This is a genomic window from Gracilibacillus saliphilus, from assembly GCF_010994085.1.
GTDB classification, from domain to species: Bacteria; Bacillota; Bacilli; order Bacillales; family Amphibacillaceae; genus Gracilibacillus; species Gracilibacillus lacisalsi.
This window is the reverse complement of record NZ_WJEB01000032.1, coordinates 1-48,313: the sequence shown is the minus strand read 5'-3', so window position 1 is coordinate 48,313 and position 48,313 is coordinate 1. Positions and strand designations below refer to the sequence as shown.

The following is a 48,313-nucleotide window of genomic DNA, read 5'->3' as shown; positions in this document are numbered from 1 at the left end:
GGAGTGGAAGTGGGCGGCCTTCGTTAAGATTTGCTCCACAACACTAATCCAAAATCAACCAGTCGATTTCTCCACCATATGTAGTTCCATGAGTTCTATCCTTTCTATAACCAGAACACAACAATAGCGGAGGCAGAATACGGAGACTCCTGTGGGAACTCACGCGAGCTGAAGATCCACTTGGTAAAGTGGATTTCTTGACCAAGTTAGCTAAAAACAGCCCACGGAAAGCGCAGTATTCTGCCGAAGCGTATGGCAGCACTCATCAAAATGCATATGGAGGAGAGCAAATCCATGTCCAAGGTACTTCGCAGTTTATGGATATTATGTAAATATTCCATAAAAAAAGACTATCCCGGAGGATAATCTTAATTTGTGATTTCTTCTTTTATTTTTTCTAATATTTTCTTTTCTATTCGGGAAACCTGAACTTGTGAAATTCCCAGTCGGTTTGCAACCTCTGTTTGGGTTTTATCCTTATAATATCTTAAGTATACAATCAACCGCTCACGTTCATCTAGGTCTTTAATAACCTGTTCCATTGTCATTTTATCAAACCAATTGTCATTGACGTCTGCAATCTGATCCAGTAACGTAATAGGATCACCGTCATTTTCATATACGGTTTCATGTATGGATTGCGGTTTCTTTGTCGCTTCTTGCGCATGGATGATATCTTCAGGCGTAAGATCTAGCTTTTCAGCAATCTCTTGTACTGTTGGGGCTCGAGCGAGTTCTTTTGTTAACTCATCTGTTACCCTTCTTATTTTATTGCCAATTTCTTTTAAGGAACGACTAACTTTTACTGTACCATCGTCTCGTATGAAACGTTGGATTTCACCAATTATCATCGGTACAGCATAAGTGGAGAATTTGACATCGTATTCTAAGTCGAATTTATCAATTGACTTTAGTAAACCGATGCAACCAATTTGAAACAAATCATCTTGATCATAACCTCTGTTGAGAAAACGTTGAACAACAGACCAAACAAGGCGAATATTTTTCTCTACCAATAATGATCTCGCTTCCTCATCCCCTTGTTGACTTAACTGGATATACCTCTTTACATCTTTATCATCTAAAGGTGATGCGTTAGACATTTGTGTTTTCATAGGCATCACCTAATTACACATGGTTTTGCTAGTTTGAAAATCTTTTGTCATTCTCACCTTTGTGCCTTCTCCTGGATGTGAAATAATTTCGACTTTATCCATGAAGTTTTCCATAATAGTAAAACCCATTCCCGACCGCTCAAGTTCTGGTTTAGAGGTATATAGTGGTTCTTTCGCTAAATCGATATTATCAATTCCCATTCCTTCATCCTCAATTAAAATGGATAATGTCTGATCAGTTAAGGAACAAGAGATATAGACGTATTGGTTTGGGTCCTCTTCGTAACCATGAATAATAGCATTGGTTACTGCTTCCGAAACAACAGTTTTGATTTCTGTTAATTCATCCATATTTGGATCAATTTGTGATACAAATGCAGCAACTGAAACTCTAGCAAATGCTTCATTTTCACTGACACTTCTAAACTTTAATTCCATTGCATTATTCATGATGCCACCCCCAAACTGGAAAGAGCAAAATCTTCATTTGACTCTAGCCTAACAATCTTGAATAATCCCGACATATTAAATAACCTTTTTACTGCTGGGTTGACAGAACAAACAATCATTTCTCCTCCTAATTGCTTTACTTCCTTATAACGCCCTAATACAACCCCTAAACCTGAACTGTCCATAAAATGTAAGGCATCAAGATTTAAAATGACGTGCTTAATCCCCTCTTGATGCAGGCGATCTTGCCATTCTATTTTTAATCGAGCAGCAGAATGGTGATCTAGTTCACCATCCAATCGGACGATTAAAACATCTTCGACTACAGTAAATTGAGTCTGTAATTGCATATATTTCCCTCCCAGTTTTTTCTGTATTACTTTTTTCTATATCTCTCATCCATAATCCTGCTTATTGACAAAACTAGAATGAAATCGTCTAAATAAGCTTAAATTCGACCCACTTTATTCTTTCCATTTCGTTAAAAGAATGATTGAAATGTTCGTTTAAACAGCTGAAGTACATTAGCATGCTTAATATCTTCTAATACAATTAAATCTGTTTCACTAATAATGTCTTCTCCCTCTACCACTTGGAGCTTACCAACCATTGTTCCTTTCTCTAGCGGTAACTCTACATCTTGATTAATTTTTATTTTCGTATCGATTTCATCTAAATTGGTTCCTTTAGGGTATAGAATGGATACAGAGTCGTTGGTAACTACATCCACCTTCTGTTTATTTGCTTTTAACCATTCAAACGACGTCACTGCCTGATTTTTCTCATATAATGGCTTTGTTTCAAATTTCGCATAAGCATAATCTAACAATTGGCTTACATCACTATTTCGATCTTTCGTGCTTTCTGCTCCCATAACAACAGCTATAGTTCTCATACCATTTTTCTCTGCGGTTGCCGTCAAACAATATTTTGCTTCGTTTGTATATCCTGTTTTCAGACCATCTACACCTTCATAGAAACGAACTAGTTTATTGGTGTTAACAAGCCAAAACTCATCTTCAGTGTCTTTACGCAAATAATCTTCATAAATACTTGTATAATGTGTAATATCCTCGTACTTTAGTAACTCCTTAGCCATAATGGCCATATCATGAGCAGTACTATAATGATTTTCTGCAGGTAAGCCAGTTGAATTTTGGAAATTGGTAGATTTAAGCCCTAATTCTTCTACTTTTTCGTTCATCATTTCCACAAAAACTTGCTCACTGCCAGCAATTCTTTCTGCCATTGCCACACTAGCATCATTACCTGATGCAATAGCAATACCCTTTAGCAAGTCATCTACTGACATTTCTTCTCCCGCTTCTAGGAAGATTTGTGATCCCCCCATTGATGCAGCATTTTCACTGACTCTGACTTGTTCATCTAAGGATAATTCACCCTTTTCAATAGCTTCCATAATTAGTAGCATAGTCATAATTTTAGTCATACTAGCTGGTGGTAATTCTTCGTTAGAATTTTTATCATATAGTATATTACCTGTATCACGCTCGATAAGTATCGCTGATTTCGAATTTGTGGCTAAATCTAATGATTCACTTTCACTTACTTCACTTGATACGTGATTCTCTTCATGATGAGCAAATACGTTTCCTTGACCGATCACCATCATACTTATAACAATGAGTATCATTATGCTTATTCTTTTCAACATCTTCACCTCCGATTTATAACATTTCTATTTTTTCCAAAATAATCTAAAAGTATAACTTTTACTTTGAAATATTTTAAAAAAGACAGCAAAACCTCTATCCATATCAATAAAACCTTAGTACACCATTAAGACTATGATGAGCACTACTGCGATCTGATAATTTTGAAATATCATATTAGTATTTACCCCACACTTCGGCAACCTACGTTAGCTAACCACAATATAAGTAACATTTGGGTTTATTATTTACATCAACCATCACCCCATTGTGAAATCTGTTAAAAACCCAATATGCTAGCGGTAAAAATTGTTATAGAAACTAACACTTCTTATACAAAACTGTTTCACAAAGCACTTTACTCATTTTAATAAAGAAATGAAAAGGCTTATATACTTTCTCAACCTACATACAGCAAAAAAGATAGCGAACATCGTCGCTATCTTTTCTACTCCCTATTTTATGACTTCATATATCATTTTTTGGCGGGTTGCTTTTTCAAGTTTTATCGTATAAGCATTTTTTACAATAGAGATGATTTGTTCGACATCTTCTTGATCACTGTTTAAGATAGCTAGAGTATCGCCTTTGTCTACATAATCACCAATTTTCTTTTGGAGGGTAATGCCAACCCCGTGATTAATAGCATCATCCTTGGTTGCTCGTCCAGCACCTAGATGCATAGCTGCTACCCCTATTTCATCTGCCTCCATTTCATGTATATAGCCTCCTTGATCAGCTTTCACTTCCATGTGATAAGATGATCCGGGGAGTTGAGACAGGTCTTTAATAACTGTTATATCACCGCCTTGTGCTTCTATAAAGTCCATAAAGCATTTTAACGCGTCACCGTTATCAATTAAACTTTCTAATGATTGTGTTGCCTCTGAATAATCCTGATACACACCAGCTAATATTGTCATATGAGCCGCAAGTTCAATTGCTAATTCTCGAAGATCTTCTATTCGTTTTCCTTGTAATACTTCAACTGCTTCTTTTACCTCATTGGCATTTCCGATCTCAAATCCTAACGGTTGATTCATGTCACTGATCACGGCAACGGTTTGTCTGTCTAATTGATTACCGATCGTTACCATTTCTTTCGCTAATCGTTTAGAATCTTGCAATGATTTCATAAAAGCCCCTGAACCTGTTTTAACATCCAAGACAATACTGTCAGCTCCTGAAGCAATTTTTTTACTCATGATCGAACTTGCGATTAATGGAATTGAATCAACTGTTGCTGTAACATCTCGTAAAGCATATAATTTCTTATCAGCTGGGGCTAAATTTCCTGTTTGGCCAACTACAGATAACTTGAATTTATTGACATTATCAATAAATTGCTGGTTTGTTAATTCGACCTTAAAGCCAGGTATGGATTCTAACTTATCTATAGTCCCTCCGGTATGACCTAACCCTCTTCCCGACATCTTTGCTACTGGAATACCTGCTGCAGCAACTAAAGGACCAACGATAAAAGTTGTCTTATCACCGACACCACCAGTTGAATGCTTATCTACTTTATGACCTTTAATAGCGCTCAAGTCAATAATATCACCGGATTCAACCATGTTTTTCGTTAAGGATGCCGTTTCTTCTTGTGTCATCCCTTGATAATAGATTGCCATCATCAATGCAGACACTTGATAATCGGGAATATTTTCTTTCATATACTCTTTGATAAAGAAAGAAATTTCTTGTTCTGTTAACGTATCACCATTTCGCTTTTTGGCGATAATATCAACCATTCTCATTCCAGTCACCTCTTTTTTGAAGTTATTTACACAATTACTCTTTTACCTATTCTTCCATTTTGTTAGCAGTCAAGGTTCAACCTGAAGGCCAAAGAATCGGACTAGCTTTTTCTTTTATCAATCTTTATACTCCTTACTAAGTAAGGGTAAGCAATTAAGAAATTAAAATTCTTATGTTATATCGCTCAAAAAGCTTTTACCATATTGGGAACGTTTCACCTTAAAATTGTCCGCAATTGTAGCTCCAACATCAGCAAATGTTTCTCTTACAGGTAACTCTTTTCCTACATCTATCCCGTGATGATAAACAAGTAACGGTACATATTCTCTCGTATGATCTGTTCCGTGATGAGTAGGATCATTACCATGATCTGCTGTTATGATAAGTAAATCATCTTCTTGTAATTTATCTAATACTCTCGGTAAATATTGATCAAACTTTTCTAGCGCTTCTGCATACCCATCTGGATTTCTTCTATGGCCATATTTAGCATCAAAATCAACTAAATTTATAAAATTCAGACCGTGAAACGATTTATCCATTGATTGAATAAATTTATCCATCCCATCATCATTATCTTTTGTTCGAATTGATTCCGTGACTCCTTCACCATCATAGATATCCGTAATTTTACCTAACGCAACAACATCATAGCCACCATCTTCCAAAGAGTTCATAACAGTATATCCAAAAGGTTTTAGGGCATAATCATGTCGATTAGCAGTCCGTTCGAAATGACCTGGCTCACCGACAAATGGTCTGGCAATTACACGCCCGATCATATATTTTTCGTCTAAAGTCAGTTCACGGCAAAACTCACAAATTTCATATAACTCTTTTACTGGAATAATTTCTTCATGGGCTGCAATTTGTAATACGGAATCAGCTGAAGTATAAACAATAAGATTTCCTGTTTCCATATGTTTTGGACCTAATTCTTTAATAATTTCTGTACCTGAAGCTGGTTTATTGCCAATTACTTTTCTTCCCGTTTTCTGTTCAATCGTTTTAATTAACTCTTCAGGAAATTGTTCAAATGTTCGAAAAGGAGTATCAATATAGAGGCCCATCATTTCCCAATGACCTGTCATTGTATCTTTTCCATTGGACGCTTCTTGCATTTTCGTATAATGAGCCTTTGGCTTAGATGTCTTTTCTATGCCGTTAATTTCCTTTATATTACTTAAACCCAGTTTTCCCATATAAGGCATATGCAATCCATTTCGATGTTCGGCAATATGACCTAATGTATCAGCACCAATGTCATTAAAATCTGCCGCGTCAGGTGCTTCTCCTATACCTACAGAATCAAGTACAATTAAAAAGATTCGATTAAAAGTTGGCATGCTAATCCCTCCTATTCTTCCATACCCTCCCTATCAACGTAGTATGCCTCATATTAGTATATTCATTAATGAAATCTGCGATGTTGTAGAATAATTGTTATGATAGAGGAACAAATAAGAAGCTAAATCAATATACCTATGTAAACAAATAAATCGCCACGATGACAATCGTGACGAATTTAAGCTCTTGGATGATGTGTTTTATAAATATCTTTTAATCTAGATTTAGAAACATGGGTATAGATTTGAGTTGTAGATATATCTGCATGACCAAGCATTTCTTGGACTGCTCTTAAATCAGCGCCATTCTCTAGCAGGTGTGTTGCAAAGGAATGGCGTAATGTATGTGGTGACAGCTCCTTTTCAATACCTGCATCTCTGGCAACCTCTTTAATAATCTTCCAAAACCCTTGACGTGACAATGGGTTTCCATGATGGTTGACAAATACTGTTTCGGTTTGCTTTTTCTTAACTAAATCGTGTCTAGCAGATTGAATATATAAATCTAAAGCATCTTTAGCAATATCACCTAAAGGAACAATCCGTTCTTTAGATCCTTTTCCAAAACAGCGAACAAATCCCATTGTTAAATGCAAATCGTTCATCTTTAAGTTAATCAGTTCTGAAACACGCAACCCTGTTGCATAAAGGGTTTCTAACATCGCTTTGTTACGTATGGAATATTTATCTACAGCTGAAATATTTAGTAATTTATCTATATCTTTTGCAGATAACACTTTTGGCAATTTTCGGTTTGCTTTTGGCGTTTCAATATGTAAACTTGGGTCCTCTTTCAGCTGATATTCTCTTATTAAAAATTGATGAAATAGTCTTAAAGTGGACAACATTCTTGCGATAGTAGCGGCTGATTTACCCTGGTCGTTCAAATGATACAAAAATTGCATAATATCATGACGACCAGCCTGTTTCCATTCCGTTAGTTCTCGTTCTTCCTTAAGAAAATGATAATACTTGAGAAGGTCTCGTTTATAAGCTTGCAAGGTATTATCAGATAATCCTCTTTCTATTTTTAAAAAGTGAAAAAACTCTTCTACTGGATATTGCATCTCATCCATGATTTATTCTCCCAATCGAAAAAAGATACTCAAACGCTCCCAAACATCGGGCTCTTCCTGCTGAAACACTTTTACAGCATTTCCTTGAGGATACTCATAGCGATCTAATTTTTCATACTCTTGATGTAACGCTTTGATCACATAATAAAACAAAATGGTGCACAACACAAAAATAATAAAAAACTTCATCATTTCAAAAAAAACTTTTACAATGGATGACATATGGCATTCTCCTAATAGAATAGACTCTATTAGAATTTATACCGATATTATATAAAAATATACCTATTTAGCGGATAATTTTTTTGCTTCACAATTTCGACAAATTCGATCTTGACATTTTTGGCATATTCCATGGAATGTTAATCGGTGATCTTTGACAATAAATCCCCAATCAGTTTGAACAATTTGCTCGACTTCTTCCAACAAGTCATCCATTATTTCTTCTACTGATCCACATTCCGTACAAACCAAATGATGATGGAAATGCTTTGCCCCTTCTTTGCGAAGATCGTAGCGAGAAACCCCATCACCAAAGTTAATTTTATCGACAATTTCTAATTCTGTTAATAATTCTAGAGTTCTATATACAGTTGCTAAACCTATTTCAGGTGATTTATCTTTTACTAATAAATAAACATCTTCCGCACTAAGATGGTCTTCTTCTCTTTCCAATAATACACGGACAGTTGCTTCACGCTGTGGAGTTAATTTATAACTTTGAGCGTGCAATTCCTTCTTAATACGGTCTAATCGGTGTTCCATAATGAAGACCTCCTTACATATGTACATTATAAATATTCCAATGTAAGGTGTCAATTAAAATAATTATAAAAAACTTTAATAAACTCTTATTTTTTAATAATTATTATAAATTAATAAATCTGTCAGATATTAATCTCATCGTTTCAAATGAAACTATCGATTCCAATAAAGCTGCAATGCTAACCACGATCATTAAGCAGATGAAAACAGCAGTATATCGGTAAAATATCTGTAAAATCGGTTGTTTATAACGTCTCGAAAACATACTCTGTAACAAAGTTAATGAGAATATCATAGCAAAACTACTAGCCATTATATAGATTGGAATGAGAATCAAATTTTGTGGTGCTATTGCAGAGAATGAGAACAACAATCCTTTGATACCTAGTTGATTAACAAAGAAACCAACAGTAAATCCGATTGCTACTCCTTTGACAAATAATAACACCCAAATGATAGGTAATCCAATAACCGCTAATCCCAGAAAAAAAAGCAAAGATAGAAATTGAATATGATAAAATATTGCATTTTGAAATAATGCTTGTTTCGATATATCTTCATCTTGTAAATAACCAAGAAAGAATCGTTCTAAATAAAAAAATAAATCTTCTTTTTGAACAAAATTCATACTGTTGACGATAATTGCGCCAAATATGATCCCGGTTATAAAAAGAATAATCGTAAATATATAGATGGTATGGTATTTTGCAAGATGATTGGAGATGGGTTTTCTGCTTTTTGGTAGTTTCAATTCATTCACATCCTCTAATTATGTTCTCGTTTCCAATCTATGATTGGAATAATAGAAATAGAACACAACTAGAGTTTATTTTAAATTTACATAATATTATTACGGTCAACTTTCAACTTTTCCATATCGTCCGCCTCCACCTTCAGCCACCATTAACTTCCCTTTACGTAATTTAATAATCATTTCAGCGAGATTATCTCCAACAACTTTTGCTAAATCAACTTCTGGAATATAGTGAATAATATTCATTTCGTTACCAAAATGATCTAACAACTTGTCCATCGTTTTTGGCCCCAGTTTAGGCAAATATTCAAGTGGTACTTGATATATATAATCTGGTCGCTTACTAGCAGTAACTTGATCGGAAGCTAATTCTCGTATTCGATCTGATACACCTTTAACATATTTACTAGAACCGCATTTAGAACATTCGTCTCCTTTAAATGAGGCAAGACAGTTGGCACATACTGTTGCATAATATTTTCCTAATTTAGGATTCATTCCAAAATTTTGGTTAACACATCGCCCAGCTTCATTATTTAATGCCATTTTTAATTCTTTAAAACTTGGTTCTGCTAAAAGTAACTGTTGATATTCTCTTGCTATTTTCGGCAACGAATGGGCATCTGAATTCGTTAAATACGTGTACCGGTGTAATTCTTCAATTTGATCAGCCATCTTGGTATCAGAACTTAAACCAAGTTCAATGGCGTCCACTTGATCTGGATCTAATACCTCTGTTAAAGAATAAGCTACTCCTTTCCCGAACAGACTCTTAAATGGTGTAAAAACATGGGCAGGAATGAATAACCCATCCAGCTCATGTGTTTTTGTTTGTAAAGTAACAGCATCACCGTAATAACGTTGTGAACTTAGTTCATTATTTTTCATATGTGAAGACAGCCAAAGGGAAAATGCCTTCATATTTCGAATAAATGGAAAGAAACATAACACATGTATCGGTCCTTTACAGTTTTTGTCATATACCTCTATTTCGCTACCTAAAATTAACGTTGTGTCCCCAAATTGAACACCACCATCTGCTAGTTCCGCTGCCTTCCCTTGTTCAACAGCTAGCTCAACCTCGTTTAGAACCGTTGGAGCATGACAGTCAATAACACCGACAATATCTATCCCTTTCCGTTCACTGGCCTCTTGCATAATATTCATCAATGTTAAATGTTGGGAAGCAGTAATCTTCACTGGCTTCCCCTTTAAATTACGTCCAATATGAATATGTAAATCGGTAAAAAATTCTTTTAGCATTTTACTTCAAACCCTTGTGTTGTAAATAAAGAATCGAATAAGCTGTTTTTGCATCATGTATTTTTTGTTCTGTAACTAACCTTTCTGCCTCTTCCAATGATAGTTCGATTAATTCGACAAATTCATCTTCGTCCATTGCTTTTGGCTGCTCTACCTTTGTCAATGAACTTGTTTTATATAGGTACATTATTTCATCCGCAAAGCCGGGAGAGGTGTAAAAGGAAGTCACATATGTTAATTGATCTGTCGTATAACCTGTTTCTTCTTCTAATTCTCTTAATGCCGTTACTTCAGGTGCCTCATCTTGTTCCAGTTTTCCCGCTGGAATCTCCACTAATGTTTTTTCTAGTGGCTTACGATATTGTTTGACAAAAATAATTTTATTATCCTCCGTTACTGGAATTATCGCAACAGCCCCTGGATGCTTTACAATTTCTCTTTTTGATGTTTTCCCATTTGGTAAGGTGACGTCATCTACTTGCACATTAATCACCTTTCCTTCAAAAATAGCTGTTGTATGAATGGTTTTCTCATTAAAATTAGTCATAACATTTCATCCTTTCTCTTTCCTACAGTCTCTTTCATTGTATTTCTTTGTTACGATTTGTACAATGAATTTATATGGATGATGTAGAAAGGATGAACAATATGAAAAAAACAAAACTCGGAATGTCCGAACTTGAGGTTTCTCAAATTGCACTTGGTTGTATGTCTCTAGGCACCTCCCCAACCAAAGCCAGTGAAATTATTGATGAAGCATTGGAAGTTGGTATTAATTATTTAGATACAGCTGATTTATATGATCAAGGTGTAAATGAAGAAATCGTCGGTCAATCGATTAAAAATAAACGAGATCAAATTGTATTAGCTACAAAAGTAGGGAATCATTTAAAAAACGATGGCAGTTGGTTTTGGGATCCTCGAAAAGCTTATATTAAAGAACAAGTTAAAGAAAGCTTAAGAAGACTACAAACGGATTACATTGACTTATATCAGTTACATGGCGGTACGATTGAGGATCCGATAGATGAAACAATTGAAGCTTTTGAGGAATTGGTGAAGGAAGGTTTCATACGCTATTATGGTATTTCTTCGATCAGGCCAAATGTCATTCGTGAATATATTTCAAAGTCTAATATCACTAGTGTGATGATGCAATACAGCATGCTCGATCGTCGTCCGGAAGAAGAAGTGATGACACAGTTAGCTGAAAATCAAATTAGTGTAGTAACAAGAGGATCACTAGCTAAAGGCATGTTAAGTGCTAAAGGTCCAGAAGTTGTTTCAGCAAAAGGTAAGAACGGATATATAGATTATGATGCAAGTACCTTAAAACATACGGTTGAGCAGTTACGAGGGGTGTTGCAGGATAACCAGACATTGAACGGCTTGGCATTGCAATACGTATTACAAGAACAATCTGTTGCTTCAGTCGTAGCTGGTGCGAGCTCGATTGCACAATTAAAAGAGAATGCCGAAGCATTAAATCAACATTTTAACCCTGAACAATTTGCAAAAGTTAAAGAAATAACCAAAGCAAATACCTATCAACAACACAGATAAAAAAACCGGCAAACCCCGCCACTTCATCATTAAATGCTAAGTAGACGTGGATTACTTTGGTAGTAATGATGAATATTTGAACAGCTTGACCACCACTAACTGCTCCCTTTCCTTTCGTGGGGTTTGCCCTTCAGTTAACTTTTTCGAGCAAAAAACGCTCGAAAAAGTGGATCTTCAGGCCAAACGAATCCCAACTATTTATGCTGTAATGCCACCAACAATTCGATAATAACAGCGATTTTATACATCTCTTTTATAGTTAGGCTATTACTGAATGTATGTGGATAAACGGATTTAACATTTCATTCGGACTTGTTAATCTGAACGTTGCACCATTATAATCTAATTTCATTTTTTCACTAAAAAATGTAGCTTCTTGGTTATGGACAACTACATCAAATTGATCACATTCCACCTCTATGTGATTCGCTTCTCGTCTAGGAATGAGTGAAATAGTAGGCATGCCGTTAACACCACACCCGCAGCCCTCTGTGTCATATGTTAAAGCTAAGATAGTATTTTTCGAATTTGCTAATGAATTTATTTTACCTAGTGCATTTTCTGTAATTATCAATTGCATAATATCCCTCCATTACTTCTTCTTAAAAGCGGGTTTTAAAATGGTTTCCATTATTCGTGGAAAGTTTTGATATAGCTTACTTCCCGCATGCATCCAAAATGGTAAATTTATTTCCCTTTTATTCTTAAAAAGGCATTTGGTTATGTGGTTCGCTACATCATTTGGATCCAACATATGCTTTGCGACACTTTTTTGATAATCCCCGTTTGGATCTGCAGTTTCAAAAAAAGCAGTTTTTACTGGTCCAATATTTACCGATGTAACAGGTATCTTTCCTTCCAGTTCCATACGTAAAGCATTAGAGAAACTGATAACACTTGCTTTTGTAGCACTATATACAGCAGATTTAGGTGTAGCTATTTTTCCTGCTTGAGAACCGATGTTCACTATATGTGCGACTGGTTGATTCATAAGTGTTGGAAGCATATAGTAAGTCGTGAAAAACAGAGAATCCAAATTAAGCCGAATCATATTATCAATCTGTTTCCAATTTAATTGATCAAATGACTCAAAATAACCTACACCTGCGTTATTGATGAGGATGTCTATTTTACCACATTCCTTGAGAATTTGATCCATTCCCTTCTGCCACTCTTTACGATCGGTAATATCAACTGGATAAGTAATCGACTTGATTCCATATATTTTTTCTATTCTTCTTGCAATCTCGATTAATTTATTTTCTGTTCTGGCAACTAAGACAGGAATAGCTCTTTGTTCCGCTAAAGCAAAGGCTAAAGCTTCACCAATACCGCTAGAAGCGCCAGTAATCAATACATGTTTTTCTTTTAACTGATTCATTCTATCAACTCCACCCTTATCATATCATATTCTATAACACGGACAGAACCAATTGATTTTGAAGTGTATGTAAATTTTCTGTTAGAAATAGCGAATTTTTTAGCTAGATCATTGACTTTTCCTAATAAATTAAAGACAATCATGAAGAAGTTAAACTTTTATTTAGAGGTGAAATGATGTCTACCATTATTTATGCACATCGCGGCGCTAGCAAATATGCACCAGAAAATACAATGCCAGCTTTTGAATTAGCATATAAACACGGTGCAGATGGTATTGAAACAGATGTACAATTAACGAAAGACAACATCCCTGTTTTAATTCATGATGAACAACTAAACAGGACTACTAACGGGAAAGGTTTTGTGAAAGATTTTACTTATGATGAGCTGAAACAATTAGATGCTGGAAGTTGGAAATCTTACCATTATAAAGACACAACAATACCAACCTTAGATGACCTACTTGCATGGAACCAGGATAAACAATTAAAATTAAACATAGAACTTAAAAATAATATTGTTTTCTATCAAGGGTTAGAAGACATAGTCTGCCAGAAATTAGCTAAATACAAAATGACAAAGCATACTGTTATTTCGAGTTTTAACCATGATAGTATTACAAAAATTTATGATAGAAAAGTTGATATCGATTATGCTTTATTATCAGGTAGACATAATAAAGCTTTGGTGCCATACAGTAAAAAAATTAAAGCAAAGGGTATCCATATCAGTTATCGTCTACTATCGAACAGGTTAGTTATGCTGGCAAATGATAACCAATTATATGTCGCGGTATATACAGTGAATTCATCAATTGCTATTAAGAAAGCGATTCGGTTAGGGTGTCATGCCCTTTTTACAGATGTACCTAAATTAGCGATCGACATCAAAAAAAGAAGATTTACAGAAAGGAATTAATCGATGCACATACACTTTTTAGGAACAGGGGCTGGATTACCTAGTAAAGATCGTAATGTTACATCCATCGTACTAGATTTGTTACAAGAGCGTAATGGTCTTTGGATGTTTGATTGCGGCGAAGCAACTCAACACCAAATATTACATACTTCAATCAAGCCAAGGAAGATAGAGAAAATATTCATCACCCATTTACATGGAGATCATATTTTCGGGCTACCTGGCTTGTTAAGCAGTCGATCTTTTCAAGGTGGAGAAGAACCAGTAACTATTTACGGTCCTACAGGAATTAAACAATTTATAGAAACTGCATTAACGGTTAGTCAATCCAAACTATCCTATCCTATTATGATAGAAGAACTGAAAGAGGGGATTATTTTTGAGGATGATCAATTTTCTGTCTCTGTGAAAAAATTAGACCATGCGATTGACAGCTTTGGATTCCGCATTGATGAAAAAGACAGTCAGGGTCCATTATTAGTAGATAAATTAAAAGAAGATGGTATTACACCTGGTCCGATCTATCGTCAATTTAAAACAAAAGAAACAGTCCAACTACCCAATGGTAACACAGTCCACTCCAAAGACTATATCGGAGAGCCGAAGAAAGGCAAAAGCGTTGCCATTTTAGGTGATACCAGAACTAAAGAAGAATATGTTTCTTTTGTCCAAAATGTGGAGCTATTAATTCACGAAGCTACTTTTAACCAGGAACAGGTACAACTGGCATATAATTACTTTCACTCTACTACAGCACAAGCTGCAAAAATCGCACAAAAAGCAAATGTAAAAAAATTGATTCTTACACATATATCATCGAGGTTTCAATTGGATGAAGTAAATCAATTATTACGAGAGGCTAAGCAATATTTTGAACAAACGGTTATCGCACATGATTTTTATTCAACTTCCATAAAGTGAGACTATGAGTCAAGGACAACAGAGGAATTAGATACCAAAAATCCGAACATTAATGTCTGAGTACGCATACCGCTACGGCAAAATACTTCGCTTTCTGTGGGCGATTCAGATAGTTCGGATTCTCGTTCTATATTTAATTATGTCCCCGAAACTTATTAAAGTATTAACTCTCCTGATCACTCAATTAGTCATAGTCAAATCCTAATGGGGCTCATCTAAATAATGAAACAGATCTAACTGGTAAGTAATATCCTCTTTTTTTACCGCATTTTGTACAGTAATACCTAGTAACCTAACGGGATCAGCATTCCAATGCTCTTCCAATAACTGTTCGCTGTAAAATAATATGTCAGAAGCCTTTTCAACGTACTGATTCAATCTCATTCTTCTCGTGATTGTCTTTCTATCGCTGTAACGGATGGTTAACTGAATGGTATCACCTACAGCTGATTTTCGACGCAGACGCTTTTCAACGCTTTCTGAAAGAACTCGTAATTGTCCAAGTAGTTGCTCATAATCAGATACATCAACAGGGAAAGTCTGAGAGCTTCCGATACTTTTAAAACTGCTCGCACTTTCTGGATCAACTGGACGTGGGTCTTCTCCCAACGCCCTTGTTTTTAACCTCTCCCCATTCACACCTAGTAACCCTTTTAATAGCACTGTATCTGTTTCCACTAAATCTTCAATTGTTTCGATCTGATATTTCTTTAATTTTTCGGCAGTTTTATTTCCAATTCCATACATTTCTTCAATTGGCAACGGCCATAATTTAGCGGAGACATCTCTTTTTCTTAATATCGTAATACCGTTTGGCTTTTTCATATCTGAAGCCATTTTCGCCAGGAATTTATTAGGTGCTATCCCGATACTACAAGGTAAGTGTAAATCATTTCCGAGATGTTGTTGAATAGCATCGGCAATATCAAGCGGATTACCTAGATCATAGCTATCTGTAATATCCAGAAACGCCTCATCAATCGAGACAGGCTCCACATATGGTGTATAATCTTCCAAAATACGAAAAATTTGATTGGAAACTTCTCGATAGCGATCAAAATTTGGTCTTTTTACAATCAATTGAGGACAATGTTTTTTTGCTTCCCAAAGAGACATCGTAGTTTTTACACCTTTACTTCGTGCTTCATAACTACTTGTAACAACGATTCCTTTACGTTCATCAGGATTACCTGCAATAGCAAGCGGCTTGCCTTTTAACTGTGGATTATCTGCTATTTCTACCGATGCATAAAAGCTATTCATATCAACATGTAATATGACACGTCCGTTTTTCGGATACCATGATTTCATATCATCACGCTCATTCAGTTGATTTTTTAACAATTTCATATAATAAAACAGGTACCTCTGTTAAATCTGCAATACTAATCCTTTCATCTTTCGTATGAATATTTTCGTAACCTACTGCTAAGTTAACTGTTGGAATTCCCTTTCCAGATAGATGATTTGCATCACTTCCACCACCACTTACTTTTAATGCAGGGGTCTTGCCTACAGCTTTTACAGCAGCCTGAGCCACTTGTACGACTTGATCCTTTTCTGTAAATTGATAATTTGGGTACATGGCTTTAACTTCTATATCAACCGTTCCACCCATTTGTGAAGCTGTTTCTTCCAACGCATGACACATTACGTTCACCTGTCTATCTAATTTATCTTTTGATAAAGACCTTGCTTCTGCAACTAATAATACTTGCTCACATACTACATTTGTCGGTCCTTTCCCTTCAAAACTTCCTATATTGGCAGTAGTTTCTTCATCGATTCGACCTAATGGCATCTTCGTAATTGCTTTAGCAGTCATACTTATCGCAGAAATTCCTTTTTCCGGACTCACCCCAGCATGAGCAGCCTTTCCGTTTATCGTGGCATATAATTTTGCTTGTGCTGGTGCAGCTGTAATAATGGTGCCAACCTCCCCATCACTATCCAGCGCATAACCGTACTCCACCGGTAAGTGCTTAACGTCAAATTGTCGGGATCCTACAAGTCCAGATTCTTCCCCACTCATAATCACAAAATAAATATCACCATGTTCTATCGGGTTTTCTTTCATAATATGAATAAGCTCTAAAATAGCTGATATTCCAGCTTTATCATCCGCACCTAAAATCGTCATTCCATCTGAATAGATGATACCATCACGTATTTCTGGCTGAATCCCTTCGCCAGGAGCTACAGTATCCATATGTGCGGTAAAATAAATCCCCGGCATGTTTTTATTTGTGCCTTCTAGGCATGCAATGATATTCCCTGCTTCATGTCCTGTTATTTGATTGGTTTGATCTTCTTTTACTTCTAAAGCTAATTGCTGAAAATGATTGATTAGATAATCAGCTATTTTTCTTTCTTTTCCCGTTTCTGAATCCATTTTTACTAACTCGATAAATTGGTTAACAATACGTTCTTGATTGATCAAAGTTTATACCCCTTTTCTTGATATGTACTTGTCCATTCTTTTAATTAGTTGTAAAATATAGTTTAGTATTGCTCATAAAGGAGGATTTAATATGGCATCTAAGCGTGAAAAACGAATGAAACTGGTTATATATATTATGATTGTAGCAATGGTATTATCAACTTTAACAGCAGGTTTAGCAATGTTTGTTAACTAACTTTGACTGTTCAGTATTTTCAAATGATAACGATTAGATAATAACAAATTTAAACCCGTTTCATTCGTGATTGAAACGGGTTTAAAACTTCTCACGCTATGGTATGAAATCTCGCCGATTACACTTCCTCACAATATTGCTCAAACAGTCCTTGCAGTTTATTCACTACTTCTACTGGGCTATGTCCTTCTATTTCATGTCTTTCCACCATTTTCAGAATTTGCCCATCCTTTAACAAAGCAAATGATGGTGACGATGGTTCATAACCTTCAAAATATTGACGTGCAACTTCTGTTGCTTCTCGATCCTGTCCAGCAAAAACTGTCACTAGCTGTTCTGGTCTTTTATCATAATGAATAGCACTAGCTGCAGCAGGTCTTGCTACGCCGCCTGCACATCCGCATGTTGAATTTACCATTACTAATGTGGTACCACTTTTAGATAAAGCTTCTTTCACATCTTCAGGCGTTCTAAGTTCTTCAAATCCTGCTTGTGTGATTTCGTTTCTTGCTGATTCCACTATATCTCCCATAAATAAGTTAAATTCCATTTTGCTCGCCCTCTCTAAATAAAGTACTTTCTTAAATAGTAACAATTGACATCAACTTTTTCAATTAACTGACCTTTTAGTCTTAATAATAGGCAGTGTTATTTTAAATGTCGTTCCTGAAGAATCGCTAGAAACAACAGAAATGTCACCTTGATGATTTTTAATAATTCTACAAACAACATTTAATCCTAGTCCAGTTCCGTTAGATTTAGATGTAGAGAAAGGTTCAAACAAGACATCTTTAACAGAATCTGGAATACCTGATCCGGTATCACTTACATATATATGGTATTGGTTATTTTCCACTTTACTTTCTATCTTTATTGAACCGCTATCCCCTATTGCATCCTTACTATTTCGCAAGAGATTTAAGAATACTTGCTTTAACTGCTTTTGATCGGCAAGTATGTATTCGTCAGTTATATCTGTCTCAACTTTAATATTTTTTGCTTCCAATGAATTATACATCAGCGGGAGTAAGTCATCTAGCATGTCTTTCAATAATACCATATCTTTTTCTGGCTTTTTATGGTTTGACATTAATAACATCTGTTCCACAATAGAATAAAGTCTGTGAATCTCTTTCATTATTAAATGAAAGTTGTACTTTTTCATTTCCTCATCTGACATCGACTCCTTCATAAGTGTTAAGAAGCCATGGATAACTGTTAAAGGATTTCTTATCTCGTGAGCTGAACTAGCCGCCATCTCCCCAACTAAAGCAAGTTTTTCTGACTGAATGATACGATTTTCCAGTTTCGTAGATTCCGTAACATCAATAAAGAAAAGGATTTTTCCTGTTGTCATTTGATGATGATCTTTCAATTTACTCTGCGAAACTAATAAGACATACTCTTTATTGCGAATAGTAATATGAAGCTTTTTATTTTGGAAAGACTCATTAGAAACAAGCATTTTAAGTATAGGATATTTATTTTGCTTTTCAATAATATCTTTATCCGTAATGATTTCATTGCTCAATTCAAATAAATCACGTACATATGAATTTGCCAAATATTCATTGGCATTATTATCATACGTAATGATACCTACAGGCAACGAGTTTAAAATTTGTTCATGCTTCATTTTATCAGAAATGATTTGCTGGAACGACTGTTGCAAGCTGACGGACATTTGGTTAATCGATTTAGCTAAACTTTGCAATTCCAACTGGGTTGTACTAGATACGGTTTCCCCATAATTACCATTTGCAATTTTGTTTACCTTCGAAACCATCGATTCAATAGGTTTTGTAATACTCTTACTCATTTTAAATGAAAAATATAAAGAAATTAAAACACCGAATATCGTAATGATAAGTAAAAAATATAAGGACTTTTCAATAATCTCGGGGTATGTATTAGTATTTTGTTGTAAAGAACTGTACTCATTATCCCTCTGCGTAATGATTGTTTCTTTAAGTGATTCTAGAACAGGTAAGTATTCTGATTCAATCACATTTTTAGCTGCCTCTGCTTCGCCATATTCAAGCAAACCAAATACTTTGTTGGTCACAGTGAAATCTAATAACATAAGTTGCTTATGGATGCCTTCAATACTTTCTGGTATTGGAATTTCATCCTCTAATTCCATACTACTGGTGGCAATCTCATTCTCTTCAAATGCCTGTTGGAAATCATCTTCAAAATCAGTATGAGAATGACTGAGAACTATCTGTTTTTTTATTTCTAATTCCTTTTCCCACTGATTTAACCATACGATTTCAGGTAGGTTTTCATCTTTGATAGAGTTCGTTACATCACTTACTTCTTCAATGGATTGAATTAATAAAAGTGAAAAGCCACTAAAAATAACCATTACAGTAAGGAGAATGCATAGTAATTTATTGCGTAATGAAAATTTTCGAAAAGAGGAAATCATTTGGCATTTCTCCTATCATTAGCTAAAATTATCGTGGTATTTTATAGTCTGTTGTTTCTTCGATTAATTCAATTTCATCTTCTGAAAACATCGGACCAAAAGGTGCAATACCGTAAACTCCATCATTATCATCCAAGTATTTCTTTTCAAACTTAATTCCTTCTTCACTTAGAAAATCTTCCAAAATGGCATTATAAGCCATAGGCACGTTATTTAGAACACTAGTAAGCACCTTATTTTCAGCCATATAAGATTGATCTTCTAAGTAACCTATTGTATATATACCTTGCTCTTTTGCATAATTAATAACTTCTTGATTGTAGCTGTTCCCTTTCGTATAGATGACATCTACACCTTGATCAATTAATTCAGCGGCAACTAATTTTGCTTCTGATTTACTTGTTCTTTCAGGGACTACTTTGTACAACAACTCTATTGAATCATCAATTAATTCGATTCCTTTTGGAAATCCCCAGTCCTTATGACTGTTTTCAACAGCATCTACTAAACCAACTTTATTCGACTTTGTTTTTAATCCAGCAGCCATACCTGCAATAACTTCTATTTCATTTTGATTAAAAGTGTAAACAGCCAGGTTTTTCGCTATATTATCACCATGTAATGTCACAAATTGAACATTCTTATATTGATTAATTATTCGGTAAAATGGTTCAGAAAACTCTCTTCCATGACCGATAACTAATTCATAACCTTCGTCAACATACCGTTCTACAAGGGAAGAGGTATCTCTTACTGCATTGACTTCTCCAAGTACTTCAGCAGTTACATTATACTCTTCTTCTATAAGGATTTTTCCTTTATAAGCTAAACTTCCCCAGCTTTGATCATTTAATCGGTCAGTCGTTAAGATTAATACTTTAGTAGGAGCTGTTTCAGAAGCATTCATATTATTCATTATCTGATTAGATTTGAACACTAAAAAAATAACAAAGATCGATACCACAATCAATGTAATTGCTAATATGTATTTTACCTGTTTTTTTGCTTCCATATGCCCTCATCCTTATTCATAGTAACAAGTCTATTATACATAAAAAGACAAGATTTGAACACACTTTTACAATTTTCATTTATTTTCGACATTTTTCTTCCGTAAATAATAGTCATATCGACAAAGTAGACGAGCATATAGTTAAACGATACAGGATTTAGTAGCTATAAGGGAGGAGAGTAATGCATTGAATATATCATTATTTGCAGGAATCGATTGGATCAGTTTATTACAAATAATCTCAATTGATATAGTATTATCTGGGGATAATGCTTTAGTTATTGCGATGGCAACAAAAAATCTCCATAAAAAACATCAAAACAAAGCTATTTTAATTGGGGTTGCTGGAGCTATTATCCTTAGAATTATTTTTGCAACTGGAATTATTTACCTACTGAAATTCCCGTTAATTTACCTTATAGGCGGTATTTTATTAATTTGGATCGGTTACAAGATTTTAATAAAAGAGGAGGAAACACAAGAAATCACGTCACATCATTCTTTATACAAAGCAGTAATGACCATTATTCTTGCGGATGTCATCATGAGTTTAGATAATGTTGTAGCAATTGCAGGTGCTTCCAAGGGTAGTGTTACATTACTGGCATTAGGTGTTATCGTGAGTATTCCGTTAATGATATTTGGAGCTAAATTTATTGTTCATCTTCTAAAGCGTTACCCATATCTCATGTATATCGGATCAGCTATATTAGTTTACACTGGTGTTGATATGCTAGTACATGAGCCATTTGTTTATCAGTTTTTTCAATTGGAATCTGGACTGATTACTGTATTATTAAGTGTTATCGTCACAATCGGCGTAATCATTTCCGGCTATATTACCAATAAACAAACTGAGCAACATTTTTAATAATTGACTGTTCCTTTCTTAACTGGTGCTTTTTTATGAACAACTGGAACATTCCATTTACACTTGACCGCTAGCATACGAATTGTTAAGGTCACCGTTAGACAAATATATAAGCTAATCGTTGGTGACAGCAATTCATATGTGCTGATTAATGCAATAGAACCTGCAATCGAAGCAATCCCGTATATTTCTTTGCGAAATACGAATGGAATTTCTCGAACGAATACATCTCGCAAGACACCACCGCCAATTCCTGTTACTAATCCCATTGCTACAATAAGGAATGGCTGAAAATAATCGAGACTAATGGCCGCATTGGCACCGACAGCGGTAAAAACGCCTAATCCAATCGCATCCGAGAACGTGATCCCATGTTCAAATTTGTCAATTTTGTCATAAAATAATATGGTTGCCAAGCTTGCTAGTAAACTAACTAAAAAGTATTGCGGATCTGCTAGATTAGTTGGTGGTATATTACCGATCATCAAGTCCCTAATCACACCACCAGCTAATGCTGTAGTTAGCCCTAATAAAATGACACCAAATATATCTAAATTTTTTTTGATTGCAATTAAAGAACCAGAAATAGCAAATGCTATTGTTCCAATATAAACAAATGCTTCAATTAAAAACATGGCTATCCCCCACTTTTCGTAGATGAAAATATATGTTTCCTTTTATACCAAATATCTTCTAGCTTATCAAATAACCATTGTAACACTAATCCTTGAATAATAACACCGAATATCGAGGTTATCGTTAATAGCAAAATACTAGGAAAATGGTTAATACTTTCTAAACTATTCGCAAATATAAACAAATGCTGGAATACGACAAAAAATGCATCATGCCAAAATTCTAATTTGTTCTCCATTTTCCAGATCATAATCGTTTCAATAAGTAACAATGCCGGTAGTGACAACAACAGTAGCATCTTTTTAGTATAGGTTAATTGTTTTATATAAGGTGTAACATAATATTTCGTGATCGTTTTGATTCGAAACAGATAGAACAATCGGACAATTCTTGCTACTTGAAAGAATTGATCAAATGGAATTACAGCAAGTAATAGAAAAGGATTTTTTTTAATGAATTGCCATTTATTATCTGCTAATATGATTCGAATGATATAATCAATTAAAAATACGATCCACACAATCAAATTAATGGTAGAATTTACCGTATGTTCAACCCAAAGTGTCAATATAGTGACCATTACTAACAGAATCATGGCCATGTCATATATCATTCTAGCTTTTTGCTGCATTATTATCACCATTATTCTAAAAGAAAAAGTTGGCCCAATGTTCTAGTATTACTAGACAAGTGGACTGTTAATCACTGGCACAACCGTTTTTCTCTGTCAGAATTATTTTAGATATTTTTCGTCAAACAAACTAAAGGGAAACCTCGACAACGATCACAGGTTTCCCTTGCTTTATTTAGTATACTGTTTTCAGACTAAAAATGAAACTGTTTTTTACCATTTTCAATAAATTGGTGTTGTCTCACTTGATATATTCTCTAAAATTGCTTTAACGTGTGACATAAAAGCTCCACAGATTACACCATCTAACACACGATGATCTAATGATAAACAAAGGTTTACCATATCACGAGCCGCAAACATATCATCGATTATAACCGGTCGTTTTACTATGGATTCTACTTGTAGAATTGCTGACTGTGGATAGTTGATAACTCCCATAGATTCCACAGAACCGAAAGACCCGGTATTGTTCACCGTGAATGTCCCATCTTCCATATCGTCTTTCGTTAACGTTCCTGTTCTTGCTTTATTAGAGAGCTGAGCAATTTCTTTGGCAATACCTTTAATACTTTTTTCATCTACGTTTTTAATTACAGGGACATATAATTCATGTCCATGAGCTACTGCAATTGATAAATTAATTTCATTACGCTGAATGATTTTGTCTCCTGCCCAGCAACTATTTAATTCAGGGAATTTCTTCAAAGCTTTTGCCACAGCATTTAAGAAAAAGGCAAAATAAGATAAGTTATATCCTTCATTTTCCTTAAATTTATCTTTCTCAGCATTTCGGTATGCGACCAGATTGCTAACATCCACTTCAATCATCATCCAAGCATGTGGTATTTCGGTTTTCGACCGTACCATATTTTGAGCAATCGTTCTTCTTAGACCTGTCACCGGTATTTCACGATCACCAGGTTTCGCTTGGACAGGTTTACGTCGTATGATAGGTGGCGTAAATTCCTCCATTTCTTCCTGTTTCTCTGGAGTCTCTTGCGCCGACAATGGTTCTGTTTTTTCTAAGGTTTCTGTTTGCCCATTAGCAATCAATTCTTCGATGTCTTTTCTTGTTATACGACCGCCTTTACCTGAACCAGTTACCGTGCTTAAATCTATTTGATGTTCTCCTGCTAACCGCATTACTACTGGAGAATAACGGGTTTTCATATTTTGCTCTACCGACGGTTCATCATTTGATTCTGATGCAGGAGGTGAGGATGCCTGCTCGTTCTCTTCACCTTCTGCCTCGATGTAGCACATCAATTGACCGACTTCAATTGTTTCTCCTTCTTCAGCAATCAATTCTTTAATAACACCAGTATAAGATGAAGGGACTTCTGCATTCACTTTATCTGTCATTACCTCTGCAATTGCATCATATTTCTCGACAAAATCCCCTGGCTGGACAAGCCAGTTACTGACTGTTCCTTCTGTTACGCTCTCGCCAAGCTGAGGCATGTTAACACGTTCGACTATCAAAATTTCTCACTCCTTCTTAAAATTCTGCTAATTCACGAATAGCTTGTTCAATTTTGTCAGTGTTCACTAAAAATTCTTTTTCTAATGGTGGTGCAAAAGATGTAGCTGGTACATTCGGGCCAGCTAATCGCTTGATTGGTGCGTCTAAATCAAACAAACAATGTTCGCTAATAATTGCAGAAACTTCACCAATAATGCTACCTTCTTTATTATCCTCAGTAACCAGAAGAACTTTTCCAGTTTTAGTTGCTGCTTTGATAATAGACTCTTGATCGAGAGGATATACGGTTCTTAAATCTAATATTTCTGTACTAATGCCTTCAAGTTCTAATTTTTCGGCAGCTTGTTTTGCAAAATGAACGCAAAGTCCATAAGTAATGACTGTAACATCGGAACCTTCGCGTTTAGTAGCTGCTTTTCCGATTGGTAGCGTGTAGTCTGTTTCAGGAACTTCTTCTTTTAGTAAACGATAAGCACGTTTATGTTCAAAAAATAACACAGGATCATCATCTCGAATAGCTGCTTTCAATAATCCTTTCGCATCATAAGGACTTGATGGCATCACAATTTTTAAGCCTGGTTGATTCGCAAAAATAGCCTCAACTGATTGCGAGTGATACAATCCCCCGTGCACTCCTGCACCATAAGGAGCTCGTATAGTAATAGGACAATTCCAATCATTATTAGATCGATACCTAATCCGCGCAGCTTCTGAAATGATTTGATTTACAGCAGGCATGATAAAATCAGCAAACTGCATTTCTGCTACCGGTCGCATACCATACATGGCTGCCCCTATTCCAACACCAGCAATTGCTGACTCTGCTAAAGGAGTATCGATAACTCGTTCTTCTCCGAATTGTTCATAAAGACCGGATGTAGCTAGAAAAACTCCGCCACGCTTTCCGATGTCTTCACCAAGAACAAAGACTTTATCATTCTGCTCCATTTCTTCATGTAGCGCTTGATTTACTGCTTGGATATATGTTGAAACAGCCATCATTGAGCCTCCTTATCGCTATAAACATATTTTTCAATGGTGGAAACATCTGCATATGGTGCATTTTCAGCATATTCTGTTGCCTCATTGATTTCTTTTTTTATTGCCTCTTCAATGTCATCATTCATTTTATCTGTCAAATAACTTTTCTCCATTAGATATTGACGGAATGTTTCTATACCATCCTTCGATTTTTCTTCTGACACTTCATCTTTTGTTCTGTATGTCATATCATCATCGTCACTAGAATGTGGTGTTAGTCGATAGGACACAGCCTCAAGCAATGTTGGTCCTTCTCCATTCAGGGCTCGGTTATGCGCTTCTTTTACTGCATGATAGACAGCGAAAGCATCATTTCCATCAACTTTTATACCTTTCATACCATAGCCAATTGCTCGATCAGCAATGTTTTCACAGGCAACTTGTTTATTTAATGGTACACTAATGGCATATTTGTTATTTTCCACCATAAAGATAACTGGTAATTGATGAACCCCAGCAAAGTTAAGGCCTTCATGAAAATCGCCTTGATTGGTTGATCCTTCCCCTAATGTAACAAAGGTTACTAAAGGGTTTTTTTCCATTTGGGCAGCTAAAGCTATTCCTGTTGCATGTGGTACTTGAGTCGTTACAGGGGAAGATCCTGTAACAATACGATTCTTCTTCTGACCAAAGTGACTTGGCATTTGGCGACCGCCTGAATTAGGATCTTCTGCTTTCCCATACGCCTGTAAAAATATTTCTCTTGTAGTCATACCGAAATGGATGACAACACCTAGATCCCGATAGTATGGCAATACGTAGTCTCGCTCTTTGTTCAAGGCAAATGAAGCTGCTATCTGCATTACTTCTTGTCCTTGACAGGACACAACAAATGGAATACTTCCCGAACGATTTAATAACCACATTCTTTCGTCAATTCTTCTTGCTAATAACATCTCTCGATACATTGCCAGTAACGTATCTTTATCGTTTTCTAATGAATAAGTTTGATTAACCATGAATTTTCCTCCCCTCGACTGCTAATGCAGCCTCACCAATAATTTCACTTAAAGATGGATGCGGATAGACTACTTCTGATAATTCTAAAGCCGAACCATCGAAATATTTCGCAGTACTTGCTTGTCCAATTAATTCTGTTACTTGGTCACCTATCATATGAATTCCTAAAATATCATTTGTTTGTTTATCTATAATTATTTTGGTAAAACCCTCTGTATGACCATTTACATGCGCTTTTCCAATCGCCTGAAGTGATACTTTCTCCACTCGATAGTCATATTCTTTTTGTTTTACTTCTTGTTCTGTATAACCAACCATTGCTATTTCTGGATTTCCATAGATACAAGACGGAATTTCCTGTTGCGTTATGAAACTGCTACTAATTCCTGCGATATGTTCTACAGCTTTCTTTCCTTCATAAGTCGCAACATGTGCAAGTTGTTGTCCACCATTCACATCACCAATTGCATAAATGTGGCTCTCTTTTGTTTGAAAATGTTCATTCACCACAACAAACCCTTTTGGATCAAGTTGTATATCTGTGTTTTCTATTCCTATTTTTTTAGTATTTGCTTGTCTTCCTACTGCAATCAGCAACTTTTCAGCTGAAATATTATATATTTCATGCTGTTGTTGATATTTCACTTGTATTTCAGTCCCTTTCTCAATAGAGCTAGGATCTATTTTGGCTTGTTCAAGAATGGTAATTCCTTTCTTTGTTAATATTTGCTTCAATTGTTTCACTATATCATGATCAAATGTTGAAAGTATTTGGTCTTGTGCTTCCACAATTGTTACTTCTACCCCAACATCATGTAGGAAAGAAGCCCATTCCATCCCAATTACTCCGCCACCTACAATGATGATCGATTTTGGTAATTCAGTCATTTCTACTAAGTCATCTGAAGTAACGATATCTCTATGATCGATTTCCATATCAGGCAGTATACTTGGTGATGACCCAGTTGCAATAATTACGTTTTTAGATACTAATATATCATTTTCTCTTTCGTCTTCATATTCGACTGAGATTGATCCAGCAATTGGCGAAAAGATAGATGGACCTAATATACGACCAACCCCCTCATAGACATCAATTTTATTGGTGCGTACTAAATGTTCGACACCTTGATGTAAAGAGTTGATTACCTTTTCCTTCCGTGCCATTGCTTGGTTCATGTTAAATGTTGGTGCTGTTGTTTCCACACCAAAATCAGCTGCGTTTATTACTTGTTGGTAAACGGAAGCACTCTTCAGTAAAGCTTTCGTAGGAATACATCCCTTGTGTAAACAGGTTCCACCAAGTTTTTGCTTTTCAACAATTGCTGTTGTTAAACCTAATTGAGCAGCCCGAATTGCCGTAACATAGCCGCCTGTGCCCCCACCAAGAATAACAAGATCATAATTTAATGCCATGTAAGCCATTCCTTCCTTAATTATATTGCTTTACTTTCTCTATTCCTTGTAAAACTCTTAACGTACCTCGTGCAAGAGCCAACATCACATTCTCTCCAGGAAATACATAGGTGTCAGCAATCCAACTTACTTGCTCGATAATTTTTTGATTCAGATAATCGTATCCAGCCAGATCACCTGTTAGAGCAATTGCATTGACATTGCCAGATACAACTGTACTCATCTTTCCTATCTCTTTTGCTACCTGGTAGGCTAAAATATCAAATACTTCCTTCACTTTCTCCGGTTGTGATCTCCATAATATTTTTAAATCAGCGCTCCTATCAATATCTAAATATGCTTTGATTCCACTCTTGTTAATTAACTGATGTTGTAATGCTTCTTTCGACATACCTGAATCAAAACTTAATTGTATCAAATCTTTATTCGGAATCGAACCTGCACGCTCAAATGAAAATGGACCGTCTCCATCAAAACCATTATTAACATCAATTACCTGCCCGTACTGATGGACACCAACCGTTATGCCACCGCCCATATGGGCAATCACTAAGCAAAGATCTTCATATGTTGCATGAAGTTGACTAGCAAGCGATCTTCCTACAGATTTCTGGTTCAATGCATGAAAAATACTTTTCCGTTCAATCGAAGGTATTCCTGTTTTTTTTGCTATATCCAGCATCTCATCTACTACGACAGGATCGACAATATAAGCATTGACATTCCATTCACTTGCTATGTCAAAAGCTAATAATGCACCTAAATTAGAGACGTGGATGCCATTAATACTATTATTTAAATCTGTTACCATTTGCTTATTTACCTGATAGGTACCACCTTCAATCGGGCGAAGTAGCCCACCCCTTCCACAAACAGCATCAATTGTAGAAATATCAATACCAATGGATTGGATACTATCCATAATATTTCGCTTTCTTTCAGCTCGTTGCGCGATTATATCTTGCGCTACCCATACATCTGTTAAAACGACCAGCTGTTCATATAAGCACTCGTCATTCTCAAACAGTGCTATTCTCGTACTTTCCACCAATGGATTGATAACTAAAATACGATAAATCTTTTTTGTCATGGAGCACCTCGATCAATCTTATATTTATCCATCTTATAATATAAATTACGAACAGAAATACCTAAGGATTTGGCTGTTTTCGTTTTATTAAAATCATGTTGTTGTAAAGCTAACATAATATAATCTTTTTCAAACTGATCGATCGCAGTCTGTAACGGCATACGAGAGCTAGCCCCATGTAAATGACTGGTTTCTTTTGAATCATCTTTTTCTAACTGCTCTTTTGTAATCACATGGGTAAAAGCATCAGCTTCTAGTACCAGATTTTCAAGTGTTCTTTCTAGTTGAGCAATATTACCAGGCCATTCACACTTTTTCCAATATTCAATAACTTCCTTGTCTATTTTTGATATATTTGTATGATACCGTCGGTTAAGTTTAGTTAAAAGTGTACCTACTAGCAATGAGATATCTTCTTGCCTTTCTCTTAAAGCTGGTAACGTCATTTGGTAACGTTGAATCATATTATAAAAAGAATCTTTCCAATGTTCGGACAGTAGAGCCTGTGAACTTCCAAAAATCACTCGCAATTCCTCTGTATGGTCTACAAAGTTCAGTAATTGTTCTTGTTTTTCTTTTTCAATTATTTCGTCCATATAAAAATATACTGTTCCGTTTCTTCCGCATCGCAATACATGTGCCAACTCCATGCTCATATTGTTCGAACTTGCTAATGCAGAAAAGTTACATCTTATAAAAGGATGTGAATACCTATCACTTAGCGTATGGATGACTCTTGCCAGCATATATTTCCCAGTTCCCATTTCCCCTCGAATGAGTAGAGGGGTTTCCATCTTTGCATATAACTTAGCATGTTCGCGTGCAATATTGATTGCTGGCGACTCCCCAATGATATCGTCTATTTGGTAAGTCTTTTCTAATGTTCTGATGATTTTTTTGGCGAATTGAAGTTCTTGTTCACTTTTATTTAACTTATCTGCATTTAAAAACTGCACACAACCAATTAACTTCCCATATTTTTGAATTGGCTTACTTATGATCTCAATTTGATTGGACATAATCTTATTATCTTGAAAAGTCTCCTTGATTTCTCGTCTAGATTCCATTGCTATTTCGGCTAATTTATGTACCCACTTGTCAGCATGTCTACTGATTGCGTGTAATTCATCCCACCAATCCTCACTACTTAACCATTCACTATGATCTACAAGTACAACACGAAATTTTGCATGACTATTGCGTAATTCCTGCAAGACTCCTTGAACTAAATCGATATTCGTTAATTGACTGACACGCTCATGGAATAAAGATAAAGGCTCTACCAGAATGATGATCCCAAGCAATTCTCCTTGCTCACTTAAGTAAGGGTTATATCGCGTTACGACTTGCTTTCTATTTCTTTTAGTGATATCACGTTTTTCTATAGGATCATGCATTTGTTTAACGTCAGTTGTAGAAGCATTTTCAAGTAATCCATTAATAGAAACATTACTTATATCCCCATCCAAATCAAATATATCTAGAGCTATCTTGTTTAGATAATTTATTTTATCGTTTTTATCTACCAATAATAAGCCAACCGGTAAGTTATGAAATAAATGGTCATATCTATCCAATATGTTTGCAGTTATTTTCATCACACCTTGCATTATTTTTCATACTCTTATGATAAAACTTCTTGCAATTTTTTGCAAGAATAGATAATTTCTTTTATTGTCGTTTTTTGCTATAATAAAGTGAGAATTTATCAGCGTTACTATGCTGATGGATAGCAAGACTTATCGTCCATTATATTATCTCCCACATTACATATGAAAATACTGTGGCTTTGGCTTACGGACGGCTTGCATATAATCCATGTATTAACAACGTGTGGTAGGAGGAAGTATTGTGAGAATTATAGCGTTATTCCTATTAGCCTTACCTGCTATATTAGCAACTTATGGTATTAAATTAATGAGAGATGCATTTTTCGGTGAGCTTACTGATATATTTATGCACATTATTGTTCAGTTCATTGTGGGACTAGGACTTTTCGCGGGAGGATTATATTTTATCGGTGGATTTATCCTTCACAGAGATCGCAAACGACATTTAATCAAAGGCGGAAAAAAAAAACAGGTATTCCCAATGAGGAATACCTGTTTTTATGGTTAAAAGGAAAATTAACTTTTTTAGAGACTTCAATGCTATATTTTAGTGCGCTTACGGGATAATAACCCATGAAGGGGAAAAGCGGACAGCCGGAGTGGTAGTCAAGCTGTGCAAATATTTCACCATTGCTATCAAAGTAATCGACATCTAATTAGCATTTAATAATGAACCGGCAGAGGTTTGCCGTTTTTTCTTATTCAAAGAAAGTGTTATACAATGCTTTAACTGATTCATTTACTTTATCAGCTTTTATCCCAAACATCATAGAGACCTCTGAAGAGCCTTGGTTCATCATCTCAATGTTAACATTTGCTTTTGTAAAGGCATGTGTGGCTTTATCAGCTAGTCCTACCGTACTATCCATTCCTTCGCCAACAACCATAATTAAAGCTAAGTCTCGATCCACACTTACAGTATCTGGATCAAGCTCATCTTTAATTCGAGCAATTACACGTTCTTCTTTTTCTTTTGTAAGGCTTGATTCACGGATTATGACCGAAAGATCGTCAATTCCAGAAGGAGTATGTTCGAAAGAGATATCTTCATCTTCTAAAATCGTTAATAGTTTTCGGCCAAAACCTAATTCCCTATTCATTAAATATTTACTTACATAAATGCTAATAAATCCAGTATCACTAGCAATTCCTACCACAGGATTTGGTTGCGGTTCCTTTTTCGATACTATAATCGTCCCCATTCCTTGAGGATTGTTCGTATTTTTAATACAAACTGGAATATCTGCTTTAAAGGCAGGGATTAGTGCCTCATCATGGAAAACAGAAAAGCCTGCATAAGATAGTTCTCGCATTTCTTTGTATGTTAAAGAAGTGATTTCTTTTGGATTCTCGACTATCGTTGGATTTACACAATAAACAGAATCCACATCTGTAAAGTTCTCATAGAGATCAGCTTTTACACCTGCCGCTACAATTGAACCTGTAATATCTGATCCACCACGGGAAAATGTAATTAATTTACCATCTTTTGTGTAACCAAAGAAGCCTGGAATAACTACTATCTCATCTCGTTCTCTTAATTTATACAGCTGATTATAACTCTCATCTAAAATTTGCGCACTACCAGGGTTGTCGCTTACCAATATACCAGCTTCTCCTGGGTTTAAATATGTTGCTTTAAGTCCTAAAGATTGCAGATAAGCACTTAAAACTTTTGCTAATGAATCTTCCCCTGTAGCTTTTAGCGCATCCATTTTTAGTGCGTCACTATCATCAGAAGCAATTATTCCTTCTACGCCACCTCTTATCTCCTGGATAATTTTATCTGTTATGTTGAGTTCTTTCGTAATTTCGTGAAAGCGATCTAAAACAATTTGTAACTTTCCTTGGTAATCTTGCTTGTTGAAGTATGCTTCACCTAATTCAATAAGCAGGTCCGTTACTTTGATGTCATCAGAAAATCTTTTTCCAGGTGCGGATACAACAATTACTTTACGTTCTTTATCATCTTGAATAATATTTGCTACTTTCTGTAATTGCTCAGCATTAGCTACTGAACTTCCTCCAAATTTAGCTACTTTCATGTTTTAACCTCTCCAATAATAATTTTTATGCCAATAAAAATATTATCACACTTTTATCAGAATTGTTAAACAAAAGTAGTGTCTAAACTCAAAAATATTGGAGTATTTAACCGCTTATGTGAATAAGATGAATGACACCTTAAAATTTTGGTTTAAATCAAATCATATAAACAGAGATTAGTATTAAGCTTGTCTTCTTATTTTGCAATAAACATTTGCGTCCAATAATTTCCTGATCTTACATATCCTACTCCTATGTGTGTATATTCACCATTTAAAATATTCGCTCGATGGCCACTTGAATTCATCCAAGCCTGTACGACTTGATATGGGGTTTCCTGTCCTTGAGCGATATTTTCTGCAGCCGATCGATAGTTAATATTAAAATCACTCATCATATTAAAGGGAGATCCATACGTTGGACTTTGATGACTGAAATAATTATTTTGCTGCATATCCTGTGATTTATAACGGGCAACCCGTGACAATTGCCAGTCCGGCCTTAGTGGCGATAATCCGTATTTTTCTCTCTCTTGATTGGTATATTGAATAACTTGATGCTCAATCGATTTTATTTCATCCTTGGTTGGTATGGTTACTTTCTGGTTAGGATAGATTAAATCAGGATTTTCAATTTGTTGATTGGCTTCTATGATTTCTGATAAACCAATTTGATGCTTTTTTGAAATTTTCCAAAGACTTTCGCCAGGCTGGACGATATGAGTTGCGGCAAAGATTGATTGAACCGGGAACAGAATCATACATAAAGAAAACATTATCACCAATAATTTTTTCATACCTACAGCTCCTTCAATTTTTTTCTATATTCCCCCATACTGCTGTTAATATTCGCTTAAATAATTGGAAATAACAAAGGGATCATGATAAAGTATCAATAGGTTGAAAAGGGTGGAGGGTTAGACTTGAATTGGAGATTTTGGGAAAGCATTACTTATGATGATTATGTTAACATCGCCATAAGTATAGGAATCGTATTAATTGCATTTATCCTAAGAAAACTTTTTATTAAATATATCTTTTACTTATTGTTAAAGTTGGCTAAAAAAGGAAAAAGCGACTTTCTCAATTATGTTTTAACAGCATTTGAAAAACCATTACGTATGTTAATCATGATTATCGGTGTGTATATTGCGATCGGTTATTTTCCTTATATAAATCAAGAAAATGAGTTATTTGGTCAGATCATTAGTGTAAGTTTTATTATCGTGATAACTTGGGGCTTGTACAATTTATCCTCTAGTTCTTCACTACTCTTTATGAAGATAAATGAGAGTTTTAATTTTGAAATTGATCAAATTTTAATACCTTTTCTATCAAAAGCTGTTCGTGTAATCATCATTGCCATTAGCTTCAGTATTATTGCTCAGGAATTTGACTACGAGGTAAGTGGTTTTGTTGCCGGGCTTGGTCTAGGTGGTCTTGCCTTTGCATTAGCTGCACAAGAAGTAATCAAAAATTTATTTGGTGGCGTTGTAATTATTACAGAAAAACCGTTTTCTATTGGTGATTGGATTCAGTCACCAAGTATTGAAGGGGTTGTTGAAGATATAAGCTTTCGCAGTACGATCATTCGTACCTTTGCTGATTCTGTGATTACAATCCCAAACGCTACGTTATCAAATGAACCGATAACGAACTGGAGTCAAATGGGAAAAAGACGAATTTTCTTTAATTTAGGTGTAGAATACGGTACAACTAAAGAACAGCTCGAAGAAGTGATCAAGCAAATTAGAGCCTATTTAGAAAATAATGAAGATATTCATCCAGAAACCATTTTTGTACGTTTTTCCGAGTACAATGATAGCAGCTTAGATATTATGCTTTATTTCTTTACAAACACAATTGTTTGGGAAGAATACTTAAAAATAAAAGAGGAAGTAAATTTTAAAATTATGGAAATATTAGAAGAGCAAAATGTTTCAGTCGCTTTTCCTTCCCGTTCGCTTTATTTAGATCAGGAAAGCCACGAATTCATGAAGAGTTTCCGTAAGAACACCGATCGAGATGCTAACTAGATACAAACCGCGAAATTGTAAAAATATATGGAGTGAGGCTTTCCTCCATTCTGACTGATTTACTGAGCAAGATACTTCGCTTTGCGTTGTGTTTTGATTGTTGAAAGATTGAATCCTTGGGAATGAACCTTTATGGCCAAAAGATAGTTCGGTTCCCTTAGCGGAGGCAGAATACGGAGACTCTTGTGGGACTCACGAGAGCTGAAGAGTTTCCTTTGCAAAGTTAGCTGTAGCCGAGTCGATCATAATTATATCTTTAAAATAAAGTACCACCCGTTCCTAACATGGAAACGGGTGGTACTTTATTTAGTTATCTATTTAATAGCACTTTTTTGAATTTCATGTGAAGGATTGTCACTCTGAATTTGTGACAAAGTGTTTATTCGTTAAATTAGCTTGCGCGATGTTCTAATCTCAATCGATCTGCAACCATCGCAATGAATTCAGAATTGGTCGGCTTTGCTTTAGAGACACTTACCGTATATCCGAATAATGAAGAAATGGATTCCATGTTACCTCTGCTCCATGCTACTTCAATCGCATGGCGAATAGCCCTTTCCACGCGTGAAGCAGTAGTATTGAATTTGGATGCAATGTCTGGATATAACACTTTCGTTATCGAACCTAATAATTCAATATCATTGTAAACCATCGTAATTGCTTCACGTAAATACATATATCCTTTAATATGCGCAGGTACACCTATTTCGTGAATAATGTGTGTAATATTTGCTTCTAGATCGAACTTTTTGTTCTGACTGCTGTTAGCAGAAGATCTCTGCTCATTATGTACCGCAGTTTGAATACCATGAACTTGTCTTATTTGCTCTGCAAGATGCTCCAAATCGAATGGTTTCAAGATAAAATAGGATGCACCTAAACCAACAGCTTTTTTCGTTACTTCTTCCTGACCAAATGCAGTAAGCATAATAACATTAATGTGTTTAGTGTTATTATTTTGTTTTAGTTTAGAAAGAACTGCTAAGCCATCTATATGGGGCATAATAATATCTAACACGACAACATCAGGATTTAGTTCTTCTAGATTATCCAGACATTCCTTACCATTATATGCCTTACCTACTACTTCGATATCATCCTGATCTAGTAAGTATTCATCCATTAATTCTACAAGCTCTTGATTGTCATCAACTAACATAACCTTTGTCTTTTCCACAAAAAGTTCCTCCTTCAATTCTATGCTACAATTTTGATCCCACCTAATAAATTCGACAAAAGGAAGAAAAATCCTTCTTATCTTCTTAAAAAAAATATTTTTCTTTTAATTATCGGGTTTGTCGAAAAATCTTTATTTTAGCATAGCAAAATTATTCCAACTCATCAATACTTTTATAAAAATAATTCCCATTCAAAAAAGTAAACCCGTTTCCATAATTAAATGAAACGGGCTTTTCAAGTTATTCTGAAGTCTTGAAAACGGGAGGACTATAAAATTAGCTTGCCTTTTTCTCTTCTTGTTGGTAAATATCTATTCCTGCTTCATTCAACATCCATTCAATGTGTACGCCATACCCACTAGTTGGATCATTGACAAAAACATGTGTAACAGCACCAACCACTTTATCATTTTGAATAATTGGACTACCACTCATTCCTTGGACAATCCCACCAGTTGCATCTAATAAACGCTGATCCGTTATTTCTAAAATGAGCCCTTTGGTCGCAGGCGCTGATTGCTCTACACTGTTGACAATCTCTACATCAAATGCTTCCACTTTTTCCCCGTTAATTACAGTTAATATCTGGGCAGGTCCTTCCTCTACTTCATTTGGTAATGCGATTGGCATTGGTTTTGACCATTTGCCTTCTTTAGGTGGTTCTTTTAATGTACCAAAAATACCGAAAGGTGAATTTTTGGTTATATTTCCTAATTGAACATCATTAAATTTAAAGTCTGCTTTCTTTTCGCCTGGAACCCCATTTTCCCCTTTTTTTATGTCAGTTATTTCCGAGCGGACAATGGATCCATCATTGATTTCTACTGGTTTTCGTGTGTCCATGTCAGAAATAATATGGCCTAAAGCACCGTATTTTTCTGTTTCTGGATCATAAAAAGTCATCGTGCCAATTCCAGCAGCTGAATCACGAATATATAAACCAATACGATAATCTTCTTCTTTAATGTCATATTGAGGTTTTAAATCAGTTTCAATTGTCTGCTGTCCGCGTTTAATCTCAACATCTAATGCTTTATTGTTTTCTCCAGCTTCCTTTACGATCGGTGCTACTTCCTCCATATTTGAAATGGATTTATCATTGATCGATATGATGCTATCACCGACTTGAATATTTGCTTCCTCTCCTGGGGATGATGTTCCGTCATCAGTTGTAACTAAATGGTGACCAACAACTAAAACTCCCTCGGTTTGTAGATTGATTCCTATCGATTGGCCACCAGGAATAATACGAAAATCATCATACACATCGACATTTACTTTTTTTACTGGAAATTGACCTACCGTGTAGGTGACTTCATCACTTCCACTTTCCTCAAGTGAATACTTCATCAAATCTGTAGCATAATGAACGGAATCACTATTCATCGCGGATACCGAGACATCATCACCTAATATTGGTAATGAAACAGGTTCTGACTGAGAAAAGGTCTTAATTTGGTTTGGGATGGAAAGGTATATTTGAAATGGTGAATACCATGGAAGTACAAATAATATGACAAGGAGTATTAATCCTATACTTTTTCTTATATAATCATTTTTCACAACATCGCCCTCCTTGTAAGTACAGACTGTTTTTGATCTGTATCATTAATTTGACCTTAAGGAGGGCTTTTTAAACCCGTTAAACATAACAAAATCGGGTGAACTTTTCCACTTGTAGAAATGTTTTGCCGGGATACTATTATCTTTTATGATTCATTTCAATTAATTCTTTTGCATGTGTTCTGGATGTTTCTGTTAATTCAGCACCAGTAATCATCTTGCCAATTTCATCAATTCTTTGATCAAACGATAATTCTTGGATAGTTGTATGTGTTCGATTTTGCTTTACAACTTTTTCAATTTTTAAATGCGTATCAGCTATGGAAGCAACTTGTGGCAGGTGCGTAATACAAAGAACTTGTGATCCGACTGATATATTATAAATCTTGTCAGCCATTGCCTGTGCAACACGTCCACTAACTCCAGTATCGACTTCATCAAAAATGACACTTGTAATTCCTTGGTGCTTCGAAAAAATATTTTTGAGTGCTAGCATGATTCTTGACATTTCTCCACCCGAAGCAATTCGATCCAATTCTTTAACAGGTTCTCCAGGATTCGTTGAAATTAAAAACCTTACTTGGTCAATTCCATCTTCGTGCGGTGAAACATTTTTCCCTTCAAAAGGAATACCTTTTTCTTTGGAAGGAATGAATACGTCCACTTGGAAATTGGTTTTCTCTAAATAGAGGTCCTTTAGTTCCATTAAAACCGCTTTTTCCAGTTGTTTAGCAGCTTTCTTCCTAATGTTATGCAACTCTTTAGCTTCTAATAATAAATCATTTGCCGCTTCTTGTACCATTTCGGATAAATTGGCAAGATGCTGATCACGATTTTTTATTTCATCTAATTCTTCCTCAATTTTGGCACTATATGTCATAATTTCTTCTACACTTTGACCATATTTTCTTTTCAATTGATCGATTTCATACAACCTTGATTCAATTAATTCTAACCTGCCTGGTTCATAATCCATATTCTCAAGGTGTTGTCTGATTTGATAAGATATTTCTTCAATCAAGTAGTAATGGTCTACATATTGTTGTTGCAATTTTTGAATGTCTTTATTATGTTCACCGGCTTCTTCAAGGTTATTAGCAGCATGTGACAACCAGTCCAACCCTTTTTGTTCACCATGTAATGCATTATAAGCATCGTTTAAATTTTTATGGATCGTTTCGAAATGATGTAATTTATTGCGTTCATCGGTAAGAACTATGTCTTCATTTGGTTGTAGATCAGCATTTTGAATTTCATTTAATTGAAATTCTAATAAATCAATTCGTTGAGCCAACTCTTGTTCATTTTTATTATTGGCTTCGTATTTATACTTTAGTTCTTTCCAATGCTGATATAACTTTTGATAGTCGTTCTTAAAGCGGGAATGATTCGACTGATAAAAATAATCCAATAACTCGATATGTTTATCCTGATTCAGTAATGCTTGTGTTTCGTGTTGGCTATGTATATCTAAGACGATTTGTCCAATTTCTTTTAATATGGCTAAAGTTGTCAGTTTACCATTAATGCGACAAATACTCTTACCTGAATGGGAAATAGTCCGGTGAAGAACTAGCATATGATCTTCCATTATATCTATTCCTAATTCCTTTGCCTTCTGATAAACAGGGTGCTTAGTATCATCAATGATAAATAAACCTTCTAATTCTGCCTTCTTTTCACCGTGACGAACATATTCAACCGATCCCCTTCCACCAATCAACAAACCTACCGCATCGATAATAATCGACTTCCCTGCACCTGTTTCTCCCGTTAATACCGTTAGACCTTTTTGGAATGGAATATGAAGTTCATCAATAATAGCAAAATTTTTAATGGATAATTCGGCTAACATATGCTCACCACCTTATAACATATCTAAAAACTTTTCCTTAAGTGCTTCTGCTTCTTCTGTTGTCTTACATATAATCAGAATCGTATCATCACCACAAATACAGCCGACAATTTCTTCCCAACCCAGATTATCAATTAATGCTCCCATTGCCTGTGCATTCCCTGGCAATGTTTTCATGATTATGAAATGTGTAGCTGTATCTATACTAATAAATGCATCCATAATAAATCTCTTTAATTTGTTTAAAGGATTAAATTTTTGATCAGCCGGTAAACTATATTTATACCTACCATCTGTAGTAGGTACCTTCACCAAGTGCAATTCTTTAATATCTCGTGAAATGGTTGCTTGAGTAATACCATAGCCTTGACTTCTAAGTTCCTCAACTAAATCATCTTGTGTTTCAATTTCATTTTCGGTAATGATCTCACGAATTTTAATATGTCGTTGAGCTTTGTTCATGGTTCTTCCTCCCGGTTTACTTGTTCATATAAAGTGAGCGAAACTTATCAGGGAGTTAGCGTCTGTTATCCTTAAACTTACCCTTGAAGCTTAAAGCGGGAATTACAGACGTTTAGCACCGTGATAAAATGGACTACTTAACAGGTAGTCCAATCGGATTTAATGATCTAATGCCTGGTGTGATTCTGCTACTATTTTTTCCGTTAAGGTCAAGAAGTCCGTTTCCTTGCTAGTTTCGTCTCTGGATTTCCCCAGTAAGCCTAGATATTCGATGTTGCCCTCGCCTCCAGTTATTGGAGAAAATGTTACATCCAGAATTTGAAACCCTATTTCTTTGGCAAAAGTCAATGTATCTTGTAATACTTGTAGATGGATCGACGGATCTCTCACAATCCCTTTCTTACCAACTTGTTCTTTTCCAGCTTCAAATTGTGGCTTGATTAAGATTACCGCTTGACTGTCTACTGATAACAAACGAAAGAGCGGTGGCAAAATTAAGCGAAGTGATATGAAAGAAACATCTACAGTAGCAAAATTAGGTAGCTCCTTCGTTAGCATTTCTGGTGTTACGTATCGAAAGTTGGTTCTTTCCATAACAACTACTCTTGGATCATTTCGCAATTTCCAATCTAATTGATTGTAGCCCACATCAATTGCATAGCTCAACCTAACTCCGTTTTGTAATGCACAATCTGTAAATCCGCCAGTAGATGAACCTACGTCAACCATTACTTTATCGTTTAAATTTAACGAAAAATATTCAATCGCTTTTTCTAGTTTTAATCCACCACGTCCAACATATGGTATTGCCTTACCTTTTATATCAATCGGGATATCATCTTTCACCTTTGTACCAGGTTTGTCCATACGTTGCCCTTCAGAAAAGACAAGGCCAGCCATGATCGTTCTTTTTGCCTTCTCCCTGGATTCACTTAGGCCGCGATCAACTATTAATTGATCTAATCTAATTTTTTTACTCATTATTCATCATGCCCTTTTTTGCTTATCATTACTTACGGCTAATAATTTTTTTAGTTCGACAACTATTTGTTCTTTTGTTAAGTCGATTTCCTCCAGTAAATCTTTGACACTACCGTGCTCAATATATCGATCAGGGATCCCCATTCTTTTGATTTGCGGATGATAATTATTTTCTTCTGCAAATTCAAGTATCGCAGAACCAAAACCACCTTTAAGTACTGCTTCTTCCACAGTTAAAATCGGTATATTTTTACGCATTCTGTCATGCAATATTTGTTCATCCAACGGCTTAATGAACCTTGCATTAATGACTTCAACTTGAACACCTTGCTTTTGCAGAAATTCACTCGCAGCAAGAGACATAGCAATGGTAGTACCAAATGTTAAAATAACCGCATCGGTTCCTTGTTTTAATACTTCCCATTTACCAATCGGCAATGTTTTTAACTCTTGATCCATTTCTACACCTAATCCATTTCCTCTTGGGAACCGTACAGCAATTGGTCCTTCATTATAAGAAATAGCAGTGTTCACCATATGCTGGCACTCATTTTCATCTTTCGGCATCATAATGACCATGTTAGGTAAATGGCGCAAGAAAGCAATATCAAAAACTCCTTGATGTGTTTCACCATCAGCTCCTACTAGTCCCGCACGATCAATACCGAAAGCAACGTTCAAGTTTTGCCGACAAACATCATGAACTAATTGATCATATGCTCTTTGTAAAAATGTGGAATAAATCGCAAGAAAAGGTTTCATACCTTGTGTTGCCAGACCAGCAGATAATGTGGTGGCATGTTGTTCAGCAATTCCCACGTCAAATAAACGATCTGGATATTTTTCCTGGAATTTATCCAGTTTAGATCCAAGTATCATAGCTGGTGTGATTACAGCAAGACGTTCATCTTTTCCAGCAATATTTTCTAATGTATCACTTACAACTTGACTCCAAGCCGGCGCTGAATTAGCAGGCTTAATTTTTTCACCTGAATCGATTTTATAAGGACCTACCCCATGCCATTTATCTTTCTTATCAGATTCAGCAGGGTAATAGCCTTTTCCTTTTTGCGTGATCACATGAACAAGTACAGGGCCTTGTGTTTTCTTGGCATATGCAATATTTTCTTCTAAATCCTTAAAATCATGGCCGTCCACGGGGCCAAAATAGGTAAAACCAAATTCCTCAAACAACATACCCGGAACCATAAAATATTTCATACTATCCTTCACTCGTTCCGCTGTTTGAGCAATCATGCCACCGACTGCCGGAATTCTCTTTAGCAGGATTTCTAACTCATCTTTAACACGATTATATTTACCGGCACTTCTCATTCTTCCCAACGCATTATGTAATGCGCCAACATTGCCTGCGATGGACATTTCATTATCATTGAGTATAACCGTGATATTTTTCTTTTCGTGACCTATATGATTTAGTGCTTCCAATGCCATACCACCTGTTAAAGCACCATCGCCAATAATGGGAACTACATAATTATTAGCTTGTTTCATATCTCGAGCAATCGCCATCCCCATGGCTGCAGACAGAGATGTTGAGCTGTGTCCTGTTTCCCAAACATCATGTTCACTTTCCGTCATTTTAGGAAAACCGCAAAGTCCTTTATACTGTCTCAGGGTATCAAATTGCTCTGTACGTCCTGTCAGCATTTTATGAATATAAGATTGATGCCCGACGTCAAAGATTAATTTATCTTCAGGACTATTAAATTGTTTGTGTAATGCAAGCGTTAGTTCTACTACACCTAAATTAGCTCCTAAGTGACCGCCCGTTACCGATAATTTTTCAATCAGAAACTGACGTATTTCACCAGCTAAGAGCTCTAGTTCTTCCGTGTTTAATTGTTTAAGAAATGTTGGATTTTTGATCCTGGTTAGATCCATGAAGGAATCCTCCCTACTATTATTCAAGATTCGCCTTATTTATTCGACAATACTTTTATTTTAAATTTTTCTTCTAAAAATGCAATTATTTTACCAACTATAAAAATAATGTTGGTTGAAGAGTGAATGGCTAAGAACTTACCCAACGCCTTTCCTCCGACGGTTAAAGCTGCTACAAGGCTTGTAAGAATGACGTTAATGGATAAATGAAAGGAGGTACCTTCCGCATAACCAAACCCGTTCGAAATTTGCAATACTACAATTGCAGATGCTGTCCCACTTATTATACCAGAAATGTCTCCAATCACATCATTACAAAAGCTAGCAAACCGATCAGCGTTTCTGACAATTTGGATTGCTTGTTTGGAACCGCTTACCTTCTCTGCTGCCATTGCATGAAATGGAACTTCATCTGCAGCAGTTGCTGCTATCCCTAGCATATCAAAAAACACACCGATAAATACAATAATAAATACGATCACTAAGCCAATGATCGACATTACTCCACTTAATATCGAAGAAGACACTATTGAAAAAATAGCCGCTAACACAAACGTGATAACGGCAATGCTTAAACTGAATTTTATCGACTTTTGTAATTGTTTTTTATCCATATCAAAACCCCATTAACTGGTTACATTATGTAGCAGGAATGGAATGGTCACTTAAAAGGTAAAAACTGCGGCTTAGGTCCAGTAGGTTTTCCCAGACAGGTACCGAGTGTTGCCACTCTGGCGGTTCCCCTTTAAACCCATCTTAGCGCAGTCACCCAACGCTAGACTGGATTACCACTTAGTCCGCACTATAATTCCTTTTAAATGTCCTCATATGGAACAGTCTAGGAGATTTCCTCAACAACCCTTAACCGTTTCCTAGCCTCTTTTGCAGTACGAATTTCATACAGATAAACATGTCCTTAACTAGTGGCCATCCAGTTAAGAACACTTTGTTGCCTGTAATCCCCTTCGCACCACTCAAGGCAGGCTACGCTACGAATAAGGATTTCCCCAACCCTTATTACATAGGTTCATACCCCATTCCATACTTTATTCTTGGCTAAGAATAAAGTACAGAGATGGGCCTCCGCGGAAGAAGGGTCGTCGCCCACATGCCTTTGTGGATCGCCCTTCAACCTTAACTCCCAGCATCGACCCAAGGCTGGGCGCCTCAAGCCGACACAAGGAACTTCATCGATGTGCCCTTTGGCGGATTTTTAGGCCCGCCTTCAGAAACGGAGGATTGACTAGAATACTGCACCATCCCATTGACTTACTTTAAATATAACATGTTTCTTGTTTTTTCACAATATTATTACTGGTTTCGCTCACTTAAATAGCTACTTATCAAAGCCAGATCAGTATTTTCTAATCCGACTTTTTGCAAGCATCTTACTGCCTCTTTAACATATTTCGTTTTATATTGTTTCGCTCCTTCTAACCCAAGTATGCTTGGATATGTGCTTTTTTCATTATCAACATCACTGCCTACGCGCTTACCGATTATTTCCTGATCACCTTCGATATCTAAAATATCATCTTGAATTTGAAATATGATACCAAGGTAATCACCAAATTTCTTTAGTGTTTCCATTTTGTCTAGTGAGGCACCTGCTAAGAATCCACCAATTTCTACTGCGAATGCAATAAGCCTTCCAGTTTTTAAATGATGGATTCTTTCTAAATTCGAAATCGATATCGTCTGATTTTCTGCTTCCATATCCAAATATTGCCCTGCTACCATTCCTTCTAAACCGCTTGCTTTCGATAATTTGGTAATGATGCTAACTTTTTCTTGATCGGTATATAAATTTGAAGCTGTAATGACATGAAAACTATTCGTGAGCAAGCCATCTCCTGCTAATATAGCGGTCGCTTCGTCAAACTTTTTATGATTAGTAAGTTGTCCCCTGCGATACGTATCATCATCCATCGCAGGGAGATCATCATGAATCAAGGAATACGTGTGAATCATTTCTAATGCTACTGCAGCAGGATATACCTTCTCCGGATCTCCACCTAGCCCTGTACAAGTTAGTTTCATCAAAAGCGGACGTAACCTTTTTCCTCCCGCTTCAATAGAATATAGAACAGATTCTCTTAATCGATCAGGTATATCGAGTGTTGTAATATAAGAAGTTAAAGCATTATTTAATTGTTGTTGTTCTTTATCTAACAAATTTTGCAATGATTGATCCACTTAATTTTCCTCCTGGATTTCGAAGCTAGAACGTTCGTTATCTTCACGTAATATTTCTTTCATTTGTTTCTCGGCATTTACTAACTTATCATGGCATATTTTCGATAGTCTGGAACCTTCTGCATAATATTCCATTGCTTTTTCTAACGGAACTTCCCCTTCCTCCATCTTGTTGACAATCGATTCTAATTGCGCTAATGCTTCTTCAAATGATAATTCCTTCTTTGTTTCACTCATGTATTCTCTCCCTTTCTGATTTCTTGTGCTAGACATTTTACAATACCGTCTGACAATTGGATGGATAATGATTGATCCTTTTCCACCTGTTCAACACTGCGAATAATATCATTTTCCTCAGAGTATGTAATCGAATAACCTCTACTCATAATGCGAGTAGGATTTAACAGATCTAATTGTGCTAAATGCTTACTAAAAAGATTTTTCTTTTGATCCATCTGTTGATTGCTAGCTCGATATAAACGTTTTAACAAATGTTGTACCTGTTCATTTTGTTTTTCCAGCTGCTTATCGATATGGAGACGCTGATAACGTTGATCCAAATATTTAAAATAATCATTTTTTGATTGAAGGGTACGATGTAATTGTTTCGTCAACTGATCCACTGCCCTGTCAAGCCTTTGTTCTTTTTCTTCTACTAATCTTCTAGGATACTTGAACACGTATGAACTTTCAATCGAAACCAACTTTTCACTGGAACGCTCGATTTTATTTCGAGTATTGTTCTCCAAAAACTGACGTATCTTCTTAAGCTTGTCTATTAATTCTAATTGCGATGGTACAGCCATTTCAGCAGCTGCAGTAGGAGTCGGCGCACGTAAATCTGCCACCATATCACTTATAGTTACATCTGTTTCGTGACCAACAGCAGATATTACCGGAAGTTCAGATTGAAAGATTGCTCTGGCAACTTCTTCTTCATTAAAAGACCATAATTCTTCTAAAGAACCTCCACCTCTACCCACTATAATTAAATCAAGTTCATCGATCTGATTTGCTTTTTTGATCCCATTCACGATAGAGGTTGCCGACTGTTTTCCTTGCACTAATACTGGAATAATTAAAATGTTGGCAAGCGGATAGCGTCTTTCCATTGTTGTTAAGATATCACGGATAGCTGCTCCTGTTGGTGAAGTCAATACCGCAATATGCTGAGGATATTTTGGTAAAGCCTTTTTATGTATGGGATCAAATAGACCTTCTTTTAAAAGTTTTTCTTTTAATTGTTCAAAAGCTAAATGAAGGGCACCAATTCCATCGGGTTGTAATTCCTGTATATATAACTGATATTGGCCTTGTGATTCAAAGACACTCACATAGCCGGTAATTAAAACCTTCATTCCATCCTCTGGTCGAAATGAAAGATCTTGATTTTGTCTATGAAACATGACAGCACGAATACTTGTATGATCATCTTTAATAGTCATATACATATGACCTCTAGAATGATGCTTAAAATTCGATATCTCACCCCTTAACCAAACATGATTAAGATGTCTGTCAACGTCAAATTTCTTTTTTATATACTTTGTTAACGCAGTCACGGATAAATATTTTTCTTCCACAACATCATCCCTTTTAATGAATTCTTTTGCAATAAAAGGTCATTCTAATGATAAGAATGACCTTTTATTTCCATATTAAAATAACTGAAGCTGTTTCACAAGTTAATTCTTAAAGAGGTTGTTCAAAAAGTCACCACCATCTGATAAGCACACATTTTTTATTTGATGGGTTTTTTCTTGGCAACTTTTTAAATAAACACTTATAATAATCCGTTCGCTTTTTTAGCGGATTTAATTGTATTATGCATTAACATTGTTATCGTCATTGGACCAACACCTTTTGGAACTGGTGTTATATAACTAGCTTTTTCTTTGGCAGAATCAAAGTCAACATCTCCTGTAAGTGATCCATCTTCAATTCTGTTAACACCTACATCGATCACGATAGCACCTTCTTTTATATGATCTCCATTGATAAAATGAGCTTTTCCCACTGCCACTATCAATATATCGGCAGACCCTATGTATTGTTCCATATTTTTCGTCCGGGAATGACAATAGGTAACTGTTGCATTTTCACTTAAAAGCAATTGTCCTACTGGCTTTCCTACAATATTGCTTCTTCCAATGACAACCGCATGCTTTCCTTCTAACGAAATATTTTTTGATTTCATCATTTGAATAATACCATAAGGTGTACAAGGATAGAATGTATCTTTTCCAGTCATCATACGACCAATACTTATGGGATGAAAACCGTCTACATCCTTCTCAGGCGAAATCGCTTCAATGATGACTTCCTCATCTATGTGTGCAGGTAGTGGTAACTGCACTAAGATTCCATGGACCGAATCTTTTTTATTTAATGTATCAATGAGAGATAATAATTCTTCTTGTGTAGTTGATTTCGGTAACTCCATTAATTCTGAATCAACTCCGACGTAATCTGATGCTTTTTGTTTACCTCTTACGTATGATTTCGAAGCCGGATCATCACCTATTAAAACTACGGTTAATCCTGGAATAATCCCTTTGTCACGAAGGCCTGTTACTTCATCCTTCATTTCATCTCTTAAAGATTGTGCTAACTCACTGCCATAAATAACTTCTGCTGCCACAATAGCTCCCCCTTATTTTATCATTTTTGACAATACACCATTGATAAACTTTCCTGATTTATCATCACCGAAAACATGTGCAATCTCTATCGCTTCGTTGATTACCACACTTTCGGGTGCATCTTTTAAATAAAATAATTCATATACAGCCATACGAAGTAGTGTTCTTTCCACTAGGGCTACTCTTTCCAATGACCACTTCTCTAAATGACCTTTGATTCTTTCGTCAATCTCTTGTTTGTTTTCAGCAACTCCGCGCACCATATTTAATATAAACGGGTCGTGTTCGTTCTCATCTAATGTGTGTTCTATAGTAGTTGCCAAATCATATTCCTCAGTATCCAATGAAAATAAAATTTGTAATGCTTTCTCACGCGCAGTTCTTCGTTTCATGTACTTATTCTTCTCCTTATCACGGTCATATTCTTCACTTTCAAATGATATCATGTTATCAATCTGAATGCCATTAAATCTTATCTTTCCTCGACAGAAAATAAAGATACTAAGAAAAACCAAGCATTACCCCAGTTCTTATTCAATACTAGATAACGACTGCGAACTAGTGAATATTCTCTTTAGTATAGCTTTCTTCCATTCTTTTGAAGTTAATTGCTGATTCGTCGCTGCGGAAAAATACTCCCTTTCC

Annotated in this window: 47 protein-coding genes and 1 pseudogene; 7 read left to right on the top strand and 41 right to left on the bottom strand. The window is 35.7% G+C overall.

The genetic code is table 11. The annotated features are described in order from the left end of the window. Window positions 1-368 precede the first annotated feature (368 nt). The 12 genes from sigF to GHT08_RS17625 all read right to left on the bottom strand — a co-directional run bounded on the left by sigF (window position 369) and on the right by GHT08_RS17625 (window position 10,747). On the bottom strand, window positions 369-1,115 hold the full coding sequence (gene sigF / locus GHT08_RS17680; protein ID WP_018931618.1) for an RNA polymerase sporulation sigma factor SigF: 747 nt from the start codon (window positions 1,113-1,115) through the stop codon (window positions 369-371). A 9-nt stretch (window positions 1,116-1,124) separates the two neighbouring features. Then, window positions 1,125-1,565 carry an anti-sigma F factor gene (gene spoIIAB / locus GHT08_RS17675; RefSeq protein WP_018931619.1) on the bottom strand — a complete coding sequence of 147 codons (441 nt, stop codon included), beginning with the start codon at window positions 1,563-1,565 and terminating at the stop codon, window positions 1,125-1,127. Beyond that, window positions 1,562-1,915 (bottom strand): anti-sigma F factor antagonist, encoded by a 354-nt coding sequence (spoIIAA, locus tag GHT08_RS17670; protein WP_018931620.1) that lies wholly within the window; start codon window positions 1,913-1,915, stop codon window positions 1,562-1,564. The genes spoIIAB and spoIIAA overlap by 4 nt, the downstream gene beginning before the upstream one ends. A gap of 131 nt (window positions 1,916-2,046) precedes the next feature. After that, window positions 2,047-3,240 (bottom strand): D-alanyl-D-alanine carboxypeptidase family protein, encoded by a 1,194-nt coding sequence (locus tag GHT08_RS17665; RefSeq protein ID WP_163582745.1) that lies wholly within the window; start codon window positions 3,238-3,240, stop codon window positions 2,047-2,049. Window positions 3,241-3,693: 453 nt separating this feature from the next. Then, window positions 3,694-4,995: a pyrimidine-nucleoside phosphorylase gene (locus tag GHT08_RS17660; protein ID WP_163582744.1), complete on the bottom strand. Its 1,302-nt coding sequence runs from the start codon at window positions 4,993-4,995 to the stop codon at window positions 3,694-3,696. Between the two features lie 171 nt (window positions 4,996-5,166). Next, window positions 5,167-6,342, bottom strand: a complete 1,176-nt coding sequence (deoB, locus tag GHT08_RS17655) for a phosphopentomutase (RefSeq protein WP_163582743.1) — start codon at window positions 6,340-6,342, stop codon at window positions 5,167-5,169. A 179-nt stretch (window positions 6,343-6,521) separates the two neighbouring features. Next, on the bottom strand, window positions 6,522-7,409 hold the full coding sequence (xerD, locus tag GHT08_RS17650) for a site-specific tyrosine recombinase XerD (RefSeq protein ID WP_163582747.1): 888 nt from the start codon (window positions 7,407-7,409) through the stop codon (window positions 6,522-6,524). Between the two features lie 12 nt (window positions 7,410-7,421). Next, entirely contained in the window at window positions 7,422-7,640 is a 219-nt protein-coding gene (locus GHT08_RS17645) for a DUF4227 family protein (RefSeq protein ID WP_163582742.1), read from the bottom strand. A gap of 63 nt (window positions 7,641-7,703) precedes the next feature. After that, window positions 7,704-8,183 carry a ferric iron uptake transcriptional regulator gene (gene fur, locus GHT08_RS17640; protein ID WP_018931626.1) on the bottom strand — a complete coding sequence of 160 codons (480 nt, stop codon included), beginning with the start codon at window positions 8,181-8,183 and terminating at the stop codon, window positions 7,704-7,706. A gap of 103 nt (window positions 8,184-8,286) precedes the next feature. Further along, a complete protein-coding gene (gene spoIIM, locus GHT08_RS17635) occupies window positions 8,287-8,934 on the bottom strand; it encodes a stage II sporulation protein M (RefSeq protein ID WP_163582741.1) in 648 nt (215 codons plus the stop codon). A 105-nt stretch (window positions 8,935-9,039) separates the two neighbouring features. Further along, on the bottom strand, window positions 9,040-10,200 hold the full coding sequence (locus tag GHT08_RS17630; RefSeq protein WP_163582740.1) for an endonuclease Q family protein: 1,161 nt from the start codon (window positions 10,198-10,200) through the stop codon (window positions 9,040-9,042). Window position 10,201: 1 nt separating this feature from the next. Beyond that, the gene (locus GHT08_RS17625; RefSeq protein ID WP_163582739.1) at window positions 10,202-10,747 is read right to left on the bottom strand and encodes an NUDIX hydrolase; all 546 of its coding nucleotides are present in this window, start codon (window positions 10,745-10,747) and stop codon (window positions 10,202-10,204) included. Window positions 10,748-10,848: 101 nt separating this feature from the next. Between GHT08_RS17625 and GHT08_RS17620 the strand changes: the two genes are divergently transcribed. Beyond that, a complete protein-coding gene (locus GHT08_RS17620; protein WP_163582738.1) occupies window positions 10,849-11,763 on the top strand; it encodes an aldo/keto reductase in 915 nt (304 codons plus the stop codon). A gap of 259 nt (window positions 11,764-12,022) precedes the next feature. On the opposite strand, the gene GHT08_RS17615 is transcribed toward GHT08_RS17620, so the two are convergent. After that, on the bottom strand, window positions 12,023-12,343 hold the full coding sequence (locus GHT08_RS17615; RefSeq protein WP_163582737.1) for an iron-sulfur cluster biosynthesis family protein: 321 nt from the start codon (window positions 12,341-12,343) through the stop codon (window positions 12,023-12,025). A 12-nt stretch (window positions 12,344-12,355) separates the two neighbouring features. Beyond that, complete coding sequence (locus tag GHT08_RS17610; RefSeq protein ID WP_163582736.1) at window positions 12,356-13,144, bottom strand: SDR family NAD(P)-dependent oxidoreductase; 789 nt, start codon at window positions 13,142-13,144, stop codon at window positions 12,356-12,358. A 176-nt stretch (window positions 13,145-13,320) separates the two neighbouring features. Between GHT08_RS17610 and GHT08_RS17605 the strand changes: the two genes are divergently transcribed. Beyond that, window positions 13,321-14,064, top strand: coding sequence for a glycerophosphodiester phosphodiesterase (locus GHT08_RS17605; RefSeq protein WP_163582735.1), 744 nt, complete (start codon window positions 13,321-13,323; stop codon window positions 14,062-14,064). Window positions 14,065-14,067: 3 nt separating this feature from the next. Further along, window positions 14,068-14,985, top strand: a complete 918-nt coding sequence (gene rnz / locus GHT08_RS17600) for a ribonuclease Z (protein ID WP_163582734.1) — start codon at window positions 14,068-14,070, stop codon at window positions 14,983-14,985. Between the two features lie 219 nt (window positions 14,986-15,204). Here the strand turns inward: rnz and GHT08_RS17595 are convergent. Continuing rightward, window positions 15,205-16,296, bottom strand: a pseudogene (locus GHT08_RS17595) (DNA polymerase IV); the annotation flags it as partial. 10 nt (window positions 16,297-16,306) lie between these two features. Beyond that, a complete protein-coding gene (locus tag GHT08_RS17590; protein ID WP_163582732.1) occupies window positions 16,307-17,425 on the bottom strand; it encodes a M20/M25/M40 family metallo-hydrolase in 1,119 nt (372 codons plus the stop codon). A gap of 91 nt (window positions 17,426-17,516) precedes the next feature. Here GHT08_RS17590 and prli42 point away from each other — a divergent pair, with 91 nt between their 5' ends. Then, complete coding sequence (gene prli42, locus GHT08_RS17585; RefSeq protein WP_018931637.1) at window positions 17,517-17,621, top strand: stressosome-associated protein Prli42; 105 nt, start codon at window positions 17,517-17,519, stop codon at window positions 17,619-17,621. Window positions 17,622-17,739: 118 nt separating this feature from the next. Here prli42 and GHT08_RS17580 read toward each other — a convergent pair whose 3' ends face one another. From GHT08_RS17580 to GHT08_RS17570, 3 genes are read right to left on the bottom strand one after another with little or no spacing between them, the layout of a single operon-like run. Further along, complete coding sequence (locus GHT08_RS17580; RefSeq protein ID WP_163582731.1) at window positions 17,740-18,171, bottom strand: BrxA/BrxB family bacilliredoxin; 432 nt, start codon at window positions 18,169-18,171, stop codon at window positions 17,740-17,742. A gap of 60 nt (window positions 18,172-18,231) precedes the next feature. Beyond that, window positions 18,232-20,052, bottom strand: coding sequence for an ATP-binding protein (locus tag GHT08_RS17575; RefSeq protein ID WP_163582730.1), 1,821 nt, complete (start codon window positions 20,050-20,052; stop codon window positions 18,232-18,234). 28 nt (window positions 20,053-20,080) lie between these two features. Next, a complete protein-coding gene (locus GHT08_RS17570; protein WP_163582729.1) occupies window positions 20,081-21,064 on the bottom strand; it encodes a BMP family ABC transporter substrate-binding protein in 984 nt (327 codons plus the stop codon). Window positions 21,065-21,251: 187 nt separating this feature from the next. Here GHT08_RS17570 and GHT08_RS17565 point away from each other — a divergent pair, with 187 nt between their 5' ends. Continuing rightward, window positions 21,252-21,935, top strand: a complete 684-nt coding sequence (locus GHT08_RS17565; RefSeq protein ID WP_163582728.1) for a TerC family protein — start codon at window positions 21,252-21,254, stop codon at window positions 21,933-21,935. Here GHT08_RS17565 and GHT08_RS17560 read toward each other — a convergent pair. The 8 genes from GHT08_RS17560 to GHT08_RS17525 all read right to left on the bottom strand — a co-directional run bounded on the left by GHT08_RS17560 (window position 21,932) and on the right by GHT08_RS17525 (window position 30,805). Continuing rightward, on the bottom strand, window positions 21,932-22,570 hold the full coding sequence (locus GHT08_RS17560; RefSeq protein WP_163582727.1) for a trimeric intracellular cation channel family protein: 639 nt from the start codon (window positions 22,568-22,570) through the stop codon (window positions 21,932-21,934). The two genes, GHT08_RS17565 and GHT08_RS17560, sit on opposite strands and share 4 nt — an antisense overlap. 2 nt (window positions 22,571-22,572) lie before the next feature. After that, window positions 22,573-23,202 (bottom strand): transporter, encoded by a 630-nt coding sequence (locus tag GHT08_RS17555; RefSeq protein ID WP_163582726.1) that lies wholly within the window; start codon window positions 23,200-23,202, stop codon window positions 22,573-22,575. Between the two features lie 222 nt (window positions 23,203-23,424). Further along, the gene (locus GHT08_RS17550; RefSeq protein WP_163582725.1) at window positions 23,425-24,687 is read right to left on the bottom strand and encodes a dihydrolipoamide acetyltransferase family protein; all 1,263 of its coding nucleotides are present in this window, start codon (window positions 24,685-24,687) and stop codon (window positions 23,425-23,427) included. A 16-nt stretch (window positions 24,688-24,703) separates the two neighbouring features. Beyond that, complete coding sequence (locus GHT08_RS17545) at window positions 24,704-25,687, bottom strand: alpha-ketoacid dehydrogenase subunit beta (protein ID WP_163582724.1); 984 nt, start codon at window positions 25,685-25,687, stop codon at window positions 24,704-24,706. Beyond that, complete coding sequence (locus GHT08_RS17540) at window positions 25,687-26,688, bottom strand: thiamine pyrophosphate-dependent dehydrogenase E1 component subunit alpha (RefSeq protein WP_163582723.1); 1,002 nt, start codon at window positions 26,686-26,688, stop codon at window positions 25,687-25,689. The genes GHT08_RS17545 and GHT08_RS17540 overlap by 1 nt, the downstream gene beginning before the upstream one ends. Next, window positions 26,681-28,105, bottom strand: coding sequence for a dihydrolipoyl dehydrogenase (gene lpdA / locus GHT08_RS17535; RefSeq protein ID WP_163582722.1), 1,425 nt, complete (start codon window positions 28,103-28,105; stop codon window positions 26,681-26,683). The genes GHT08_RS17540 and lpdA overlap by 8 nt, the downstream gene beginning before the upstream one ends. A gap of 16 nt (window positions 28,106-28,121) precedes the next feature. After that, complete coding sequence (gene buk, locus GHT08_RS17530; protein WP_163582721.1) at window positions 28,122-29,195, bottom strand: butyrate kinase; 1,074 nt, start codon at window positions 29,193-29,195, stop codon at window positions 28,122-28,124. Then, the gene (locus GHT08_RS17525; protein WP_163582720.1) at window positions 29,192-30,805 is read right to left on the bottom strand and encodes an AAA-type ATPase lid domain-containing protein; all 1,614 of its coding nucleotides are present in this window, start codon (window positions 30,803-30,805) and stop codon (window positions 29,192-29,194) included. The genes buk and GHT08_RS17525 overlap by 4 nt, the downstream gene beginning before the upstream one ends. A 241-nt stretch (window positions 30,806-31,046) precedes the next feature. Between GHT08_RS17525 and GHT08_RS17520 the strand changes: the two genes are divergently transcribed. Then, the gene (locus tag GHT08_RS17520) at window positions 31,047-31,313 is read left to right on the top strand and encodes a DUF2627 domain-containing protein (RefSeq protein ID WP_193568320.1); all 267 of its coding nucleotides are present in this window, start codon (window positions 31,047-31,049) and stop codon (window positions 31,311-31,313) included. A 190-nt stretch (window positions 31,314-31,503) separates the two neighbouring features. Here GHT08_RS17520 and GHT08_RS17515 read toward each other — a convergent pair whose 3' ends face one another. Together GHT08_RS17515 and safA are read right to left on the bottom strand one after the other, a co-directional pair. Further along, window positions 31,504-32,850, bottom strand: a complete 1,347-nt coding sequence (locus tag GHT08_RS17515) for an aspartate kinase (RefSeq protein WP_163582719.1) — start codon at window positions 32,848-32,850, stop codon at window positions 31,504-31,506. Between the two features lie 197 nt (window positions 32,851-33,047). Next, the gene (gene safA / locus GHT08_RS17510) at window positions 33,048-33,647 is read right to left on the bottom strand and encodes a SafA/ExsA family spore coat assembly protein (protein ID WP_163582718.1); all 600 of its coding nucleotides are present in this window, start codon (window positions 33,645-33,647) and stop codon (window positions 33,048-33,050) included. 126 nt (window positions 33,648-33,773) lie between these two features. Between safA and GHT08_RS17505 the strand changes: the two genes are divergently transcribed. Beyond that, window positions 33,774-34,886 (top strand): mechanosensitive ion channel family protein, encoded by a 1,113-nt coding sequence (locus tag GHT08_RS17505; protein ID WP_163582717.1) that lies wholly within the window; start codon window positions 33,774-33,776, stop codon window positions 34,884-34,886. A 391-nt stretch (window positions 34,887-35,277) separates the two neighbouring features. Here GHT08_RS17505 and spo0A read toward each other — a convergent pair whose 3' ends face one another. The 12 genes from spo0A to nusB all read right to left on the bottom strand — a co-directional run bounded on the left by spo0A (window position 35,278) and on the right by nusB (window position 48,060). After that, window positions 35,278-36,063, bottom strand: a complete 786-nt coding sequence (gene spo0A, locus GHT08_RS17500; RefSeq protein WP_018931654.1) for a sporulation transcription factor Spo0A — start codon at window positions 36,061-36,063, stop codon at window positions 35,278-35,280. 277 nt (window positions 36,064-36,340) lie between these two features. Beyond that, window positions 36,341-37,627: a SpoIVB peptidase gene (spoIVB, locus tag GHT08_RS17495; protein ID WP_163582716.1), complete on the bottom strand. Its 1,287-nt coding sequence runs from the start codon at window positions 37,625-37,627 to the stop codon at window positions 36,341-36,343. A gap of 139 nt (window positions 37,628-37,766) precedes the next feature. Further along, entirely contained in the window at window positions 37,767-39,482 is a 1,716-nt protein-coding gene (gene recN, locus GHT08_RS17490) for a DNA repair protein RecN (protein ID WP_163582715.1), read from the bottom strand. A gap of 12 nt (window positions 39,483-39,494) precedes the next feature. Continuing rightward, window positions 39,495-39,944, bottom strand: a complete 450-nt coding sequence (gene ahrC, locus GHT08_RS17485) for a transcriptional regulator AhrC/ArgR (RefSeq protein WP_163582714.1) — start codon at window positions 39,942-39,944, stop codon at window positions 39,495-39,497. Between the two features lie 159 nt (window positions 39,945-40,103). Beyond that, a complete protein-coding gene (locus GHT08_RS17480; RefSeq protein WP_163582713.1) occupies window positions 40,104-40,925 on the bottom strand; it encodes a TlyA family RNA methyltransferase in 822 nt (273 codons plus the stop codon). Between the two features lie 6 nt (window positions 40,926-40,931). After that, window positions 40,932-42,830, bottom strand: coding sequence for a 1-deoxy-D-xylulose-5-phosphate synthase (dxs, locus tag GHT08_RS17475; RefSeq protein ID WP_163582712.1), 1,899 nt, complete (start codon window positions 42,828-42,830; stop codon window positions 40,932-40,934). Window positions 42,831-42,865: 35 nt separating this feature from the next. Further along, complete coding sequence (locus GHT08_RS17470; RefSeq protein ID WP_018931660.1) at window positions 42,866-43,444, bottom strand: hypothetical protein; 579 nt, start codon at window positions 43,442-43,444, stop codon at window positions 42,866-42,868. Between the two features lie 697 nt (window positions 43,445-44,141). Then, a complete protein-coding gene (locus GHT08_RS17465) occupies window positions 44,142-45,026 on the bottom strand; it encodes a polyprenyl synthetase family protein (RefSeq protein ID WP_163582711.1) in 885 nt (294 codons plus the stop codon). After that, complete coding sequence (xseB, locus tag GHT08_RS17460; protein WP_163582710.1) at window positions 45,027-45,263, bottom strand: exodeoxyribonuclease VII small subunit; 237 nt, start codon at window positions 45,261-45,263, stop codon at window positions 45,027-45,029. Next, entirely contained in the window at window positions 45,260-46,609 is a 1,350-nt protein-coding gene (gene xseA / locus GHT08_RS17455; protein ID WP_163582709.1) for an exodeoxyribonuclease VII large subunit, read from the bottom strand. The genes xseB and xseA overlap by 4 nt, the downstream gene beginning before the upstream one ends. A 200-nt stretch (window positions 46,610-46,809) precedes the next feature. Beyond that, window positions 46,810-47,667: a bifunctional methylenetetrahydrofolate dehydrogenase/methenyltetrahydrofolate cyclohydrolase FolD gene (gene folD, locus GHT08_RS17450; RefSeq protein WP_163582708.1), complete on the bottom strand. Its 858-nt coding sequence runs from the start codon at window positions 47,665-47,667 to the stop codon at window positions 46,810-46,812. Between the two features lie 12 nt (window positions 47,668-47,679). Continuing rightward, complete coding sequence (gene nusB / locus GHT08_RS17445; protein ID WP_026287250.1) at window positions 47,680-48,060, bottom strand: transcription antitermination factor NusB; 381 nt, start codon at window positions 48,058-48,060, stop codon at window positions 47,680-47,682. Window positions 48,061-48,313: the final 253 nt, after the last annotated feature.

What these genes read in the sequence shown, in the direction of transcription:
- sigF (WP_018931618.1), bottom strand. Translation starts at nt 1,115, where the DNA reads ATGAAAACACAAATGTCTAACGCATCACCTTTAGATGATAAAGATGTA.
- spoIIAB (WP_018931619.1), bottom strand. Translation starts at nt 1,565, where the DNA reads ATGAATAATGCAATGGAATTAAAGTTTAGAAGTGTCAGTGAAAATGAA.
- spoIIAA (WP_018931620.1), bottom strand. Translation starts at nt 1,915, where the DNA reads ATGCAATTACAGACTCAATTTACTGTAGTCGAAGATGTTTTAATCGTC.
- GHT08_RS17665 (WP_163582745.1), bottom strand. Translation starts at nt 3,240, where the DNA reads ATGTTGAAAAGAATAAGCATAATGATACTCATTGTTATAAGTATGATG.
- GHT08_RS17660 (WP_163582744.1), bottom strand. Translation starts at nt 4,995, where the DNA reads ATGAGAATGGTTGATATTATCGCCAAAAAGCGAAATGGTGATACGTTA.
- deoB (WP_163582743.1), bottom strand. Translation starts at nt 6,342, where the DNA reads ATGCCAACTTTTAATCGAATCTTTTTAATTGTACTTGATTCTGTAGGT.
- xerD (WP_163582747.1), bottom strand. Translation starts at nt 7,409, where the DNA reads ATGCAATATCCAGTAGAAGAGTTTTTTCACTTTTTAAAAATAGAAAGA.
- GHT08_RS17645 (WP_163582742.1), bottom strand. Translation starts at nt 7,640, where the DNA reads ATGTCATCCATTGTAAAAGTTTTTTTTGAAATGATGAAGTTTTTTATT.
- fur (WP_018931626.1), bottom strand. Translation starts at nt 8,183, where the DNA reads ATGGAACACCGATTAGACCGTATTAAGAAGGAATTGCACGCTCAAAGT.
- GHT08_RS17630 (WP_163582740.1), bottom strand. Translation starts at nt 10,200, where the DNA reads ATGCTAAAAGAATTTTTTACCGATTTACATATTCATATTGGACGTAAT.
- GHT08_RS17625 (WP_163582739.1), bottom strand. Translation starts at nt 10,747, where the DNA reads ATGACTAATTTTAATGAGAAAACCATTCATACAACAGCTATTTTTGAA.
- GHT08_RS17620 (WP_163582738.1), top strand. Translation starts at nt 10,849, where the DNA reads ATGAAAAAAACAAAACTCGGAATGTCCGAACTTGAGGTTTCTCAAATT.
- GHT08_RS17615 (WP_163582737.1), bottom strand. Translation starts at nt 12,343, where the DNA reads ATGCAATTGATAATTACAGAAAATGCACTAGGTAAAATAAATTCATTA.
- GHT08_RS17610 (WP_163582736.1), bottom strand. Translation starts at nt 13,144, where the DNA reads ATGAATCAGTTAAAAGAAAAACATGTATTGATTACTGGCGCTTCTAGC.
- GHT08_RS17605 (WP_163582735.1), top strand. Translation starts at nt 13,321, where the DNA reads ATGTCTACCATTATTTATGCACATCGCGGCGCTAGCAAATATGCACCA.
- rnz (WP_163582734.1), top strand. Translation starts at nt 14,068, where the DNA reads ATGCACATACACTTTTTAGGAACAGGGGCTGGATTACCTAGTAAAGAT.
- prli42 (WP_018931637.1), top strand. Translation starts at nt 17,517, where the DNA reads ATGGCATCTAAGCGTGAAAAACGAATGAAACTGGTTATATATATTATG.
- GHT08_RS17580 (WP_163582731.1), bottom strand. Translation starts at nt 18,171, where the DNA reads ATGGAATTTAACTTATTTATGGGAGATATAGTGGAATCAGCAAGAAAC.
- GHT08_RS17575 (WP_163582730.1), bottom strand. Translation starts at nt 20,052, where the DNA reads ATGATTTCCTCTTTTCGAAAATTTTCATTACGCAATAAATTACTATGC.
- GHT08_RS17570 (WP_163582729.1), bottom strand. Translation starts at nt 21,064, where the DNA reads ATGGAAGCAAAAAAACAGGTAAAATACATATTAGCAATTACATTGATT.
- GHT08_RS17560 (WP_163582727.1), bottom strand. Translation starts at nt 22,570, where the DNA reads ATGTTTTTAATTGAAGCATTTGTTTATATTGGAACAATAGCATTTGCT.
- GHT08_RS17555 (WP_163582726.1), bottom strand. Translation starts at nt 23,202, where the DNA reads ATGCAGCAAAAAGCTAGAATGATATATGACATGGCCATGATTCTGTTA.
- GHT08_RS17545 (WP_163582724.1), bottom strand. Translation starts at nt 25,687, where the DNA reads ATGGCTGTTTCAACATATATCCAAGCAGTAAATCAAGCGCTACATGAA.
- GHT08_RS17540 (WP_163582723.1), bottom strand. Translation starts at nt 26,688, where the DNA reads ATGGTTAATCAAACTTATTCATTAGAAAACGATAAAGATACGTTACTG.
- lpdA (WP_163582722.1), bottom strand. Translation starts at nt 28,105, where the DNA reads ATGGCATTAAATTATGATCTTGTTATTCTTGGTGGGGGCACAGGCGGC.
- buk (WP_163582721.1), bottom strand. Translation starts at nt 29,195, where the DNA reads ATGACAAAAAAGATTTATCGTATTTTAGTTATCAATCCATTGGTGGAA.
- GHT08_RS17525 (WP_163582720.1), bottom strand. Translation starts at nt 30,805, where the DNA reads ATGCAAGGTGTGATGAAAATAACTGCAAACATATTGGATAGATATGAC.
- GHT08_RS17515 (WP_163582719.1), bottom strand. Translation starts at nt 32,850, where the DNA reads ATGAAAGTAGCTAAATTTGGAGGAAGTTCAGTAGCTAATGCTGAGCAA.
- safA (WP_163582718.1), bottom strand. Translation starts at nt 33,647, where the DNA reads ATGAAAAAATTATTGGTGATAATGTTTTCTTTATGTATGATTCTGTTC.
- recN (WP_163582715.1), bottom strand. Translation starts at nt 39,482, where the DNA reads ATGTTAGCCGAATTATCCATTAAAAATTTTGCTATTATTGATGAACTT.
- ahrC (WP_163582714.1), bottom strand. Translation starts at nt 39,944, where the DNA reads ATGAACAAAGCTCAACGACATATTAAAATTCGTGAGATCATTACCGAA.
- GHT08_RS17480 (WP_163582713.1), bottom strand. Translation starts at nt 40,925, where the DNA reads ATGAGTAAAAAAATTAGATTAGATCAATTAATAGTTGATCGCGGCCTA.
- dxs (WP_163582712.1), bottom strand. Translation starts at nt 42,830, where the DNA reads ATGGATCTAACCAGGATCAAAAATCCAACATTTCTTAAACAATTAAAC.
- GHT08_RS17470 (WP_018931660.1), bottom strand. Translation starts at nt 43,444, where the DNA reads ATGGATAAAAAACAATTACAAAAGTCGATAAAATTCAGTTTAAGCATT.
- xseB (WP_163582710.1), bottom strand. Translation starts at nt 45,263, where the DNA reads ATGAGTGAAACAAAGAAGGAATTATCATTTGAAGAAGCATTAGCGCAA.
- nusB (WP_026287250.1), bottom strand. Translation starts at nt 48,060, where the DNA reads ATGAAACGAAGAACTGCGCGTGAGAAAGCATTACAAATTTTATTTTCA.